The 56,426-nt window shown below is 63.3% G+C and carries 52 protein-coding genes (1 of these 52 running past the window's edge); 19 read left to right on the plus strand and 33 right to left on the minus strand.

All coding sequences use genetic code 11. The features are described 5' to 3' along the window. Nucleotides 1–123: 123 nt before the first annotated feature. From NKJ81_RS10105 to NKJ81_RS10125, 5 genes are all read right to left on the minus strand, one after another. A complete protein-coding gene (locus NKJ81_RS10105) occupies nucleotides 124–1,236 on the minus strand; it encodes an ABC transporter ATP-binding protein (RefSeq protein WP_023680224.1) in 1,113 nt (370 codons plus the stop codon). A 25-nt stretch (nucleotides 1,237–1,261) separates the two neighbouring features. Continuing rightward, nucleotides 1,262–2,926, minus strand: a complete 1,665-nt coding sequence (gene bglA, locus NKJ81_RS10110; protein ID WP_352540344.1) for a beta-galactosidase BglA — start codon at nucleotides 2,924–2,926, stop codon at nucleotides 1,262–1,264. Nucleotides 2,927–2,930: 4 nt separating this feature from the next. Beyond that, nucleotides 2,931–4,085 (minus strand): carbohydrate ABC transporter permease, encoded by a 1,155-nt coding sequence (locus tag NKJ81_RS10115; RefSeq protein ID WP_352540345.1) that lies wholly within the window; start codon nucleotides 4,083–4,085, stop codon nucleotides 2,931–2,933. A 1-nt stretch (nucleotide 4,086) separates the two neighbouring features. Continuing rightward, nucleotides 4,087–5,100 carry a carbohydrate ABC transporter permease gene (locus tag NKJ81_RS10120; RefSeq protein WP_352540346.1) on the minus strand — a complete coding sequence of 338 codons (1,014 nt, stop codon included), beginning with the start codon at nucleotides 5,098–5,100 and terminating at the stop codon, nucleotides 4,087–4,089. A 227-nt stretch (nucleotides 5,101–5,327) separates the two neighbouring features. Further along, a complete protein-coding gene (locus NKJ81_RS10125; protein ID WP_352522473.1) occupies nucleotides 5,328–6,683 on the minus strand; it encodes an ABC transporter substrate-binding protein in 1,356 nt (451 codons plus the stop codon). A 361-nt stretch (nucleotides 6,684–7,044) separates the two neighbouring features. Between NKJ81_RS10125 and NKJ81_RS10130 the strand changes: the two genes are divergently transcribed. Then, nucleotides 7,045–8,067: a substrate-binding domain-containing protein gene (locus NKJ81_RS10130; protein WP_031213013.1), complete on the plus strand. Its 1,023-nt coding sequence runs from the start codon at nucleotides 7,045–7,047 to the stop codon at nucleotides 8,065–8,067. A 72-nt stretch (nucleotides 8,068–8,139) separates the two neighbouring features. Here the strand turns inward: NKJ81_RS10130 and NKJ81_RS10135 are convergent, their stop codons facing one another. Next, the gene (locus tag NKJ81_RS10135; RefSeq protein ID WP_352540347.1) at nucleotides 8,140–9,048 is read right to left on the minus strand and encodes a LysR family transcriptional regulator; all 909 of its coding nucleotides are present in this window, start codon (nucleotides 9,046–9,048) and stop codon (nucleotides 8,140–8,142) included. Nucleotides 9,049–9,129: 81 nt separating this feature from the next. On the opposite strand from NKJ81_RS10135, the gene NKJ81_RS10140 reads away from it, so the two are divergent. Further along, on the plus strand, nucleotides 9,130–9,624 hold the full coding sequence (locus NKJ81_RS10140; RefSeq protein WP_352540348.1) for a DUF8737 domain-containing protein: 495 nt from the start codon (nucleotides 9,130–9,132) through the stop codon (nucleotides 9,622–9,624). A gap of 5 nt (nucleotides 9,625–9,629) precedes the next feature. Here NKJ81_RS10140 and NKJ81_RS10145 read toward each other — a convergent pair whose 3' ends face one another. From NKJ81_RS10145 to puuE, 13 genes are all read right to left on the minus strand, one after another. Beyond that, entirely contained in the window at nucleotides 9,630–11,069 is a 1,440-nt protein-coding gene (locus NKJ81_RS10145) for a S8 family serine peptidase (protein ID WP_352540349.1), read from the minus strand. Beyond that, complete coding sequence (locus NKJ81_RS10150) at nucleotides 11,059–11,727, minus strand: anti-sigma factor (RefSeq protein WP_352469844.1); 669 nt, start codon at nucleotides 11,725–11,727, stop codon at nucleotides 11,059–11,061. Before NKJ81_RS10150 ends, NKJ81_RS10145 begins: the two co-directional genes overlap by 11 nt. Next, entirely contained in the window at nucleotides 11,724–12,287 is a 564-nt protein-coding gene (locus tag NKJ81_RS10155; protein ID WP_352540350.1) for a sigma-70 family RNA polymerase sigma factor, read from the minus strand. The genes NKJ81_RS10150 and NKJ81_RS10155 overlap by 4 nt, the downstream gene beginning before the upstream one ends. A gap of 133 nt (nucleotides 12,288–12,420) precedes the next feature. Beyond that, a complete protein-coding gene (locus tag NKJ81_RS10160) occupies nucleotides 12,421–13,260 on the minus strand; it encodes an alkaline phosphatase family protein (protein ID WP_352540351.1) in 840 nt (279 codons plus the stop codon). A gap of 93 nt (nucleotides 13,261–13,353) precedes the next feature. Beyond that, nucleotides 13,354–15,039, minus strand: a complete 1,686-nt coding sequence (locus NKJ81_RS10165) for an ABC transporter ATP-binding protein (protein WP_352540352.1) — start codon at nucleotides 15,037–15,039, stop codon at nucleotides 13,354–13,356. Continuing rightward, nucleotides 15,039–15,866 carry an ABC transporter permease gene (locus NKJ81_RS10170; protein WP_352452240.1) on the minus strand — a complete coding sequence of 276 codons (828 nt, stop codon included), beginning with the start codon at nucleotides 15,864–15,866 and terminating at the stop codon, nucleotides 15,039–15,041. Before NKJ81_RS10170 ends, NKJ81_RS10165 begins: the two co-directional genes overlap by 1 nt. An 11-nt stretch (nucleotides 15,867–15,877) precedes the next feature. Continuing rightward, on the minus strand, nucleotides 15,878–16,837 hold the full coding sequence (locus tag NKJ81_RS10175) for an ABC transporter permease (protein WP_352540353.1): 960 nt from the start codon (nucleotides 16,835–16,837) through the stop codon (nucleotides 15,878–15,880). Nucleotides 16,838–16,853: 16 nt separating this feature from the next. Beyond that, the gene (locus tag NKJ81_RS10180) at nucleotides 16,854–18,440 is read right to left on the minus strand and encodes an ABC transporter substrate-binding protein (RefSeq protein WP_352540354.1); all 1,587 of its coding nucleotides are present in this window, start codon (nucleotides 18,438–18,440) and stop codon (nucleotides 16,854–16,856) included. Nucleotides 18,441–18,594: 154 nt separating this feature from the next. Continuing rightward, nucleotides 18,595–20,577 carry a CocE/NonD family hydrolase gene (locus NKJ81_RS10185; RefSeq protein ID WP_352540355.1) on the minus strand — a complete coding sequence of 661 codons (1,983 nt, stop codon included), beginning with the start codon at nucleotides 20,575–20,577 and terminating at the stop codon, nucleotides 18,595–18,597. An 85-nt stretch (nucleotides 20,578–20,662) separates the two neighbouring features. Further along, nucleotides 20,663–21,256, minus strand: coding sequence for a nucleoside deaminase (locus NKJ81_RS10190; protein ID WP_352540356.1), 594 nt, complete (start codon nucleotides 21,254–21,256; stop codon nucleotides 20,663–20,665). After that, on the minus strand, nucleotides 21,256–21,759 hold the full coding sequence (locus tag NKJ81_RS10195; protein ID WP_352540357.1) for an ureidoglycolate lyase: 504 nt from the start codon (nucleotides 21,757–21,759) through the stop codon (nucleotides 21,256–21,258). Before NKJ81_RS10195 ends, NKJ81_RS10190 begins: the two co-directional genes overlap by 1 nt. Beyond that, nucleotides 21,756–22,604: a bifunctional allantoicase/(S)-ureidoglycine aminohydrolase gene (locus tag NKJ81_RS10200; protein WP_502904281.1), complete on the minus strand. Its 849-nt coding sequence runs from the start codon at nucleotides 22,602–22,604 to the stop codon at nucleotides 21,756–21,758. Before NKJ81_RS10200 ends, NKJ81_RS10195 begins: the two co-directional genes overlap by 4 nt. Before the next feature lie 64 nt (nucleotides 22,605–22,668). Continuing rightward, a complete protein-coding gene (gene puuE, locus NKJ81_RS10205) occupies nucleotides 22,669–24,102 on the minus strand; it encodes an allantoinase PuuE (RefSeq protein WP_352540359.1) in 1,434 nt (477 codons plus the stop codon). Nucleotides 24,103–24,275: 173 nt separating this feature from the next. On the opposite strand from puuE, the gene uraH reads away from it, so the two are divergent. From uraH to xdhC, 4 genes are all read left to right on the plus strand, one after another. Next, complete coding sequence (gene uraH / locus NKJ81_RS10210) at nucleotides 24,276–24,650, plus strand: hydroxyisourate hydrolase (protein ID WP_352540360.1); 375 nt, start codon at nucleotides 24,276–24,278, stop codon at nucleotides 24,648–24,650. A gap of 1 nt (nucleotide 24,651) precedes the next feature. Beyond that, complete coding sequence (gene xdhA / locus NKJ81_RS10215) at nucleotides 24,652–26,133, plus strand: xanthine dehydrogenase small subunit (protein WP_352469858.1); 1,482 nt, start codon at nucleotides 24,652–24,654, stop codon at nucleotides 26,131–26,133. Further along, nucleotides 26,133–28,484, plus strand: coding sequence for a xanthine dehydrogenase molybdopterin binding subunit (xdhB, locus tag NKJ81_RS10220; protein WP_352540493.1), 2,352 nt, complete (start codon nucleotides 26,133–26,135; stop codon nucleotides 28,482–28,484). Before xdhA ends, xdhB begins: the two co-directional genes overlap by 1 nt. 62 nt (nucleotides 28,485–28,546) lie before the next feature. Then, nucleotides 28,547–29,536: a xanthine dehydrogenase accessory protein XdhC gene (xdhC, locus tag NKJ81_RS10225; protein ID WP_352540494.1), complete on the plus strand. Its 990-nt coding sequence runs from the start codon at nucleotides 28,547–28,549 to the stop codon at nucleotides 29,534–29,536. Between the two features lie 8 nt (nucleotides 29,537–29,544). Here xdhC and dps read toward each other — a convergent pair whose 3' ends face one another. The 4 genes from dps to NKJ81_RS10245 form a co-directional block, all read right to left on the minus strand. After that, nucleotides 29,545–30,033, minus strand: a complete 489-nt coding sequence (gene dps, locus NKJ81_RS10230; RefSeq protein WP_352540361.1) for a DNA starvation/stationary phase protection protein Dps — start codon at nucleotides 30,031–30,033, stop codon at nucleotides 29,545–29,547. Between the two features lie 146 nt (nucleotides 30,034–30,179). After that, on the minus strand, nucleotides 30,180–31,433 hold the full coding sequence (locus NKJ81_RS10235; protein WP_352540362.1) for an LLM class flavin-dependent oxidoreductase: 1,254 nt from the start codon (nucleotides 31,431–31,433) through the stop codon (nucleotides 30,180–30,182). Then, nucleotides 31,430–32,443, minus strand: a complete 1,014-nt coding sequence (locus tag NKJ81_RS10240) for an LLM class flavin-dependent oxidoreductase (protein WP_352540363.1) — start codon at nucleotides 32,441–32,443, stop codon at nucleotides 31,430–31,432. The genes NKJ81_RS10235 and NKJ81_RS10240 overlap by 4 nt, the downstream gene beginning before the upstream one ends. A 75-nt stretch (nucleotides 32,444–32,518) precedes the next feature. Further along, a complete protein-coding gene (locus tag NKJ81_RS10245; RefSeq protein ID WP_352452229.1) occupies nucleotides 32,519–33,439 on the minus strand; it encodes a LysR family transcriptional regulator in 921 nt (306 codons plus the stop codon). Nucleotides 33,440–33,579: 140 nt separating this feature from the next. On the opposite strand from NKJ81_RS10245, the gene NKJ81_RS10250 reads away from it, so the two are divergent. From NKJ81_RS10250 to NKJ81_RS10265, 4 genes are all read left to right on the plus strand, one after another. Further along, complete coding sequence (locus NKJ81_RS10250; RefSeq protein WP_352540364.1) at nucleotides 33,580–34,797, plus strand: urate hydroxylase PuuD; 1,218 nt, start codon at nucleotides 33,580–33,582, stop codon at nucleotides 34,795–34,797. 1 nt (nucleotide 34,798) lies between these two features. Further along, on the plus strand, nucleotides 34,799–36,112 hold the full coding sequence (guaD, locus tag NKJ81_RS10255) for a guanine deaminase (protein ID WP_352469863.1): 1,314 nt from the start codon (nucleotides 34,799–34,801) through the stop codon (nucleotides 36,110–36,112). A gap of 74 nt (nucleotides 36,113–36,186) precedes the next feature. Continuing rightward, nucleotides 36,187–36,693 (plus strand): heme-degrading domain-containing protein, encoded by a 507-nt coding sequence (locus NKJ81_RS10260; RefSeq protein ID WP_352469864.1) that lies wholly within the window; start codon nucleotides 36,187–36,189, stop codon nucleotides 36,691–36,693. A 175-nt stretch (nucleotides 36,694–36,868) separates the two neighbouring features. Continuing rightward, complete coding sequence (locus tag NKJ81_RS10265; RefSeq protein ID WP_352469865.1) at nucleotides 36,869–38,134, plus strand: glycerate kinase type-2 family protein; 1,266 nt, start codon at nucleotides 36,869–36,871, stop codon at nucleotides 38,132–38,134. 1 nt (nucleotide 38,135) lies between these two features. On the opposite strand, the gene NKJ81_RS10270 is transcribed toward NKJ81_RS10265, so the two are convergent. The 3 genes from NKJ81_RS10270 to NKJ81_RS10280 form a co-directional block, all read right to left on the minus strand. After that, complete coding sequence (locus NKJ81_RS10270) at nucleotides 38,136–38,858, minus strand: UdgX family uracil-DNA binding protein (protein WP_352470171.1); 723 nt, start codon at nucleotides 38,856–38,858, stop codon at nucleotides 38,136–38,138. 86 nt (nucleotides 38,859–38,944) lie between these two features. Continuing rightward, entirely contained in the window at nucleotides 38,945–40,366 is a 1,422-nt protein-coding gene (locus tag NKJ81_RS10275) for a glutamine synthetase family protein (protein ID WP_352540365.1), read from the minus strand. 14 nt (nucleotides 40,367–40,380) lie between these two features. Next, complete coding sequence (locus tag NKJ81_RS10280; RefSeq protein WP_352540366.1) at nucleotides 40,381–41,763, minus strand: aspartate aminotransferase family protein; 1,383 nt, start codon at nucleotides 41,761–41,763, stop codon at nucleotides 40,381–40,383. Between the two features lie 157 nt (nucleotides 41,764–41,920). Between NKJ81_RS10280 and NKJ81_RS10285 the strand changes: the two genes are divergently transcribed. Continuing rightward, a complete protein-coding gene (locus NKJ81_RS10285; protein ID WP_352540367.1) occupies nucleotides 41,921–42,376 on the plus strand; it encodes a hypothetical protein in 456 nt (151 codons plus the stop codon). An 8-nt stretch (nucleotides 42,377–42,384) separates the two neighbouring features. On the opposite strand, the gene NKJ81_RS10290 is transcribed toward NKJ81_RS10285, so the two are convergent. After that, entirely contained in the window at nucleotides 42,385–43,359 is a 975-nt protein-coding gene (locus tag NKJ81_RS10290; RefSeq protein ID WP_352540368.1) for a WD40 repeat domain-containing protein, read from the minus strand. A 144-nt stretch (nucleotides 43,360–43,503) separates the two neighbouring features. Next, the gene (locus tag NKJ81_RS10295) at nucleotides 43,504–44,565 is read right to left on the minus strand and encodes a CobW family GTP-binding protein (protein ID WP_352540369.1); all 1,062 of its coding nucleotides are present in this window, start codon (nucleotides 44,563–44,565) and stop codon (nucleotides 43,504–43,506) included. A 197-nt stretch (nucleotides 44,566–44,762) separates the two neighbouring features. Here NKJ81_RS10295 and NKJ81_RS10300 point away from each other — a divergent pair, with 197 nt between their 5' ends. Together NKJ81_RS10300 and NKJ81_RS10305 are read left to right on the plus strand one after the other, a co-directional pair. Continuing rightward, nucleotides 44,763–45,485, plus strand: coding sequence for an intradiol ring-cleavage dioxygenase (locus NKJ81_RS10300; RefSeq protein WP_352540370.1), 723 nt, complete (start codon nucleotides 44,763–44,765; stop codon nucleotides 45,483–45,485). A gap of 203 nt (nucleotides 45,486–45,688) precedes the next feature. After that, nucleotides 45,689–46,171 carry a MarR family winged helix-turn-helix transcriptional regulator gene (locus NKJ81_RS10305; protein ID WP_254816029.1) on the plus strand — a complete coding sequence of 161 codons (483 nt, stop codon included), beginning with the start codon at nucleotides 45,689–45,691 and terminating at the stop codon, nucleotides 46,169–46,171. A gap of 1 nt (nucleotide 46,172) precedes the next feature. Here NKJ81_RS10305 and NKJ81_RS10310 read toward each other — a convergent pair whose 3' ends face one another. Continuing rightward, nucleotides 46,173–47,045 carry an AraC family transcriptional regulator gene (locus NKJ81_RS10310; protein WP_352540371.1) on the minus strand — a complete coding sequence of 291 codons (873 nt, stop codon included), beginning with the start codon at nucleotides 47,043–47,045 and terminating at the stop codon, nucleotides 46,173–46,175. 52 nt (nucleotides 47,046–47,097) lie between these two features. Between NKJ81_RS10310 and NKJ81_RS10315 the strand changes: the two genes are divergently transcribed. The 5 genes from NKJ81_RS10315 (at nucleotide 47,098) to NKJ81_RS10335 (ending at nucleotide 51,205) form a co-directional block, all read left to right on the plus strand. After that, nucleotides 47,098–47,505, plus strand: coding sequence for a DUF2000 family protein (locus NKJ81_RS10315; protein WP_352540372.1), 408 nt, complete (start codon nucleotides 47,098–47,100; stop codon nucleotides 47,503–47,505). 197 nt (nucleotides 47,506–47,702) lie between these two features. Next, nucleotides 47,703–48,587 (plus strand): DMT family transporter, encoded by an 885-nt coding sequence (locus NKJ81_RS10320; protein WP_352540373.1) that lies wholly within the window; start codon nucleotides 47,703–47,705, stop codon nucleotides 48,585–48,587. Between the two features lie 68 nt (nucleotides 48,588–48,655). Further along, nucleotides 48,656–49,678, plus strand: a complete 1,023-nt coding sequence (locus NKJ81_RS10325; protein ID WP_352540495.1) for a LacI family DNA-binding transcriptional regulator — start codon at nucleotides 48,656–48,658, stop codon at nucleotides 49,676–49,678. Further along, entirely contained in the window at nucleotides 49,675–50,655 is a 981-nt protein-coding gene (locus NKJ81_RS10330) for a 2-hydroxyacid dehydrogenase (protein WP_352540374.1), read from the plus strand. The genes NKJ81_RS10325 and NKJ81_RS10330 overlap by 4 nt, the downstream gene beginning before the upstream one ends. A 154-nt stretch (nucleotides 50,656–50,809) precedes the next feature. Continuing rightward, nucleotides 50,810–51,205, plus strand: coding sequence for a hypothetical protein (locus tag NKJ81_RS10335; RefSeq protein WP_352469876.1), 396 nt, complete (start codon nucleotides 50,810–50,812; stop codon nucleotides 51,203–51,205). A gap of 14 nt (nucleotides 51,206–51,219) precedes the next feature. On the opposite strand, the gene NKJ81_RS10340 is transcribed toward NKJ81_RS10335, so the two are convergent. Then, nucleotides 51,220–51,993 carry a gamma-glutamyl-gamma-aminobutyrate hydrolase family protein gene (locus NKJ81_RS10340; RefSeq protein ID WP_352540375.1) on the minus strand — a complete coding sequence of 258 codons (774 nt, stop codon included), beginning with the start codon at nucleotides 51,991–51,993 and terminating at the stop codon, nucleotides 51,220–51,222. A 284-nt stretch (nucleotides 51,994–52,277) separates the two neighbouring features. Here NKJ81_RS10340 and NKJ81_RS10345 point away from each other — a divergent pair, with 284 nt between their 5' ends. Further along, a complete protein-coding gene (locus NKJ81_RS10345) occupies nucleotides 52,278–53,387 on the plus strand; it encodes a TRAP transporter substrate-binding protein (protein ID WP_352540376.1) in 1,110 nt (369 codons plus the stop codon). A gap of 65 nt (nucleotides 53,388–53,452) precedes the next feature. On the opposite strand, the gene NKJ81_RS10350 is transcribed toward NKJ81_RS10345, so the two are convergent. The 3 genes in view from NKJ81_RS10350 to NKJ81_RS10360 are tightly spaced (at most 16 nt apart) and all read right to left on the minus strand, a layout consistent with a single transcriptional unit that may run on beyond the window. Next, nucleotides 53,453–54,475 carry a zinc-dependent alcohol dehydrogenase family protein gene (locus tag NKJ81_RS10350; RefSeq protein ID WP_352540377.1) on the minus strand — a complete coding sequence of 341 codons (1,023 nt, stop codon included), beginning with the start codon at nucleotides 54,473–54,475 and terminating at the stop codon, nucleotides 53,453–53,455. Nucleotides 54,476–54,491: 16 nt separating this feature from the next. Further along, a complete protein-coding gene (locus NKJ81_RS10355; protein WP_352540496.1) occupies nucleotides 54,492–56,270 on the minus strand; it encodes a TRAP transporter large permease in 1,779 nt (592 codons plus the stop codon). Beyond that, a protein-coding gene (locus NKJ81_RS10360) for a TRAP transporter small permease subunit (RefSeq protein WP_023676252.1) crosses the window boundary here: on the minus strand, nucleotides 56,270–56,426 show its final stretch. Its footprint extends 428 nt past the window's final position; the window shows 157 of its 585 coding nt (coding positions 429–585); its start codon lies off the right edge, out of view — the gene reads right to left on this strand; the stop codon is at nucleotides 56,270–56,272. Before NKJ81_RS10360 ends, NKJ81_RS10355 begins: the two co-directional genes overlap by 1 nt.

A 56,426-nucleotide genomic window follows, 5' to 3' on the forward strand; every position in this document is an offset into this window, starting at 1 on the left:
CGTGCGTGGTCGGCGCTCGAGTAACAGGCAATTCACTAATTACCGCCCGATTTATATCCCCACCCCGCGGGGGGGGCCCGGCCCGCCCGCTCTTGTCTCTCGCATGGCGGAAGAACGCCTGCTTCAAGCCGCCTTTGCTTCTGCTTCATGGAGCGCGAAAGAGCGCCCGTCCGCGTCGAAAATATGCAGGTCTCCGGCGTCCGCCGTCAGCCGCAGTGTCGCTCCGCGCTTGACCTCGACATTGCCCGGCAGCTTGGTCACCAGCGGCAGGTCGGCGCGGCCGATGTCGACATAGACGAGCTGGACCTCGCCGAGCTGCTCGACGTAATCGACCGTCCCTTCGAACAAATAGTCGGCGCCGGTGGCAATCATCAGATCCTCCGGCCGCACCCCGAAGCTCACCGCTGCGCCTTTCGCCGACGCAGGCGTTGCGATCGGCACCGTTGCCTTGCGGCCGCCGACATGGCTGACGACCGTCGGGTTGCCGGTCTTGTCGATCGTCGCCGGCAGGATGTTCATCGCCGGCGAGCCGATGAACTGGGCGACGAACAGATTGCCGGGCCGCTTGTAGAGCTCCATCGGCGTGCCGACCTGTTCGATATGGCCTTCCTTCAGCACGACGATGCGGTCGGCCAGCGTCATCGCCTCGACCTGGTCGTGGGTGACGTAGATCATCGTCGTGGCCGGCATTGACTCCTTGAGCTTGGCGATCTCGATGCGGGTGGCGACGCGCAGCGCCGCGTCGAGGTTGGATAGCGGCTCGTCGAACAGGAAGACCTTGGGATTGCGCACGATGGCGCGGCCGATGGCGACGCGCTGGCGCTGGCCGCCCGACATCGCCTTGGGCAGACGGTCGAGATATTTGGTCAGCTGCAGGATCTCGGCCGCCTGGCGCACCCGCTTGTCGATCTCGGCCTTGCTTTCCTTGCCGATCTTCATCGAGAACGCCATGTTGTCGTAGACGGTCATGTGCGGATAAAGCGCATAGGACTGGAACACCATGGCGATGCCGCGCTTTGACGGCGGCACGTCGTTGACGATCTCGCCGTCGATCTTGAGCTCGCCCGAGGTGATCTCCTCCAGCCCGGCGATGCAGCGCAGCAAGGTCGACTTGCCGCAACCCGAGGGACCGACGAAGACGATGAATTCGCCCGACTTTATGTCGAGGTCGACGCCGTGCAGAATGTTGAGATTGCCATATGATTTCCTCACTTGCCTTAGCGTGACATCGGCCATGGTACCCTCCAGTTCTTCCTTGAATTCAGTCGATACGCCCGAACCAGGCGCCGTAGCCGCCGAGGCGGATCGTGCCGGCGCCAGTCTGTCCCGAAAACCCGTGTCCCGGCAAGGGCTGCAATGAGCGGCCGCCAAGATCGACCTCGGCCGGCTTTGCTCCGAGATTGAAGGCGCAGACGATCTGCTCGTTGCCTTCGCGGCGCGTGAAGGCGACGGTGTCGCCCTCGCTTTCGATGAACTCGATATCACCCTTGGCCAGTGCCGGATGGGCGCGGCGGAAAGCCAGGAAGCGCCGGTAGTGCTCGAGCAGCGAGCCGTCGTCGCCTTGCTGCACATTGACGGCTTGCGCAAGGTGCTTGCTGGGCACCGGCAGCCAGGGCTTTGCCGTCGAGAAGCCGCCATTGCGGGCAGCGCCGTCCCAAACCATCGGCGTACGGCAGCCGTCGCGTCCCTTGAATTCAGGCCAGAAGCGGATGCCGTATGGGTCCTGCAGATCCTCGAAGCTGAGCTCGGCCTCGCTGAGCCCGAGCTCCTCGCCCTGATAGATGCAGACCGAGCCGCGCAACGACATCAGCAGCGCCGAGATGACCTTGAGGTAGGCGGTCGGGTCGGGCTCGCCGGCTGCCCAGCGCGAGGCAGGGCGCATCACGTCATGGTTGGAGAAGGCCCAGCACGACCAGCCGTCGCTGGCCACCTTGCCGAAGGTTTCCAGCACCGAGCGTACCTTTGCCGCGCTGATCTTCTCCGGCGCCAGGAAGTCGAAGGAGTAACACATATGCACGCGCTTGCCGCCGGCCGTATAGGCCGCCACCACTTCCAGCCCACGCTGCGAATCGCCGACCTCGCCAACCGCGGCCGTCGCCGGGTATTCGTCGAGCAAGGCGCGGAAGCGTTCGAGGAAGCCGAGGTTTTCAGGCCGGCTCTTGTCGTACAGATGGTCCTGGTAGTTGTAGGGGTTGACGGCCGGCGCCGTCTGGTCGTTGCGCTGCTCGGGCGGCAGCGGCGGATTGTTTTCCAGGCCCTGGCTGTGGAAATAGAAATTGATGGTATCGAGGCGAAAACCGTCGACGCCGCGCTCCAGCCAGAAGCGGGTGACGTCGAGCAGCGCGTCCTGGACCGCGCGGCTGTGGAAGTTGAGGTCAGGCTGCTCGGCCAGGAAATTATGAAGATAATATTGCTGGCGGCTGGTGTCCCACTGCCAGGCCGAGCCGCCGAAGATAGACAGCCAGTTGTTGGGCGGCGTGCCGTCCGGCTTGGCATCCGCCCAGACATACCAGTCGGCTTTTGGATTGCTGCGGCTCGACCGGCTTTCCCTGAACCACGGATGGATGTCGGCGGTGTGCGAGAGCACCTCGTCGATCATCACCTTGAGGCCAAGCCGGTGCGCCTCTGCGGTCAGCGCGTCGAAGTCGGCCAGCGTGCCGAACATCGGATCGACGTCGCAATAATCCGACACGTCGTAGCCAAAATCCTTCATCGGCGATTTGAAGAATGGCGAGATCCAGATGGCGTCGACACCGAGCGAGGCGATGTAGGGCAGCCGGCCGATCATGCCCCTGAGGTCGCCGATGCCGTCGCCGTTCGAATCCTGGTAGCTGCGCGGGTAGATCTGGTAGATCACGGCACCTCGCCACCAGTCGCGATCGATAGCGAGATCGGGCTTCGGGGTCGCCTTCAAAGCGGATTGCATGATCTCAACCTCCTTTCACCGAGCCGGCAAGCAGCCCGCGGACGAAATAGCGCTGCAGCGAGAAGAACACGATCAGCGGCACGATGATGGTGACGAAGGCCGATGTCGTCAGGATCTCCCAGTCGCCGCCGCGCGAGCCGAGCAACGCATTAAGCTTGGCGGTAAGCACGATCTGGTCGCCCTCGGTACCAAGGAAAACCATCGCCACCAGCAGATCGTTCCACACCCAGAGAAACTGGAAGATGGCGAACGAGGCCAGCACCGGGAACGACAATGGCAGCACGATCTTGACGAAGATTTCGAAATCGCTGGCCCCGTCGATGCGTGCCGACTCCATGATCTCGCGTGGCAGGCCGGCGATATAGCTCCTCAACAGATAGATGGCGAAAGGCAGACCGAAGCCGGTATGCGCCAGCCAGATGCCGAGATAGGTCTTCGACGGCACGCCGAAGAAGCTGCCGACGCCGTTATAGAGCTTCAATAGCGGGATCAGCGACATCTGCAGCGGCACCACCAGGAGGCCGATGATGACGGCGATGAGCAGGGCCCGGCCAGGAAAGCGCATCCAGGCCAGCGCGTAAGCGGCGAACGCGGCGATCAGGATCGGGATGACGGTCGCCGGAATGGTGACGGTCAGCGAGTTCATGAAGGAGCGGCCGATGCCTTCCGAAAACAGCACCGTGTCGTAATTGTCGGTGGTGAATTTCGGCGGCGCCGACGAGGCGTAATAGACGCGCTGGCCGCGTTCGCCTTCGAAAGCCTTCGGCGAGGTCATGACGAAACTGCCGTCGGCATTGAGCTGCAGGGTCACGCCGTCGCCGAGATCGGCTGTCGTGCCGGCGGGATATTGCGTCGGCGCTGCCGACTTGACGCCGAAGGCGCTGATGTTGCGGGCCGGACCGTCGCCGAAAATATTGCCTTGCAGAACGAACTTGCCGTCCTTCTCGAGTTGCGCCGAGGCGGGCGGCAGCCGTCCGGCTTCCGTCTGGCTGGAACTGGTGAACGAGTTCCACCAGCCCGAAGCGATGATCTGGTCCTTGTCGCGCAGCGACGAGACCAGAATGCCGAGCGTCGGGATCGTCCAGATCGCAACGAAGATGAAGACGGCGATATGGACGCCGAAACGGCTGACAAAGGACTTTCCCGTCGACACGGCCATCTCAATGCCCTTCCGTCTCTTTGTTCGCCTGGCGGATGTTCCAGACCATGATCGGAATGACCGCGATCATGATGATGATGGCGATGGTGGCGCCGCGGCCGAAATCGCCGCCGCCGCGGAACATCCAGTCGAACATCAGATTGGCCAGCACCTGGCTGTTCCACTGGCCGTTGGTCATGGTCAGCACGATGTCGAAAACCTTCAGCACCAGGATGGTGATGGTGGTCCAGACCACGGCGATGGTGCCCCAGATCTGCGGCACCATGATCTTCCAGAAGATCTGGAAAGGGTTGGCGCCGTCGATGACGGCGGCTTCCAGCGTCTCTTCCGGAATGCCGCGCAAGGCCGACGACAGGATGACCATGGCAAAGCCGGTCTGGATCCAGATCAGGATGACCATCAGGAAGAAGTTGTTCCAGAACGGCAGCGAGATCCAGACCTGCGGCTGGCCGCCGAAATACTGGATGATGGCATTGAGCAGGCCGATCTGCGTCTGGCCCTCGCCGCGATATTCGTAGATGAATTTCCAGATGACGCTGGCGCCGACGAACGAGATGGCGAGCGGCAGGAAGATCAGGCTTTTTGCGATGGTGCCCCACCAGATCTTGTCGGTGAGCACGGCGATGATCAGCCCGAGGAAGGTGCAGGCGGCCGGCACCACCGCCAGCCAGATGATGTTGTTGAGGATCGAGTTGCGGAACTCGCGGTCGCCGAACGCCCATTGATAGTTGGCCAAGCCGACGAAATGGGCGCCGCCGCGATCGAGGAACGACAGCCTCAGCGTCTCCACTACCGGGTAGATCAGGTAGATCGTGAGGATGATCATCGCCGGGCCGACGAACAGCCAGGGTCGGATCACCCCCTGCCGGCGCAGATTGTTGATCGCTGCCTTGCCGGAAACGCCGCGTGCCGGAAAGATCGTGTCGAGTGCCTTGTTGGCGCCCCAGAAATAGGCGACGCAGCCGCCCACGCCGATGATGATGACGAATATCGCCGAGAAAATCTGAGCCGCCATGGGTCCCTCCCCCTGCGCACGGATCCGCCAGTCGAGAATGGCTTTGGCGACGGGATCATGCGCCGATTCAGTTGTCTGGAGCGCGACCAGCCGGAAAGCAGGTCACTGGGCGCGCGTCATGCCGGAATGCGTTGTGCTCACGACAATCGACGCGACGCCAAGCACCGGATAAGGTCCGGGCCGTTTGAGGCCCGGACCACGTCACATTGGGAACTCAAGCCGGCCGCTTACTTGATCGCGTCCCAGCTTTTCTGGATGTCGGTGGCGACGTCCTGGGCGGACTTGCCGCCGACCAGGTCGATCATGCCGGTCCAGAACGCACCGGCGCCGATCTTGCCCGGCATCAGGTCGGACCCGTCGAAGCGGAAGGTCGAGGCGTTGGCCAGGATCTCGCCCTGCTTCTTCAGCGCGTCGCTGGCATAGGCGTCCTTGTTGACCGACTTGAACGGCGTCACGAAGCCGCCCTGTGCCATCCAGATCTCATGAGCGAGCGGCAGCTTCAGGAATTCGATGAACGCGCGGGCACTCTTGCTGTCTTTGGTGATCATGGCGAGCGTGCCGGCGCCGAGCACCGGAGTGCCGAGCTCGGGCTTGGAAGCGTAAGGCGGGAAGTAGAAGAAGTCGGCATCCTCGCCGATCTTGGTGCCTTGCGGGAAGAAGGTCGGGATGAACGATGCCTGATGGTGCAGATAACATTTTGGCGGCACCGAGAAGAGGCCCTTCGGGCTGTCACGGAAATCGGTCGCCGCAACCGCCTTGGCGCCGCCCTCGACCATCTTGTCGTCGGTGGCGATCTTGCCGAAAATGTCGATGGCGTTGACCACTGCCGGATCGTTGAACGGAATTTCGTTCTTCACCCATTTGTCGTAGGTCTCGGGCGTCTGGGTGCGCAGCATGATGTCTTCGACCCAGTCGGTCGCCGGCCAGCCGGTGGCGCCGCCCGAACCAAGCCCGATGCACCATGGCGTGCCGCCGTCGGCGATGATCTTCTTTTCGAGCTCGGCAAGCTCTTCCTGCGTCTTCGGCACCTTGTAGCCGGCTTCCTCGAAATTGTCCGGCGAGTACCAGACCAGCGACTTCACGTCGGCCTTGTACGGAAAGGCGAAGAAGCCGGGCTTGCCGTCCTTGTCCTTGAAGGTGCCGAGGTCGACCCAGGATTGGCCGGCGCCGTAATTGTCCTTGACCCAGTTGGCCGTATCGTCGCCGAGCGGCGTCAAAAGGCCCTTCGATGCCAGATCCTGGATCAGGCCCGGCTGCGGCAGCACGGCAATGTTGGGCGGGCTGCCGGCCTGCGTGTCGATGACGATCTGCTGCTCGTAATTCTCCGACGAGGAGTACTTGATCTCGGCGCCGGTGGCTTCGGAGAAGTAATCGAGGACGGTGCGGATAAGCCCTTCGTCCTCGCCGCGCCACGGCCCGAAGATCGTCAGCGTCTCGCCCTTGAGGTCGACTTTCTTGAGCTCTTCGTAGTTCGCCCAGTTGAAACGGGGATCTTCGCCCGGCTTGAACTTCAGTTCGGCTTGCGCCGGCATGGCGAGCGCAAGCGTGGCAAACGCAGCGCCCAGCAGAAGCATTTTCTTCATCGGTATTCCCTCCCAGTGGTGACAAACACCGAACGAAACCTCCATTCCGTCCGCCGGCGCTGCAGGACTGTGACTCAGTCGGAAAGGAACTGCAACCTTTCGTAGAGTCTTCCAAAGCGCTTTGGTGATTTTGATCACGCCACTGAATTGGTCCGGAGTCAAGAGAAAGCCAGATTAATCGATTTAATTTCTGCGGCCGGGTGCTGGCGAAAGTGCGCTGCAGCACAGTTTTCTGGCGGTGCAGCAGCAAATTCGGCTTCAAACCGGTCCGAACCGTGCGTATGGTCAGTGCGCTCGGCAACGCGGTTCGTAGCGGCTAGCTCGATTCAGATTAAAAGCGCTTTGAGGTTGGAGGCCTCCGGTGAACCTCAAGCAGCTCTCCCACATGCTGGCGCTTTCGCAGACTACGGTGAGCCGCGCATTGAACGGCTACCCGGAAGTCAACGAGGAAACGCGCCGGCGGGTGGTCGATGCCGCCAAGCGTCACGGCTATCGCCCCAATCCGAGCGCCCGCCGGCTGGCGACCGGCAAGACCGGCATGATCGGCTATGTGCTGCCGACGGGAACGACCGTCGACATCGACCCGCATTTCGTCGAGTTCCTGTCCGGCCTCGGCGACTATGCGCGTTCGCACGAGCTCGACCTGGTGCTGTCACCGGCCGATGCCGACGACCAGGAGACGACCTACCGCCGCATTGTCGCCAACCGGCAGGTCGACGCGGTCTATATCTCGTCGCCGAGGCCGGCCGACCGGCGGGTGGCACTCGTCAACACGCTCGGCATTCCCTTCATCGTCCATGGCCGCAGCGAAGGCTTCGATTTCGACTATCCGTTCACCGACATCGACAATGAGGGCGCCTTCCACGAGGCGGCACGGCTACTCGTTCAGCTCGGTCACAGGCGTCTGGCGCTGATCAACGGCGACGATCGCGAGACCTTCGCCATTCATCGCGAGCGCGGCGTGCGCCGCGCGCTTGCGGCGAGCGGCCTGGTGCTTCGTGATCAGCATGTCTGTTCGCTGACCATGACCGAGGAGAACGGCTATCGCGCCGCCCGGCGCTTGCTGGAACAAAGCGACGCGCCGACGGCGATCGCCTGCTCCAGCCTGATCATGGCGCTCGGCGTGGTGCGCGCGGTGCGCGATCTCGGCCTGACCATTCCGGGCGACCTGTCGCTGATCGCCCATGACGACGTCTTTCCCTGGCTGAAGCCGGAAAATTTTTCGGTGCCATTGTCGACGACGCGTTCGTCGATCCGCCTCGCCGGCGCGCGCATCGCCGAACGGCTGGCGGCGCGGATTTCCGGCCTGGAGGAGGGCGCTCGCGGCGAAGTCTGGCCGGTCGACCTGGTGGTCAGGGGATCGGTCGCCGGCGCGCCGGCCTAGAGGCAATCACTCTGAACGGCCGAGGTCGACTCTTGGCGGCTGTTGGCCAGCACCAGCGGGTGCGTCCTGGTCTCAGGCCGCGGATTTGAGGTGATCGATGAAGGCGCGCAGCTTCGGCAGGACTTGGCGCTTGCCGGGATGATAAAGGAAGACACCCGGCGTCGTCGTGGCGACGCCGTCGAGCACCGACTGGAGTTTTCCTTCGGCTATCGGACCTTCGGCGAGTGGTCGCGGCGTCTGCGCCAACCCGACGCCCCGCATCGCGGCCCCGACCAATGTCGAATAGTCGTGCGCAATCAGCGGGCCTGAGACGATCGCTTCGATTGCACCGTTACCGTCGATGAACGACCAGGGTGCGATGGCGCCATTCGAGCGGCGCAAGCGTAAGCAGGCGTGGTGGCGCAAGTCGTCGACACGCTCGGGACGGCCGTAGCGCTCAAAATAGTCAGGGCTGCCGACGACTACGAACGAGAACGGCGGGGTCAGCCGCACCGCGACCATGTCGGCGGCGATGAGTTGCCCGAGGCGGATGCCGGCGTCGAACCCGCCGGTCGCGAGATCGACCATCTGGTCGCTCACGGCGATCTCCAGTTCGATCTCAGGATAGGCTTGGCAGAACGACGCGAGCACCGGCTCCAACATCAGCGGCACGATAGCGCGAGGCACAGACAGGCGCAGCAGACCGGTCGGCCGCTGGCCGATATCGCGGGCAGCCTCGCCGGCCGCTACGAGCTCCTCGAATGCCGGGCCGGCACGGTCGAGGAACCGCTGGCCAGGTTCGGTTAAACCAACGCTCCGCGTCGTGCGGACGAACAACGCCGTGCCCAGGCGAGCTTCCAGCGCGCGCACCGCTTGGCTCACGGCCGATGGCGTCACGCCGAGATCGGTGGCGGCACGGCGGAAGTTACGCCGCATGGCGACGGCCAGGAACGCCTCGACGCCCTCCAGCGCACCATGTCGGACTGTGTAGTTCTGCTTCATAGGTTGTTGTGATTACACCGGATAGTCGAATTGCGGTAGCGGGCTTAAAGCCGCGTGAACCAACTGTTGAGAGTAGGCCAAATGTCCACGGAAATGGTGTTCCAAACCCATCTTGTTCTCGGCTATGTCGCGTGGCTGCTTTGCTTCGGCGCGTACGGTTTGCCGTTGCTCAGGTCGATGGACCGGGTCGCGGCGCAACGCGCTATCGCTATGCTGCACAGCTTCCGCTTCTTCGGGCTCGTCTTCCTAGTTCCGGGCGTCGTAAGCCCCAATCTGCCCGCTGATTTCGCCGTGTTCGCCGCCTACGGCGATTTCGCGACCGGCGTGCTGGCCATGCTGGCGCTGCTCACGGTGAGGATACGCCCGCTCTTCTGGCCGTTGGTCGTCGCCTTCAACGTCGCAGGGACGGTCGACCTCATCGTCGACTATTACCACGCCATTCAGATCGGCCTTCCTGCACGCGCAGGCGAACTGGGCGCCACCTACGCGATCCCGATCATCTACGTACCGCTGCTGATGATAACGCACGTCGCCGCATTCTATTTTCTCCTACGTCCTCAGCAAAACGCGTCCTGAGCGGGCTATTCATTCGCCGCCTCGGCCGCCTTGGTGTTCAGAAGCCCGTAGCCGAAGTCATTGTCCCGCCCCTTCGCGCCGAGATCCTTTGCCGTGGCGGCAAGTGCTTTCTCGACCCAGTCGGCGGAGCGGTCGGGCGCGGCATGCAACAGATTGGCGACGGCGCCGGTCACGATCGCCGCGGCGAAGGACGTCCCGGTCACCACGTCCGAGCCGGCGCCGCTCGGCGCCACCATCTCAACGCCGGGAGCGGAGATGAAGACATAGGCGCCGCGATTGGCCTGCGGCATCAGCCCGTCCTTGGCATCGGTGGCCGTCACCGCGATCACGCCGTCGAAGGCGGCCGGATAACCATAGGGCGCCTTCGGTCCGTTATTGCCGGCGGCCGCAACCAGCACGATGCCAAGCGCACGCGCATTGCGGCAGGCGATGCCGAGCAGGTCGTTCTTCGGGCCGACGAAGCTCATATTGATGATGCGGACATCCTGCTCCGCCGCCCAGTCAAGCGCCGAAAGGACGACGTCCATGGTCGACTTGCCGCCCTCGAAGGCGCGGGCATGATAGATCCTGGCGCCCGGCGCCATGCCTTTGAACGCGCCGGTGCCGGCGATCAGTCCATCGACCGAAGTGCCGTGGTCGCGCGCCTTGATCGGCACGTCGGGCATGGCATCGAACTGCCCGGCGATGACGCCGGAGAGCGCCGGATTGCCGTCGTCGATGCCGGTGTCGATGACGCCGACGCGCACATTCTCGCCGCTGGCTTTGTCGGCATCGAGCGCGATGCGCTCGAACGCATAATTGGCGATGCTGGCCGCCTGCTGCAGCGAGTAGACATGGTTGGCCTCACGCCGCAAAGTGCGGCCGTCGGCGGCGAGCTGCGCCAGCACGACGCCGACCGGGCGGCCATCGGGAATGCCGAAGCGCACCAGCGTGTTGCCGAGCAGCCGCGACTGCCGCTGCGAGCGTATCTCGAGGCCGAACGAGGCCGCGATCTGCTGGACCGCGCCGGCATCGCCATTGACGGTGACCAGCACCTCGTCGGGCACGAAATCGCCGGTCACGGCGCGCGGCGGCTCGGTTGCCACAAGATCGGTCGGCGCAACCACCGCACCGCCCGGCACCGCAGCCTGTATTGCCGGCGCGACGGCGGGTGGGGTTGCAGTATTGCCAGGAGGTATCGGCGCCTCGGTGACTACGGCAGGATTGGGGAACAGGTCGACAATCAAGCCCGGAAGAAACACCGCGCCCGTCGTTCCATGAGCCGGCGCTTTGCCGCCATCCTTCACGCCGCCGCCATCCTTGGCGCAGTCGGCGTTGGCAGCATTTCCCCGGTTCAGGCAGTCGATCTCAGCCTGGGTGAGGTTAGGATCGTTGGTTTGTGCAACGGCAGACGCGGCGAAGATTGTGATCGCCGCCGTCAATCGAATGACCGCCTCAGCCGCCATCAGCCGGTTTCCTTCCCTCCAGGGCAGCTTCGGTGAAAGGCTGGGCGGCGATAAGGCCAAGCAGCTTCTGATAGTCGGCGGCGGTCTCGGCCGGGACGCCGACGCGGAAGACGCCGTCGGCGGTCGGCCCGCCAGCGATCTTCAACTGGTTCTGGTCGAGAAAAGCGACGATATCGGACAGCTTCGCATCCGGTTTGAACTTCACCAGTGCAAACGGCATTTTGGCCAGATCGTCCTCCGATCCGGCAATCTCGAAATCGCCACCTCTGTTGCCGGTCTGCACAAAGGATTGCGCGACGACCAGGGCCAGCAGCACCGCGGCCGCGGCCCAGGCGACGCCGGCGGGCACCGCCATGAAGCGGCTCCAGGCTTGCGCCAGCCAGGACGATGCCGCCGGCGCGCGGGACGGGCCGGCCTCGGCGTCGAGCGCCTTGGCAAAGCGGCTGAGCGCATCGGCCGGCGGGCGGATTGCCTCGTTTGCGGCAGCGGTGCCGGAGAATTCGGCCTCGGCCTCGCCTAGTGCGGCCATCGCCGCCGGATCGCTCGTCAGCCATTCCTCGATGGCTTCGAGCTCGGTGCCCTCCAGCGAGCCGTTCAGATAAAACGGCAGCAGCATTTCCATTTCGTCGCGGCGTGACATCTTTTCAGCGGCGCTCATGGCCACCCCCTGTCGTAACCGGCGGCCTTGAGGGCTTCGCCGAGTTTCTTGCGGGCGCAGAACATCCTGGTCTTGACCGTTGCGACCGGGATGCCGAGTACCTCGCCGATCTCGCTCACCGATTGCCCGTGATAATAGGCAAGGTCGATCACCGTGCGGTGCTCTTCCGGCATGGCATCGATAAAGTGTCGCAAGGCGGCGGCCTTGTCTTCCTTCATCGTCACGACTTCAGGCGTGTCGGCGCCGTCGGCGACCTGGGCCGCATCATCGTCGTCGATCCAGTCTTCCTTCTTCTTGCGCAGCAGGGACAGCGCCTTGAAGCGGGCAATGCCGAGCAGCCATGTCGAAACCTCCGAGCGCCCCTCGAAGGCCGGTGCCTGCCGCCAGAGTTCGAGGAACACCTCGTTCGCGATATCGTCGGCCATCAGTTCCGATCCCGTCTGGCGTGCCACGAAGCGGTAGACCCGCGCGTGGTGGCGCATGAACAGGAGCCGCACGGCGGCACGGTCGCCTTTCGCGACCCGCTCGACAAGCGCGCGATCGGTCTCCGCGGCCGTCATCGCCGGTCGAGCCGCCTGGCTCCTGCCTGCTGTGTCGCTGATCGGCCCAAAAAGGTTCACCGCATCCGCCCGTATATCTGCGGAGGCTAACTGAAGAGCGGGAGCGTTGCCAGAGGGAGAAGAGGGCGCGCGCTCAACTCAGGAACGGCTTTGCCTTCATCGTCGCCGGCACCGGCACGCCGAGGCGCGCAAGCACCGTCGGCGCGAGCTGCAACTGATCGAGCAGCGTACTGGCTTCCGGACCCTCGCCGGATCCGAAGTAGTAAAGTGCGAAATCCTGCATCTCCTCGTCGTGGCCGCCATGATGGCCGCGATCGGTCTGGCCATGATCGGCGGTGACGATCACCTCGTAGCCGGCTTCCCGCCAGCGCGGCAGGAAGCCGGCGAGCATGGCGTCCATTGCATAGACGGCATGATCCATCTCGTGGCAGTCATGGCCGAAGCGGTGGCCCATCGAGTCCAGAGTACAGCTGTGCAGGATGCCGTAATCGATGCCGTAGCGCCTGGTCAGCATGGTCAACGTCGCGAACAGGTCGACGTCGCTCGGCGTCATCTGGTTCCTGGCATTGTAGCCGGTCATGGTGTGGAACCGGCCATGGCTGATCGGCCTGCCCGGCTGGTCGAACTCCATGTCCTCGACCAGGTCGAACGGATAGGCCCGGAAGAATTCGGACCAGTAGGAGTGGGTGACCGCACCGGTCTTGCCGCCGGCCCTGCTGACTTCGGAAAAGATGTCCGGCTGTTCGACGCGAAACCGGTTCTCGTTCGACAGGATACCGTGCACTTGCGGCGGCACGCCGGTGTGGATCGAGGCATAGCAGGATGCCGAGGTCGACGGCAGCACGGAACGCATTTTCCATACGCGGGCTTCGCCTGATTGCACCCAGCCTTCGAGATTGCCCATCAGCCGTCGCCAGTTCCGGTAAGGCACGCCGTCGAGGATGATGAGCAACAGTTTTGTGTCGAACGCCAAGGGCGCCTCCATGCGGCTTAATCGGAAAAGTCAGGGCGGGCCTGCCGTTCAATCCACGCCCGGACAGGATCGTCGGGCGCAAAGGGCGGCCCGCTAGTTCCCCGCGCTGGCCATGCGCCGTCCCTTGATCGCTTTCTCTAGCCAGCCGATCTCCATTTCTGGCACCGACGATAGCAAAAGATCGGTGTAGGCATCGAATGGTGGCGTCAGCACGGTGCTCTTGGCGCCGTAGCGCACCACTTCGCCGCGATACATCACGGCGATCGAATCGGCGATCGACTTGACCGTGGCCAGGTCGTGGGTGATGAACAGATAGGCGACGTTTTCCTCTTTCTGCAGCCCGAGGAGCAGCTCCAGTATGCCGTGGGCGACCAGCGGATCGAGCGCCGAGGTCACCTCGTCGCAGATGATCAGCTTCGGCTTGGCGGCGAGCGAACGAGCGATGCAGACGCGCTGCTTCTGGCCGCCCGAAAGCTCGGCCGGATAGCGGTCGACATAGCCTTTACCCATTTCGATCTTGTCGAGCAGTTCGGCGACGCGTTTGTCGCGCTCAAGCCCGCGCATCCCAAAATAGAATTCCAGCGGCCGACCGATGATGGTGCCGACCGTCTGGCGCGGGTTCATCGCCACGTCGGCCATCTGGTAGATCATCTGCAGCTGGCGCAGGTCCTCCTTCGGCCGGTCGGCAAGTCGGTTGGCGAGCGGCCGTCCGTCGAAGGTGACGGTGCCTTGTTCGGGCGGCAAGAGGCCGGTGATGGCGCGCGCCAGTGTCGATTTGCCGGAGCCGGACTCGCCGACCACCGCCAGCGTCTGGCCGGGGAAAATATCGACGGAGACGTTCTTCAGCACCTTGATGTGACTGCGGCCATAGGCGGCGGTGATGTTCTTGACCGACAGGAACGGGCTCGTGCCGGGCTTCTGCTCCTGGTGTTCGATCTCATGCACCGAAACCAGCGCGTTGGTGTATTCTTGGCGCGGCTCCTTGATGATCTGGCGGGTGCCGCCCCATTCGACCAGCCGGCCGTGGCGCAACACCATGATCTCGTCCGAGACCTGGGCGACGACGGCAAGGTCGTGAGTGATGTAGAGTGCCGCGACATGCGTGTCGCGGATGGCATCCTTGATCGCCGCCAAGACGTCGATCTGCGTCGTCACGTCCAGCGCCGTGGTCGGCTCGTCGAAGACGATCAGGTCGGGCTCCGAGCACAGCGCCATTGCCGTCATCACGCGCTGCAGCTGACCGCCCGACACCTGGTGGGGAAAGCGCTCGCCGATGCTTTCGGGGTTCGGCAGGCTGAGCTTCTTGAACAGCGCCACGGCGCGCTTTTCGGCTTCGGCCCGCGTCGCCGTGCCGTGCAGGAGTGCTGCCTCGACCACCTGGTCCATCAGCCTGTGCGCCGGATTGAAGGCGGCTGCCGCCGATTGCGCGACATAGCAGACCTCGCGGCCGCGCAATTTGCGAAACCCTTCGTTGCCGCCCTTCAGGATGTCGCGGCCATTGAGGATGACCTCGCCGCCGGTGATGCGCACGCCGCCGCGGCCGTAGCCCATCGACGACAGGCCGATGGTCGATTTGCCGGCGCCGGACTCGCCGATCAATCCGAGCACCTTGCCCTTTTCGAGCGTCAGCGAGACATCGTGCACCAGCACGATGTTCTTCGGCGCCTCACCCGGCGGATATACCGTGGCCTCGATGCGCAGATTGCGGATGTCGAGCAGCACGCCGGACTTTGGTTGCCCGGGCTTCGGTTGCCCGGGCTTCGGTTGCTTGTCAGCCATTACCCGCGTCCTCCCTTCAGGCTTGTCGTACGGTTGAGCACCCAGTCGGCGACGAGATTGACGGAAATCGCCAGCGCTGCGATCGCCGCCGCCGGAATGAGGGCGGCGCCTATGCCGAAGACGATGCCATCCTTGTTTTCCTTGACCATGCCGCCCCAATCGGCGTCCGGCGGCTGCACGCCAAGCCCGAGGAAGGACAGCGTCGACAGGAACAGTACGGCATAGATGAAGCGCAGGCCGAGTTCCGAAACCAGCGGCGACAGCGCATTGGGCAGGATTTCCCGGAAGATGATCCAGCCGCTGCCTTCGCCGCGCAGCTTGGCCGCCTCGACATAATCCATGACGTTGATGTCGACGGCGACCGCCCTCGACAGGCGGTAGACGCGGGTCGAGTCGAGAATGCCCATGACCAGGATCAGTGTCACCAGATTGGATGGCAGCACCGACAGCACGACAAGGGCCATGATCAGTGTCGGGATCGACATCAGGAGATCGACGAGACGCGACAGAAGCGTGTCGAACCAGCCGCCGAAAACCGCTGCCGAAAAGCCGAGGATGGCGCCGAGCGAGAAGGACAGCGCGGTCGCCAGCACCGCGATGAACAGGGTGATGCGGGCGCCGTAGATCATGCGCGACAACAGATCGCGGCCGAGATTGTCGGTGCCCAGCCAATGCGCCGCGGACATCGGTTCCCAAGGGACGTCGCTGACGATCTCGGCATTGCCATGCGGCGCGATCCACGGCGCAAAAATTGCTGCCAGCACGAACAGCGCCGTCAGCACGATGCCGACCAATGCCGGGATAGGGATGCGTTTGATGACGAGCATACCCGCCCCCCTCATTTCGGATGTCTGAGGCGCGGATTGGCGATGATCGCCGCTATGTCCGCGATGATGTTCAGGCTGATGTAGACGGCGGCGAAGATCAGCCCGACCGCCTGCACCACCGGCACGTCACGCTTGGTGACGTGGTCGACCAGGTATTGGCCCATGCCTGGATAGACAAAGATAACTTCGACGACGACGACGCCGACGATCAGGTAAGCGAGATTGAGCATCACGACGTTGATGATCGGCGCGATGGCATTGGGGAAGGCATGCCTGCGGATGACCGCGAAGGCCGAAAGCCCCTTGAGTTCGGCGGTCTCGACATAGGCGGACTGCATCACATTGAGGATCGCAGCGCGCGTCATGCGCATCATATGCGCGAGCACCACCAGGGTCAGCGCTGCCGCCGGCAGTGCTATGGCCTGAATGCGTTCGCCGAAAGGCATCCCGTCATAGACCGTGGAAATGGCGGGAAACCATTGATGTTGCACCGCGAAGAAAAAGACGAGCACATAGCCGATGAAGAATTCCGGAAACGAGGTCGAGGCGAGCGCTAACCCGGAGATCAGCTTGTCGACCCAGCCATTGCGGTAGCGCACCGCGATCAGGCCGAGGATGATCGCCAGCGGCACCGCGACGATCGCCGCCCAGAAGGCAAGGAACAGCGTGTTCCACAGCCTTCCCTTGATAGAGGTTGCGATATCCTGACCGCTCGACATAGCCGTGCCGAGATCACCGGTCAGGATGCCGCCGAGCCAGCGAAAATAACGGATGTAAGCGGGATCATTGAGGCCGAGCTGCTCGCGCAGATTGGCGAGCGACTCCGGTGTCGCCGACTGCCCGAGAATGGCTTGCGCGACGTCGCCGGGCAGGATTTGGGTGCCGGCGAAGATCAGGACCGAAACGGCCAACAGCAGCAGAATGCCCAGCGCAATGCGCTGGGCCACCAGTTTCACGATGGGTGAGGACATATCCGCAAGGCCGGGCTCAGGCTTCGAGCCAGCACTTCGCCAGAGCATATCCGTTCATCAACTCCTGATGCGGATCATCCACCCAGCCGGCGACCTTGGCGCCCGTCGCGTCGATGAACTGATTGAACATCGGCAGGATCAAGCCGCCCTCGTCGCGCACCATCGCAGCCATGTCGTGGTACATTGCCTTGCGCTTGGCCTCGTCGAGCTCGGCGCGAGCCGCCAGCACCATCTTGTCGAAATCCGGACGCTTGAAACGTGTGTCGTTCCAGTCGGCCGTCGACAGATAGGCGGTAGAGTACATCTGGTCCTGCGTCGACCGGCCGCCCCAGTAGGAGGCGCAGAAGGGCTGCTTGTTCCAGACTTCCGACCAGTAGCCGTCGCCCGGTTCGCGTTTGATCTCCAGCTTGATGCCGGCCTTGGCCGCGCTTTGCTGGAACAGCTGTGCGGCATCGACGGCACCGGGGAAGGCGACGTCCGACGTCCGGAGCAGGACGGCACCGTCATGGCCCGATTTCTTGTAGTGGAACTTGGCCTTATCGGGATCGTATTTGCGCTGCTCGATCTCGGTGAATAGCGGGTACGATGCATTGATCGGGAAGTCGTTGCCGAGCGAGCCATAGCCACGCAGCACCTTGTTCAGCATCTCCTCGCGGTCGATCGCCAGCTTCAACGCCATCCGCAAGTCGTTGTTGTCGAACGGCGCGGTGTCGCAGTGCATGATGAAGACGTAGTGGCCGGGTCCCGAATGGTTGCGGATGGTGACGCCGGGCACGCGCTTGATCAGATCGACGATCTTCGGCTCGACCCGGTTGATCATGTTGACCTGGCCGCCCTGCAGCGCCGCCGTGCGGGCCGTGGCGTCGTTGATGACGATGATCTCTATCTGGTCGGCATGGCCCATCTTGTCGCCCTGCCAGTAATTGGCGAAGCGCTCGCCGCCATGGCGCACGCCGGGCTCGTTGGTGGTGACCTTGTAAGGACCCGCCGAGATACCGGCATCGGCCTTGTCCTTGCCGCCGTTCGGCTGGATGATCAGGTGATAGTCGCTAAGCAGGTAGGGCAGGTCGGCATTCGGCTCCTTCAGCGTCAGCACCACTTCCTTGCCGCTGGCCTTTATGCTCTCGATGCCTTTCATGTAACCGAGCGCGCCGGACTTCGACTTCTCGTCCGAATGGCGTTCGAGGGTGGCGGCCACGTCCTCTGCGGTCACCTTCTTGCCGTTGTGAAACTCGACGCCATCGCGGATCTTCAGCGTCCAGGTCTTGGCGTCGTCCGACGAGCCGATCTCCTCGGCGATGCGGTTCTCGAGCTTGCCTTCGGGAGACAGTTCGACGATCAGTTCGCCCCACATCTTGCCGAAGGCGAACGGCACCTGCGTCATAAACAGCGCCGGATCGAGGCTGTTGGTGGACTCGCCACCGACCAGGCCGGCCTTGAGCGTGCCGCCCTTGACCGGACCCGCCGCGCGGGAAGCGCTGGATAGCAGCGAATTGGCGAAGGTTGCGGTGACGCCGAGCGCTGCTGCCCGGCCGAGAAAATCGCGACGGCTCAGCTTGCCGGACGCAACGCGCCGGCTCAGATATTCCAGTTCGTTCGACATGTTGAGTTCCTCACTCTGTTGGTCCGACCTTATGGTCGTTTTTCTCATTTCTATCGGGAGAATAATGACCGTAAGGGAAAGCGGTAAGCAAGACCGAATGCGACATGCCGTGGCGTAAATCGTGCGTCGCAATTGGACCAATCGCTATAAGCGCTCAAAGCAGTGCGCGCGGGATTTTCTCCTCGAAGTTGCGCTCGAAGACGAGTTTCTCGCCTTCATAGGCTTCGATTCTGGCGCTAACCACGAAGCTTTGCGCGTCGGACCGCATTTCGGCGAAGGTTTCTGTGCGCACCGACCATCCATTTCGCGACAGCGTCTGGGTCCAATGCGTCTTGCCCGAGGCTGACAGCGGATTGTCAGGATGGATCACCCATGTCTCCCTGGCGAGGCTCCCGTGGGCGAGGCCATGCTCCAGGTCGCGCACCTCACCGAAATCGTCGACGATGGAAACCGTAATCATTCCGGTCTTTTCGTCGCGATCGACATGACGCTCGGAATTGGCGGGCCGAAGCGTCTCCGTTGCCCAGGGCGCAGCACCTTCGGGAGCGGGGAAGGTGACCTCGTCGCCTGTCGCTGGCGGGCGTACCGGCAGCATCAATGTCGCGGCCGACAATTCGAGCCGGACCGGCTCCGGCGACGGCCAGATCATCGGCCAGTAGGCGTTCGAAACGGCAACGCGCAAGCGATGGCCGACCGGCACGCGATAGGCGCATTGGTCGAGCACCACCCGGGCGCTGACGGTTTCGCCGGGCACTAGCGCTTTGGGAAATTCGTGCGAGTTGCGATGCGTCAGGTTGAGCACGCCGTACGAGATCAGCTCCGATGCCCCGTCCGGATGGACGTCGCACAGCCGAACCGCGATGTTCGCCTGGCGCCGGTCCGACGAGACCCTGACCACAACTTCGGGAGCACCGACAATGTCGATCGTTTCGGTCAGCACCGGCTGGTCGAAGCACACCGACAGCGCATCGTCGGGGCGCTGGTCACCCGGCAGTTCCGGGCCGAAGGTGAAGGGGAAATATTCGCCGCCGGCGAGGCCGCAGCTTTGCGGCGAAGCGACGATAGCGTGGTTGCCTTCAGCGATAAGCTCAACCTCTTGGGTCTCGATGTTGGGTGATGGCCATTCCGATTCAGCGACCCAGCGGCCCGGCCGCTCGGGATGCCAGCGCGCCGGACGCACGCTGTCCATGACATAGGCGCGGTAGGCGGGGTCGGCCTCGACGCCGGTGTCGATGTCCTTCAGCCAGCGGTCCCACCAGCGCAAGGCCTCCTGCAGGAAGCCGATGCGCGGTTCGGGCGCGGCGTAATGCGGGTATTTGTGGATCCACGGGCCGACGATGCCCTTGACCGGCGCCTCGATATTGACGGCGAGATGGGAAATCGTATTGCGATAGCCATCATGCCAGCCGCCGATCGACAGCACCGCGGCATGGATGGCGGAATAGTCCTCGCAGATCGAGCCGCGCTTCCAATAGGCATCGCGATGCTGGTGCTTCAGCCACAGCGGTGCCAGGAAGGGCTGGTTCTCCAGCCTGGTCAGCCACAGGTCGCGCCATCTGTTGTCGCCGGCCAGCAACGGATCCGGCGGCCTTGACGAATAGGACAGCATGGTCGAGGCCCAGCCGAAATTCTCGATCAGCAGGCAGCCGCCCTTGTAGTGGATGTCGTCGGCATAGCGGTCGACCGTCGAACAGAGACTGATGACCGCCTTCAGCGCCGGCGGCTGCTTGGCTGCTACCTGCAGGCAGTTGAAGCCGCCCCACGAAATGCCCATCATGCCGACATTGCCGTTGCACCAGGGCTGGTCCGCCGCCCAGGCGATGACGTCGCAAGCGTCCTGCAATTCCTGCTCGGAATATTCGTCGTCCATCAGCCCTTCGGAATCGCCATTGCCGCGCATGTCGACGCGGATCGAGGCGTAGCCGTGGCCGGCAAAATAGGGATGCGTCAGCTGATCACGATAGATCGTGCCGTCGCGCTTGCGATAGGGCAGGTGTTCGAGGATTGCCGGCACTGGATCGTCGGCAGCATCGGCCGGCATCCACACCCGCGCCGACAGCCGGCAGCCGTCCGGCATGATGATCCCCATATCCGGAAATTCGACGATCTTTCGTGGGAATTCAGTGACGATTTTCATGCGGGCGAACTCCAGGAGCGCCAGATGATGGAGCCCGTGAGAGCGCGTCATGGGCCAGTCAACGAATTCGGCTGGTCAATCCGCGTCAATTCAGCGGTATGTCGTTTTCGGCCTTGCTTGCTTGATAGGCGGCGGACAATTCGTCATAGCGCGCTGATATTGCGCCGATACGCGCTTCCAGCCGCTCGCGCTCGGCATCGGGCAGCGAGCGCACCAATTTGCGGATCGAAAAGCTCTTCCAATAGGCATTCTCGGCATTGTAGCCGCCGGGATCGAGGGTGAAGACCTCTTTCAGGATCTTCAAATCGTGCGGGATGTCGAAGCTGTCGCGCGAGTCTTCGTGGCTGAACAGATAGAAGAAATTGTCGAAGCCGGTCCAGGTGATCGCCGACAGGCAGAGCGAGCAGGGTTCGTGCGTGGCAAGAAAGATCGCGTCCTTGGTGTCGACGCGTTCGGCTTTAGGCATTTCGTAGAAGCGCTTCAGGCAATGCACCTCGCCGTGCCAGAGCGGGTTTTCGGTCTCGTTGTTGGTTTCGGCAAGCACCAGCGAGCGGTCGTCCTTGCGCAGAATGGCCGCGCCGAACAGCTTATTGCCGTGCGCGACGCCTTCGACGGTCTTCGGCACGATGTCGTGCTCGATGACGTCGAGCAGTCGGTCGATCAGCGAAATGTCGGTCATCATCTAATCCCGTCGGGAAGATCGATCTCGTAGGCGTGCGAGAAATGGCACTCTTCGAGATTGGAGCCGTCGCCGCCGCGGTCGACGACCACAAAATCCTGGACATCGCCGATCGGCGTCAGCACTCCGTGCCACAGATTGCGCGGATAGTTGATGCCTTGCCCGGGCGCGGTGATGAAGGCATGCGGCTCGCCCGGGCCCTCCTCGCCGTCATGGCAGACGACGACCAGGAACGGCCGTGGTGACAGCGGGATGAAGGCCTGGCTGCCAAACGGATGGCGCTCCACCATGGTAAGCTTCAACGGCAGCTCATAGGGCGTGCCACGCACCATCGAGATCAGCACGCGCGCATTCGGCCCTCGTGCTTCCGCCGTGGCGAGGTCATGGTAGCGCTCAGCCTTGCCGCCATTGATCGGATAATGGTTGTCGCCGCCCATATCGATGACGTCGCCGAATTCGGCGAAATTCTCGCGGGTCAGCGGCCGCGCGACGATGCGGATCATGGTGTAGGTCTCACGACGCCGGCGCTGCCAAGCTTGGCGTGGCGGTTGACGTCCTTGTAGAGGAGATAGCGGAATTTGCCCGGCCCGCCGGCATAACAAGCCTGCGGGCAAAAGGCGCGCAGCCACATATAGTCGCCGGCTTCGACTTCGACCCAGTCCTGGTTGAGACGGTAGACCGCCTTGCCCTCCAGCACATAGAGCCCGTGCTCCATGACGTGCGTCTCGGCGAAGGGAATGACCGCGCCAGGCTCGAGCGTGACGATGGTGACATGCATGTCGTGGCGCATGTCGGCCGGATCGACGAAGCGCGTCGTCGCCCATCGGCCTTCGGTACCCGGCATTGGCGTCGGCGCGATTTCCTGTTCGTTGGCGAAGAACGCTTGCGGCTGGTCGATGCCGTCGACTGCGTCATAAGTCTTGCGGATCCAGTGAAAGCGGACGGCGGCACCGCTTTCATTGCGCACCGTCCACCCGCTCGCCGGGGGCAGGTAGGCAAAGCCGCCCGGCCTTAAGCTATGTTTCTTGTCGGCAAGCGAAACGCATAGCTCGCCTTCGACTACGAACAGGGCACCTTCGGCGGCGGCGTCAAGCTCGGGGCGGTCGCTGCCGCCGCCGGGCGCGAGCTCGACGATGTATTGCGAAAACGTCTCGGCAAAACCCGACAGCGGCCGCGACAGCACCCAGACGCGTGTCCCATCCCAGAACGGCAAGGCGCTGGTGACGATGTCCTGCATCACACCCTTGGGGATGACCGCATAGGCCTGTGTGAACACAGCGCGGCCGGTCAGCAATTCACTCTGGCCGGGATGTCCGCCCTGCGGCGCATAATAGGTTCGCTCGGCCATTTTCATCATATCCATAAATTCAAGCCTGTTGCGGAAGCCACGGCCCATGGCGGCAGCCGAAGCCCTATTGCGGAAGCATGTCCTTGAGACGAAGCAGCGCGATGCACTCGACCTGTCTGCAGGCGGTTTCGAATTCGACGTCGTGGCTGTTGCCGATACGCGCCTCGAACTCGGCCAGGATCTCCGCCTTGGTCTTTCCTTTCACCGCAATAATGAAGGGGAAACCGAAACTGGTGACGTAGGCGGCATTGAGTTTTGCGAACAGCTCGCGCTCCTTCTCGGTCAGCGCGTCGAGCCCTGCCGAAGCCTGTTCCCTCGACGATTCCGCCGTCAGCCGCTTGGCCTGTGCCAGTTTTCCGGCAAGATCGGGGTGGGCATTGAGCACAGCAAACCGCTCGGCCTCGCTGGCCGCGCGAAACACGCGGCAGAGCGCGTTGTGCAGGCCGCCGGCACTGTCATGGGCCGGGCCGAGCTCCAGCTCATAAGCGCGCTCGGCAACCCACGGCGAATGCTCGAAGACGCCGCCGAATGTGTGGACGAAGGCCTCGAATTCCATTTTCGACGGGCGCAGCGCCGGCAACCGGAACGGATGCGTCTCCTGCCAGTGTTTTGCAATGTCGATGCGTCGTGCCAGCCAGACCTTGTCATGCGATTTGACGTAGTCGATGAAGCGCTTCAGTGCCGCGACCCGGCCCGGCCGCCCAACCAGGCGGCAGTGCAGGCCGATATTCATCATGCGCGGCCGCCCTGCCTTGCCCTCGGCATAGAGCATATCGAAACTATCCCTGAGATAGGCAAAGAACTGGTCGCCCGAGTTGAAGCCCTGCGGCGTGGCAAAGCGCATATCGTTGGCGTCGAGCGTGTAGGGGATGACCAGCTGCGGCTTCGCCGACCCGTCCGGTGCCGCATGCTCGAACCAGTAGGGCAGTTCGTCGTCATAGGTGTCCGACACATAGTCGAAGCCGCCCTCTTCCGCCGCCAGCCGCACCGTGTTGATCGAGGTGCGGCCGGTGTACCAGCCGGTCGGCCGCGCTCCTGTCACCTCATAATGCAGCCGGATCGCCGCCTCCATGTCGTGGCGCTCGTCTTCCGGGGGATGGTCGCGGTAGTCGATCCATTTCAGCCCGTGCGAAGCGATCTCCCAGCCGGCCTCCTGCATCGCCGCAACCTGGTCGGGCGAACGCGCCAGGGCCGTGGCGACGCCATAGCAGGTGATCGGCACCTGTGCCTCGCTGAACAGGCGCAGCAATCGCCAGAAGCCGGCTCGGGCGCCGTATTCGTAGATCGATTCCATGTTCCAGTGGCGCTGGCCGGGCCAGGGCGCGGCGCCGACGATCTCCGACAGGAAAGCCTCCGAAGCCTTGTCGCCGTGCAGGACGCAATTCTCGCCGCCCTCTTCGTAATTGACGACGAACTGCACCGCGACATGCGCCCCGCCGGGCCATTTCGGATCCGGCGGATTGGCTCCGTAGCCGCGCATGTCTCGTTCGTAACGCATTCTCGCTCCTGCCGGAAATTGTAATCAGGATAGTCGAAAGGAGTGCCTGCGCATTCCCCCGAAATTTTTGAAAGTGTTTTTGTCGCGCTCCGCTCGACCGGGACTTATGCATCGCCTTTAATTGGCGCACAATTCATGAATAGTGTTCGACCGTTCAGGGAATGGAGCAGCCAGTGGCGGAAACGTCGAAAGCCGAAGGCGGACGCCTGACGACCCACGTCCTCGACACTGCGGCCGGCAAACCGGCGGCCGGTCTGTCGATCGAGCTCTATCATCTTGAAGGTCAGGCCCGGACGCATCTGAAAACGGTCGTCACCAATCACGACGGCCGTTGCGATGCTCCGCTGCTTGCCGGCGCTGAATTCCGCACCGGCGAATACGAGCTGGTCTTTGCGGCCGGCGATTATCTGCGCGGGCAAGGGACAAAACTGGCGGAACCGGCCTTCCTCGACCATGTGCCGATCCGCTTCGGTATGGCCGAGCCGATGCACTATCATGTGCCGCTGCTTCTGTCGCCGTACGGCTATTCGACCTACCGGGGAAGCTGAGATGGCAGGGATCAAGACACGCAACGAAATCCGCTTCATCCTCAATGGCGAGGACGTCGCGCTCGGCACGGTTGCACCGGACCAGACCCTGCTCGACTGGCTGCGGCTCGACCGCTCGCTGCGCGGCACCAAGGAAGGTTGCGCCGAGGGCGACTGTGGCGCCTGCACGGTGCTGGTCGGCAGGCTCTCCGGTGGAACACTGGTCTATGAAAGCGTCAATGCCTGCATCCGCTTCCTTGGCTCGCTAGACGGCACGCATATCGTGACCGTCGAGCATCTGCGCGGCGACGCAGGAAAACTGCATCCCGTGCAGCAGGCCATGGTCGATTTCCACGGCTCGCAATGCGGCTTCTGTACACCGGGTTTCGTCATGTCGCTTTATGCTCTGTGGATGCGGGCGCCGGAGCCGTCGGACGCCGCCATCGAAAAGGCGCTGCAAGGCAATCTCTGCCGCTGCACCGGCTACGAGGCGATCATGCGCGCCGCACGTGCCATCTCCAGCTACGGCACGGCGGCAAAGGATCCGTTGGCGGCGGAGCGCAAGGCAGTCACGGCCAAGCTCGAAGCGATGAAGGACGGTTCGCGCATCGAGATCGGCTCCGGCAACAAGCGGCTGATCGTGCCGGCCAATGCCGACGATCTGGCCAGCGTACTCGTCAAGGAGCCGGGCGCCACTATCGTCGCGGGTTCGACCGATGTCGGCCTTTGGGTGACCAAGCACATGCGCGATATTGCGCCGGCGGTTTTCATCGGCAATCTCGATGGTCTGTGCGGGATTTCCGAGGACAAGGGCGTCATCTCGATCGGCGCCGGTGTCACCTATAGCGAAGCCTTCTCGACGCTGGCGAAACGCATCCCGGCGCTCGGCCCGCTGTTCGACCGCATCGGCGGCGATCAGGTGCGCAACATGGGCACCATCGGCGGCAATATCGCCAACGGTTCGCCGATCGGCGACACGCCGCCGCCGCTGATCGCACTCGGTGCCCGCCTGACGCTGCGCCGCGGCGACAAGCGTCGAACGATCCCGCTCGAGGAGTTTTTCATCGCCTATGGCAAGCAGGACCGGCAGCCCGGCGAATTCGTCGAGGCCGTGCATGTTCCGGTGCCGGGCAGCGAGACGAAATTTGCCGTCTACAAGATCACCAAGCGCCGCGACGAAGATATCACAGCAGCGCTAGGCGCGTTTTTCCTGAAGCTCGCCGAGCATGGCACGGTGGCGGATGTGCGCATCGCCTATGGCGGCATGGCGGCAACGCCGAAGCGAGCCTTTGGCGTCGAAAAGGCATTGCTTGGCAAGCCCTGGACGGAAGCGACGGTCGAGGCGGCGATGGCCGCGTATGCCGGCGATTTCACGCCGCTAACCGACATGCGGGCAAGCGCCGAATACCGGGCGCTGGCGGCGCGCAACCTGCTGCTGCGCTTCTTTGCCGAAACCACCGGCACCCGGGCGCCGATCCAGGTATCACGGCACGAGGCGGCATGATGAACAAGCACGCCACGCCAAACCTGAAGGCGCAAAAAATCGCCGGCGGCGTCGCCACCGACCAGCGCCATGATTCCGCGCACAAGCATGTCAGTGGCACGGCCGTCTATATCGACGACATGCCGGAACCGGCCGGCACGCTGCACGGCTGCCTTGGGCTTTCGACGGCGACGCATGCCACCATCACCAGCATGGACCTATCGGCGGTGCGCGCGGCACCCGGCGTCATCGACGTGCTGACGGCGAGCGACGTGCCAGGCGAGAACGACATTTCGCCGACCGGCCGTCACGACGAGCCGGTGCTGGCCGACGGCAAGGTGCAATTCTTTGGCCAACCGATCTTCTGCGTCATTGCCGAAACCCGCGAGCAGGCGCGCCGTGCAACGAGGCTGGCCAAGGTCGAATACAAGGAATTGCCGTTCGTCGCCGATGTCGGTGAGCTCGATCCCCGGAAAGATAAGCTGGTCACGCCCCCGCTGACGCTGAAGCGCGGTGATGCAGCGGCTGCGATCAATGCGGCGCCGCGCCGGCTGAAGGGAAAAATGCGCATAGGCGGCCAGGAGCATTTCTATCTCGAAGGTCATATCGCCTTGGCCATCCCCGGCGAGGACCACGACGTCACCATCTATTCCTCGACCCAGCACCCGAGCGAAATCCAGCACATGGTCAGCCATGCGCTGGGTGTGCCGAGCCATGCGGTGACGGTGGAAATCCGCCGGATGGGCGGCGCTTTCGGCGGTAAGGAAACGCAAGGCAATCAGTTTGCGGCATTGGCCGCTATCGCCGCGAAGAAACATCATCGGGCCGTGAAAATCCGGCCCGACCGCGACGACGACATGATCGCCACCGGCAAACGCCACGATTTCCTCGTCGACTACGAGGTCGGCTTCGACGACGAAGGCAATATTCTGGGCGTAGATTTCATGTTCGCGGCGCGCTGCGGCTTCTCGGCCGACCTCTCCGGCCCGGTCACTGACCGCGCGCTGTTCCATTGCGACAACACCTATTTCTGGCCGGCGGTGCACGCGCAATCGGCGCCGCTCTACACCAACACGGTATCGAACACTGCCTTTCGCGGCTTCGGCGGCCCGCAAGGCATGGTCGGCGCCGAGCGCGTCATCGACGAAGTCGCGTTTGCCGTCGGCAAGGACCCGCTCGAAATCCGCAAGAAGAATTTCTACGGCACCAGCGACCGCAACATCACGCCCTATCACCAGACGGTCGAGGACAACATCATCCACCGCATAGTCGCCGAGCTGGAGGCGAGTTCCGACTATGCGAGGCGCCGCCGCACCATCGATGCTTTCAACGCCAACAGCCGCTTCATCAAGCGCGGACTGGCGCTGACGCCGGTCAAGTTCGGCATCTCGTTCACCGCCACCCACTACAACCAGGCCGGCGCGCTGGTGCATGTCTATACCGACGGTTCGGTGCATCTGAACCACGGCGGCACCGAGATGGGGCAGGGCCTCTATGTCAAGGTGGCGCAGGTTGTGGCGGAAGAGTTCCAGATCGACCTCGATCAGGTCAAGATCACCGCGACGACGACCGGCAAGGTGCCGAATACCTCGGCCACCGCCGCGTCTTCCGGCTCCGATCTCAACGGCATGGCGGCGCAGAATGCCGCCCGCCAGATCAAGGACCGGTTGACCAATTTTGCCGTCGAGAGATACCAGGTGCCGCGCGACCAGGTGCTGTTCCTGCCCAACCGCGTGCGCATCGGCAACCAGGAGATCGCCTTCGCCGATCTCGTCAGGCAGGCTTATATGGCGCGCATCCAGCTTTCGGCGGCGGGTTTCTACAAGACGCCGAAAATCCATTGGGACCGCGACAAGGGCGAGGGCCATCCCTTCTACTATTTCGCTTACGGCGCCGCGTGCTCGGAAGTGTCTGTCGACACGCTGACCGGCGAATATATCGTCGAGCGCACCGACATCCTGCACGAAACCGGCCGCTCGCTGAACCGCGCCATCGACCTCGGCCAGATCGAGGGCGGCTTCATCCAGGGCATGGGCTGGCTGACAACGGAGGAACTGTGGTGGGACGACAAGGGGCGGCTGCGCACCCATGCGCCATCGACCTACAAGATCCCGCTCGCGTCGGACCGGCCGAAGATTTTTAATGTGACGTTGGCCGACTGGGCGCAAGCAGGCGAGCCGACGGTGTACCGTTCCAAGGCGGTCGGCGAGCCGCCCTTTCCGCTCGCAATGTCGGTGCTGCATGCGCTGTCGGACGCAGTGGCGAGCGTTGCCAGCCACAAGATCTGCCCGCGCCTCGACCCGCCGGCCACGCCGGAGCGTGTGCTGATGGCGATCGAACGGCTGAAGCGGGAAGCCAAAACCGGCACTTGAATCCCGGAAAACGTGCAATTCAGGCCGAAAAACTCTATATTTCCCGATAGGGAACGCAAATGATGAACGCGAAAGTGCAGAGCCTGAAAGCCTTTCTTGCCGGCGCCGGCCGGGTCGCCTTCGTTGAGGTGGCCCGGACAAAAGGTTCGACGCCGCGCGAGACGGGTGCCTTCATGCTCGTCTCAGGATCGGCCACTTTCGGTACGATCGGCGGCGGCCAGCTCGAATACATGGCGATCGACAAAGCGCGACAGATGCTTTTCTCCCCCCTTGAGGGGGAGATGGCCGCGGAGCGGCCAGAGGGGGTCGTCTCAGAAGGTACCGCCAGCGCGTCGAGCACTGCCGCGGCGACCCCACCCGGCGGCTTCGCCGCCACCCTCCCCTCAAGGGGGAGGGATATCCGCGCCACCCTCGACATCGCGCTCGGCCCAGACATCGGGCAGTGCTGCGGCGGCAGGGTCGAGCTGCTGATCCAGCTAGTCGACCCCGCGCTTGAAGCCAAGCTGGTTGCGGCGGCGGAAACCGAGGAAGCGCAGCGACCGCATGTCTACATCCTCGGCGGCGGCCATGTCGGCCAGGCGCTGGCCTCCGCGATGGCCTTGCTGCCGGTGCATGTCGTCGTTGTCGAGACGCGAGCCGAGGCGCTCAAAGGCATGCCGGAAGCGGTCGAAACCAAGCTGACGCCGATGCCTGAGGCGATGGTGCGCGAAGCCCCGGCTGGATCCGCCTTCGTCGTCCTGACACATGACCATGCGCTGGACTTCCTGATCGTCGCCGAGGCGCTGAAACGCCGCGATGCCGCCTATGTCAGCATGATCGGCTCCAGGACCAAGAAGGCGACCTTCCGGAACTGGTTCCTTAAGTCGGCGGACGGAAGCGAGGCGGAATTTGCCCGCCTCGTCTCGCCGATCGGCGGCGATGCGGTGAAAGACAAGCGCCCGCAAGTCATTGCAGCGCTCGCCGCGGCCGAGATTATGACGGCGTTGGCCGGCCATGCGGCGGCACCGTCCGCTCAGTCCAAAGCCCCTCACCGCAAGGCGATGGCTGGCTGACGTTTTGGCTATTCCTTCTCCTGCGTGTGCGCCTCAAGGAACCACAGCAATTTGTCGAGCGAGCGTGAATAGGCGGTGAAGATGTCGGCGGTGTCGGCATCGCCCGCGCCGGCCGCCTCGTCGATCGCCGCGCGTGCCCGCTTGGCGGTTGCGGCATAGCGGTCGATCAGCGCCGCCAGATGATCCCGGGTCTTGTGGATGTCGGTCGGATAGGCCTTGAGCATAGTCGCCTTCGACACCTCTTGCGATGTGCCGAGCGCCGTCCCGCCGAGCTGTACGGCGCGCTCGGCAATGGTGTCGACATGGCCGTCGAGCTCCTCGCGGAACGTGTCGAGCATCTCGTGGATGGCGATGAATTGCGGTCCCTTGACGTTCCAGTGCGCCTGCTTGGTGATCAAGGCCAGATCGATGGCGTCGGCGAGGCGGGCATTGAGAAGATCGATACACTCTTTCTTGGCATTGGATTGCAGGTCGTTGCGGGTGGCGATGGCATCCATGATCGGCTCCTGTGGCGGTTGCGTCCGCTTGGTTTGAAGAGGGCGAAGTTTGTGGAAGGTCAATCGAACATGCGCGCAGACGCCCTCATCGCCGCGCGGCACAGCATCCCAAAACGGCGATCTCCGACTTTCGTTCCGCTCGTCGTTTACGCCGGCCTTTTCAAGCCCAGATGGTCGCGCAGCGTGCTGCCTTCATAATCCTTCCGGAACAGCCCGCGCCGCTGCAGCTCCGGCACGACTAGTGTGGCAAAGGCTTCGAGTTCGCCGGGAAAATAGGATGGCATGACGTTGAAACCGTCTGCGGCGCCGCCCTCGAAGCGTGCCTCGAGCTGGTCGGCGATCTGGGCGGGCGTTCCGACGACGCGCCAATGGCCGCGCGCGCCGGCGAAATGACGGGCAAGCTGGCGAATGGACAGCTTGTCGCGGCGTGATTGCTCGATGACGAGCGCCTGCCGGCTCTGCATGCCTTCGCTGGCCGGCAGCTCGGGCAGCGGTCCGTCGATGGGATAGCGCGCGAGATCGGATATGCTGAGATAGCTGGAAAGCAGCGCGACACCGACATCGTCCGGTATCAGCTCCTGCAGTTCATCATGTTTTGCCCGGGCTTCCGCTTCGCTTGCCGCGACGACCGGCGCGACGCCAGGCATGATCTTGAGGTCGTCCGGCTCGCGCCCATAGGCCGCCAGCCGTCCCCTGAGGTCGTCGTAGAAGGCCTTCCCCTCCTCGAATGTCTGCGCCGCAGTGAACACCACATCGGCGGTCCGGGCGGCGAGATCGCGGCCTTCGTCCGACGCTCCCGCCTGAACCATGACCGGCGCACCTTGTGGCGAGCGCGGCAGATCAAGCGGGTCGCGCACCGAAAAGCTTCTGCCTTCGTGTCCGCCCTGGCCTTGCCAAAGGCCAGCGACCACGGCAGCGAATTCGCGCGCCCGTTCATAGCGGTCGGCATGCGGGCGCAGACCGGTCGAGCCGAAATTGGCGGCCTCGATCTGGCTGGCGGAAGTGACAAGGTTCCAGCCGGCACGGCCGCCGCTCAGATGGTCGAGCGACAGGAAGGTTCGCGCCAGCCCGTAAGGCTCGTTATAGCTCGTCGACGCCGTGGAGACGAGGCCGATGCGCGCCGTCTGGACGGCGAGCGCGGCAAGCAGGCTGATCGGCTCGAAGCCGATCGAGCGCGACGTTTGGCTGGCGATGTTGACATTGGCCTCGCGCACGCCGGCGGCGTCCTCGCAGAAGATCATGTCGAACTTTGCCGCTTCCGCCGTCCGCGCCAGCTGGATGTAATGATCGATGTCGATGCCGGCCGTGACATGCGCCTGCGGATGGCGCCAGGCGGCGATGTGGTGGCCTGTCGCCCACAGGAAGGCGCCGAGCTTCATCTGGCCTCGACCGGCGCTCATTGCCGATCCTCCCCTGCAAGCCCGAGATGGGCGCGCAGTGTCGCCGCGCTGTAGCCGGACTGGACAAGGCCGCGGCGGCGAAGCTCCGGCAGCACGAGACCGACGAAATCGTCGAGCGCCGATGTGAACGGCATGGCGATGTTGAAGCCGTCGCAGGCTTTCGAGCGAAAGCACTCTTCGAGGCTGTCCGCAAACAGGTCCGGCGCGGCGGTTATTTCGGCGCTGCCGGTAACGTTCATCAGCACTTTCAGCGCCTCCGGCCTGCGCCCGAAGGCAAGCGCACGGCGCTTCAGATCGCCAGCCTTCGCCGGCTCGATCGATGGCTCATCCAGCAGGACGACATCGGCGGTGCGGGCGGCGATATACATGGCGGGCTCGGACAGGCCGGACATGACCAGCACCGGCGTGTCCTGCGGCGACCGCGCCACGTTGAGCGGCCCGCGCACGGAACAGTATTCGCCCTTGTGGTCGAGAAGGTGCATCTTCTCGGGATCGAAGAAGCGGCCGCCAACTTTGTCGAACAGCAGCGCGTCTGCGTCCCAGCCTTTCCACAAGCCTTGCACGATGCCGATGAATTCATCGGCGCGCAGGCGGAAATCGTCGCAGGAAAACCCTTCCGGCCGGCTGAAATTGGCGGCCTCGCGCGGGTCGGGCATCATGCTCGTGTTCCAGCCGGTGCGGCCATGGCTGATGATATCGAGCGAGGCGAAACGGCGCGCGAGATTATAGGGCTGGTGGGCGACCGTCGACGCGGCAGCGACGAGGCCGATCCTGCTTGTCACCGTCGCCAGGGCCGCCACCAAGGTCGTTGCTTCGAAGCGCATTTGCCGGTTCAGCCCGCCTGCAACCGGCGCGGAATCGCCGAGCAACACCATATCCAGACCGGCCGCTTCGGCTTCTTGCACGAACCGCGTCAGCAGACTGAAGTCCGGGCCGGCGTCGGGCGGATGGGAAGGAGCGGCTTCCGGAGACAGTGAAACGGCGAGACACATTGTGGCGCCGTTGGCCATCGCTTTTCCCTGTTGAGCGAGATTCCTTGAGAATTATCTCGCCGGCTGGACGGAAAGCAACCGGCCAGCCAGCGATCATTTGCCGGCCAGAATATCCCTGATCAGCCGCTGGCAGCGCTCGGCCATGAAATCGAGCAGCAGCCGCACCTTCGGATCCTGCAGCTTCTTGTGCGGGTAGACGGCGGCGAACTGCACCGGCGTCGGCGGCGTATTGCTCAGGATCACCTTCAGCCGCTGGTCGCGGATAAACGGCTCGACCTCGAAGCGCGGCTTGTTGATGATACCGCGGCCGGACAGCGCCCAGCCGGTCAGCACGTCGCCATCATCGGTATCGTAGGGGCCGTGCACCTCGAACTTTTGCGGCCCATTCGGCGTCTGCAGCGTCCAGACATATTCGCGCGCGCCGGAATAGCGCAGCATCAGGCAATCGTGTTTCTTGCCGATCAACTCCTGCGGCTCGGTCGGCTCGCCGCGCACGTCCAGATATTGTGGAGCCGCTACCAGCACGCGTTCGCAGTCCATGATGCCGCGCATCCTGAGGCTGGAATCCTCGATGATGCCCAGCCGGAACGCAACGTCGATGCCTTCCTTCATGATATCGACATTGTGATCGGAAAGCCGGAGCCGCACCTCGATATCTGGGTACCTGTCGTGGAAATCCGGGATTCCGGATGCTACCAGCCGCCGCCCGAGGCCGAGCGGCGCTGTCACCTTTATGGTGCCGCGCGGCTGGCCGGATAGCGCGCTGACCGCCGCTTCCGCCTCGGTGACCGCCTCCAGCACCTGCTTGGCGCCAGAGTAGAACACGGTGCCGTGCTCGGTCGGCATCAATTGTCGCGTCGTGCGGTTGAACAGCCTGACGCCCAGGTGCTTCTCGAGCTCCTTGATCCGGTTAGAGGCGACCGCGGGCGAAATGCGCATGTCGCGCCCAGCCGCCGACAAATTGCCGAGCTCGACGACGCGGACGAAAACGGCGATGTTGTCGAGATAGGCCATGCGGCTTCCGTGGCTCTCATGTGGCTGCGTATGATCAGCCTAGTATTTTCCAATTTTTTTTGAAAGTCATCGTGCAGCTCGGCCCTTTCCGTTTGCGCTCCAGTCCGTAAAGTCAGTGGATCGGCAGGGACGATTTTTTCATGATGGATTTCGCGATATTCTGGGATTGGCTGAGTTTCGCCGTGCGCTGGCTGCACGTCGTCACCGGTATCGCCTGGATTGGATCGTCCTTTTATTTCGTCGCGCTCGATCTCGGGCTGCGCCAGCGTCCGGGCATGCCTGCCGGAGCCTTCGGCGAGGAATGGCAGGTGCATGGCGGCGGCTTCTACCATGTGCAGAAATATCTGGTGGCGCCGGCTGAGATGCCCGAGCATCTGACCTGGTTCAAGTGGGAATCCTACGCCACCTGGCTGTCGGGCTTCGCCATGCTGTGCGTCGTCTACTATGCCGGGGCGGACCTGTTCCTGATCGATCCGAATGTCCTTGCCATGTCGGTGCCTACAGGCATCTTGCTGTCGCTGGCGACGATCGGCGTCGGCTGGGTGGTCTACGATCTCTTGTGCCGTTCGCCGCTCGGCAACAGCGACACCGGCCTGATGCTGGTGCTGTATGGGGTGCTGGTATTCATGGCCTGGGGACTGACCCACCTGTTCACCGGCCGCGCCGCCTTCCTGCATCTCGGCGCCATCACCGCGACGATCATGTCGGCCAACGTTTTCATGGTCATCATCCCCAACCAGAAGATCGTCGTCGCCGACCTGATCGCTGGCCGTAAGCCCAATCCGAAATACGGCAAGATCGCCAAACAGCGCTCGCTGCACAACAATTACCTGACGCTGCCGGTTTTGTTCCTGATGCTGTCGAACCATTATCCGCTGGCGTTCGGCACAGAGTTCAACTGGGTCATTGCCTCGCTGGTGTTCATCATCGGCGTGCTGATCCGGCACTATTTCAATACCAGGCACGCGCGCAAAGGCAATCCGACCTGGACCTGGCTGGCCGCCGCCGTCCTGTTCGTCGTCATCATCTGGCTGTCGACGGCACCGAAGCTGCTGACCGGCGAGGTCAAAACGTCCTCGGCGGCACAGGTCTACGTCGCCTCGGCGCACTTTCCCGCCGTGCGTGATACGGTGCTTGGCCGCTGTTCGATGTGCCATGCGGCGGAGCCGTCCTACGAGGGCATTTACCACGCGCCTAAGGGCGTGATGCTCGATACCGATGCCGGCATCGCCGAGCACGCCGGCGAGATCTACCTGCAGGCCGGACGCAGCCACGCCATGCCGCCCGCCAACGTCACCCAGATCACCGACAAGGAACGGGCACTGCTGGTAGCCTGGTTCGAAGGCGCGGGGAAATAGCATGACCAGCACGCTGCTGCGCGGCCGCACGCTGTCGTTTTTGCGCTGGCCAGAAACCATCGACGACCATTCCGCCTGGCGCTACGAGCAAGATGGCGGCCTGCTGATGCGCGACGGAAGGATCGTTGCCGCTGGCGCCTATGCCGAGGTCGAGAAAAAGGCGGGCGAGGGAACAAAAAAGGTCGACCACAGGCCACATCTGCTGCTGCCCGGGTTCATCGATGCGCATGCACATTTTCCGCAGATGCAGGTCATCGCTTCCTTCGGCGCCGAACTGCTCGACTGGCTGAACACCTATACTTTTCCGGAAGAGACCAAATTCCAGAACGCCCAGCATGGCCGCCGTATCGCCAGGCTGTTCCTGGATGAAGTGTTGCGCCACGGCACCACGACAGTCGCGGCCTATTGCTCGGTACACAAGGAATCTGCCGAAGCGTTCTTTGCAGAGTCGCACGACCGCAACATGCTCAACATCGCCGGCAAGGTGATGATGGACCGCAACGCGCCGGACGGCGTGCTCGACACGCCGCAATCGGGCTATGACGACAGCAAGGCGTTGATCGATGAGTGGCACGGCAAGGGGCGCCAGCACTATGCCATCACGCCGCGCTTCGCCATCACCTCGTCGCCCGAGCAATTGGAGATGGCGGGCGCGCTCTGCCGCGAATATCCTGATCTGCACATGCAGACGCATCTGTCGGAAAACCACGCCGAGATCGCCTTCACGCAGCAATTATACCCGCAGACGCGGGACTACACCGACATCTACGAACACTATGGGCTGCTCGGGCGCAGAAGCCTGTTCGGCCATTGCATCCACCTGTCGGAGCGCGAGGCGGATGCGCTTTCGGATAGCGGCTCGGTGGCGGTGTTCTGCCCGACCTCCAACCTGTTTCTCGGCTCGGGCCTGTTCGATTATCAGCGCTATAGCCGCCGCGAGAAGCCGCTTCGCATCGCCGCAGCCACCGATGTCGGCGGTGGCACCAACTATTCGATGCTGCGCACCATGGACGAGGGCTACAAGGTGATCGCGCTGAACGGCGAGAAGCTCAATCCGTTCCAGTCCTTCTGGCAGCTGACCCGCGGTAATGCCGAGGCGCTGTCGCTTGCGGAAAAGATCGGCACCCTGGAGGAAGGCAGCGACGCCGATATCATCGTGCTCGACGCCCGCGCCACGCCGGCGATGCGGCTGCGGGTGGAGACGGCGGACACGCTCGCCGAGGAATTGTTTCTGCTGCAGACGCTCGGCGATGACCGCGCCGTGCGCGAGGTCTATGTCGCCGGCCGGGCGGCCAAGGCGGATATAGCGGTTTAGCCGTCGTATGCGGCCGGCTTGACCGGGCGGCAGCCATCCGCCAAAGCAACAGGCGAGATCGACAGGGGAACGACATGGCCGTTGCGGACGACATCGCTCTGATCAAGAAACAGGAAGCCACGCTTGTCTTTTCGGCCTTCGACGAAGCCGTCGCTTTCGAGATCGGCTCGGCGATGCGCGACCGGGCTCTCAAGGAAAACCTGCCAATCATCGTCGATATCAGAACTTTCGACCGGCCGCTGTTCTATGCGGCAATGCCCGGCTCGAACGCCTCCAATCCGGACTGGGCGCGGCGCAAGATCAACGTCGTGCGGCGGTTCCTGAAAAGCACCTACCGCATTGTGCTGGAGCAGCAGCGCCCCGACCGCAGCTTCAAGCCCGGCGAAGGGCTGGACGTTGCCGACTATGTGCTGGCCGGTGGCGGCTTTCCCATCACTGTCAAGGGCGCTGGCGTCATCGGCGTGATCGCCGTCTCCGGTCTACCGGAGCGCGAGGACCACGGGGTGGTCGTCGATACGTTGTGTAGCTACTTGGGCGTCGATAGCCAGGAGTTGGTCCTGCCGCCGGAAGCAACATCGTGACGTTGGCGCTGCCCCTCATCCGCCTGCCGGCACCTTCTCCCCGCGTAGTGACGGGGACAAGGGAAACGCTCCAACGCTGGCGATCCCCTCTTGCCGTCTCTCTGCGGGGAGAGGGTAACGGTGAGGGGCAGCGCAAACGCCGCAGAAGCTCGCACAGCGTCCGTGGTACCTCAGTATGACCGCGCTCGATCCCAAGTCCTTTCTCATTTCGATCTTCAACGCCGCCGTTGCCGCCGCGGATCCCCAGAGGACGATCAAGGATCATTTGCCGGCAAGGCCGAAGGGCCGGACCATCGTCATCGGTGCAGGAAAAGGCTCGGCGCAGATGGCGGCGGCTTTCGAGAAAGTGTGGGACCGGCCGATCGAAGGGCTGGTCGTCACCCGCTACGGCTATGGCGCGGCCTGCCGGCGCATCGAGATCATCGAGGCGGCGCATCCGGTGCCGGATGGCGCGGGGCTCGAAGCTTCCCGGCGGCTGCTCGAAAAGATCCAGGGACTGACTGCGGACGACCTCGTCGTGGCGCTCATTTCGGGCGGCGGCTCGGCGCTGCTGCCGTCACCTGCCGAAGGTCTGACGCTGGCCGATGAGATCGCCGTCAACGAGGCGCTGCTCGCCTCCAGCGCGCCGATCGCCGCGATGAACACCATCCGCAAACACCTTTCCACGATCAAGGGCGGCAGGCTGGCAGCCGCTGCCTATCCAGCCAAGGTGGTGTCGCTGGTGGTCTCCGACATTCCGGGCGATAACCCGGCGCTGGTCGCTTCCGGCCCGACCGTTCCCGATTCCGGCAGCCGCGAAGATGCATTAGCGTCGATCGCCGCCTATGACATGAAACTACCGGCTTCAGTGATGGCGCACATCAATTCGCCGGCCGCCGATGCACCGCGCGTCGATGATCCGCGTTTTTCGCGCAACGAGGTACATCTGATCGCCTCGGCCGGCGTATCGCTGGAAGCGGCTGCGGCCGAAGCCAGGTACCAAGGTATCGAAGCGGTCATTCTCTCCGATTCCATCGAGGGCGAGGCGCGTGAGGTCGGCGGCGTCCACGCTGCAATCGCGCGCGAAGTGGCGACGCGCAACCGGCCATTCGCAAAACCGGTGCTGATCCTGTCGGGCGGCGAGACGACCGTGACCTTGCGCGCGAAAGGCAAAGGCGGCCGCAACTCGGAATTCCTGCTCGCCTTCGCCATTGGGATCAGCGGCCTGGCGGGCGTCCACGCACTGGCCGCCGACACCGACGGCATAGACGGTTCGGAAGACAATGCCGGCGCCTTCGCCGACGGCTCGACAGTGTCGCGGATGCATAAGGCGGGCATCGATGCCAAGGCCATGCTTGCCGGCAACAACGCCTGGACGGCATTCAATGCCGTAGATGACCTTTTCGTACCCGGTCCGACCGGCACAAACGTCAACGATCTCAGGGCGATATTGATCAAATAGCTCAGGCGGCCATCAGCTTTTTCACCGCTCTCATATCCTGCAGGAACCGGTCGCGTTCTGCCTGCCTGTCCGCCGGCTCGCGAATGCGCAGGATGAAGGACGGGTGGATGGTGACGAAGACACGCAAGCCATCGTCACGCTCCACGACGGCCCCGCGCATCTTCATGATCGGCACCACCTTGCCGAGCAGCGCCTGCGCCGCCGTTGCGCCGAGCGCCACCGCCAGATTGGGCTTGATCAGATCGATTTCCTTGTCGAGCCACCAGCGACAAGCCTGCACCTCGCCGGCGTTCGGCTTGGAGTGGATGCGCCGCTTGCCGCGCGGCTCGAACTTGAAATGCTTGACTGCGTTGGTGACGTAGACTTTCAGCCGATCGACGCCGGCATCGTCCAGGATCGCGTCGAACACCTTGCCCGCCGGACCGACGAAGGGCTTGCCCGCCAGGTCCTCCTGGTCGCCCGGCTGTTCGCCGACGAAGATCACCTTGGCTTTATCAGGGCCTTCACCGAACACGGTCTGCGTGGCGTCGTGCCATAGCGGACAGCGGCGGCAGATCTTGGCCGTTTCGCGCAGTTCAGGAATCGTCCTGGCGTCGATTTCTGTCGTTTCCGGAGACTTGCTTGCAGGCAAGCGTCTTGCCTGCACTTTGGCATGGTGCGGCGTCGGGGTTGTCTGCATCCTGGCGATCATGACTAAGGCGGCCTTGCTCGCTCCTGCAATCAGACACGCAATGAGCAAAGCCCGCCGAAGGTTCCGCTGAAATTATTCCGCATGGGCCTTCACCGGCGGATGGCCGACGATGTGATGCCCTACACCTCGTGCAGATAGAGGTGATAATCCAGTTCGCTGACCGTGCGCGCCACGCGCAGATATTCCGACTGCTTGATCGCCACGAACGTCCGGTGCAGGTCTTCGCCCAATGCGCCCTTGAGGAAGGTCGACGCCCTTGCCGCCTCGATCGCGGCACGCCAGTCGACCGGCATCGTCGTGCGCGTGACGGCTGATTCGTAGCCATTGCCGGTGGTTTCGGGACCGGGATCGAGGCCCTCGTCGAGGCCTTTGACGACACCGGCCAGCACCGTTGCCGCCACCAGGTAAGGATTCGCGTCGACGCCCGATGGCCGGTGCTCGATGCGGCGGTTCCTGGCATCGCCGGCCGGCACACGCAGTGCCACCGAACGGTTGTTGACGCCCCAGGTCGGCGCCACCGGCGCATAGGATTGCGAGACGAAGCGCCGCCATGAATTGGCGTGCGGCGCGAAGACCAGCATCGATTCCGCCATCGTCTGGATCAGTCCGCCGAGGCCGCGCAGCAGCGGCAGCGACCAGCTTTCGCCGCCGGTTTCGGCAAAGACATTCTTGCCGGCATCGTCTAGCAGCGAGACGTGAAAATGCATGCCCGAGCCGGCATATTTCTCGATCGGCTTGGCCATGAAGCAAGCGGTGACACCATGACGGCGCGCCTGCGCCCGCACCAGTCGCTTGAGCATGACGAGATCGTCGGCCGCCCGCATCACATCCTTGCGGTAGTTGAGCGTCAGCTCGTACTGGCCGGGCGCATATTCCGAGATGACCGTCTCGGCCGGGATGCCTTGCACCTTGGCTGCGGCGTAGATGTCGGAAAACAGCGGCTCCATGCCGTGCAGATGGTCGACGGAATAGACCTCAGTCTTGGCCGAGCGGCGTCCGTCAAGCACCGCGTGCGCCGGCTGCACCTTGCCTTCGGCGTCGCGCTCGTTGGCGAGCAGGAAGAATTCGAGCTCGAAGGCGCCGGCCGGATGCAGGCCCTGGGCCGCGAGGATGTCTACCTGGCGGGCGAGTGCCAGCCGCGGGTCGGACGACATCGGCTGGCCATCGAGATGGTACATCGCCATCAGCACCTGACCGCGCGGCGGCTGGGTGCCGAACAGCGGCACCAGTGTGCCGGGGATCGGCCACGCCCGCAGGTCGCCGTCGCCCGTCGTCCAGATCAGCCCGGTCTCGTGAACATCCTCGCCGGTGATGTCGAGGCCGAGGATCGAGATCGGCATGTGCCGGCCCCCCTCGAAGATGCTCATCAACTCATGCCGGCGCACGATCTTGCCGCGCCCGACGCCATTGGCGTCGGTCAGCACGATGTCGAACGCTTCGATCTCGGGATGAGCGTCGAGAAAGGCCAGCGCCTCGGCGGGCGTCGAGCCCGAAGGGGATGCCGTGACCAGGTTCAAACTTTGCTTGGGCGCTTGTTTCATGCCGCAAGCTTGTCTCACGCCGTAAGCTTTGCCGCAACCGCGCCGAAGGCAGTGATCAGCCGGTTCACCTGGGCGGCGCTGGTCGCAGGAGAGATCAGCATCATGTTGTGGAAGGGTGCGATCAGCACGCCGCGATTGACCAGCGCGACATGGATTGCCGCCTCGAGCTCCGGCACGTGCGCAGCCTCCGCTTCGCCGCCGTTCCTCAGCGGGCCCGGCGCGCAGATGAACTCGACACGGGCACCGACGCGAGCAACATGCCAGGGCAGACGATAGCGATCGATGACGGCGGTCAGCCCGGCGTCGAGCCGCCGCGCCAGATTGTCCATATGGCTGTAGTTCTCGTCGGTCATGACATATTCGAGCGTGGCGCGCATCGCTGCGAATTGCAGCGGATTGGCCGACAGCGTTGTCCCCATGCCGGAGTAGCCGGGCTCTTTCCGGCTGATATAAGCGGCATAGCGGGCCGCAACGTCTTCGCTCATGCCCCAGACGCTCGCCGGTACGCCGCCGGCAATCGGCTTGCCTAGCACGAACAGGTCCGGCTCCAGCCCGTATTTGCTTGTATAGCCGCCGGGACCGGTCGAGATTGTATGCGTCTCGTCGATTAGAAGCAGCGTGCCGGTCGCACGGGTGAGACGCCGCAAGCCATCATGAAAGCCGGCTTCGGGCAGCACCATGCAGGAATTGGTCAGCACCGGCTCGGCGATGACGCAGGCGACATCGTTGCCCCGGAGTGCCGCGTCGAGCGCCGGCAGATCGTTGAACTCGACGACATCAGTCGCCCGCGTCAGGTCGCGGAACTCGCCGGCCAGTCCCGGTCGATTCACCGCTTTCCCGGCGACCAGCCGCACCATCGTCTCGTCGACCGAGCCATGATAGCAGCCGTTGAAGACCAGTATCTTCTCCCGGCCGGTAACGGCGCGGGCAACCCGCAGCGCGAAGCGGTTGGCGTCGGTCGCCGTCGTCGCGATCTGCCAGAACGGCAAGCCGAAACGCTGCTGCAGCAGCGGCCCGATGGCGAGCGCGTTCTCGGCAGGCAGCATGTAGGTCAGGCCGCGTCCGGCCTGCCTGCGGATGGCGCGTGCGACCGGCGGCGGCGAATGACCGAACATCGAACCGGTGTCGCCAAGGCAGAAATCGTCGAGCCGGTTGCCGTCGATATCTCTGATGATGGCGCCCCTGGCACTATCGACAAGGATCGGGAACGGCGTCGGCCAGTCGTTCATCCAATGCATCGGCACGCCGCCGAAGAAGCCGGGCAGGCCATTGCCGATTTTCGCCATCGATTTCGGCCGCGCCCGGCAGAAGACTTCTGCCTCGGTCGCGCGCAACTCGGCGATCCGGGCCGGGCCGATGCCGCCGATGGAAGTCTTTGCATGGTTCATGACGTTCATGGCGGCCCTCTCAGTCGCACATTAGACAATCGGCGGCCGCTACCGCAATTGGCCGGGCGGCTGCCCTGTGTTGGGTCAGCGGTCATTTGAATGAAAACAGGCGCTTGACCGCGAGCCGCCTTCGGGCGCCAATGGTACTTCGGCTGGAGGGCATAAGATGGTGCGGGCGACCGTCTGCGCAACAACGCTGCTGTCGTCGGTTGGTGCGGCTCTGGCGTCCGGCGGCATCTGGTGTTCCGCCGAGGATGCAGCCGTCAAATTTCAGATCGGTGCCGGGGTCACCAGAGGCATGGGCGGGCCGACCTTCAATTTTAGCGGTGAGCTCGAGATTCTGGGCAGGCCGGCTGCCGACAGTCTGCGCAAGACGGTGTTCGAGGATCAGAACCTCACGCAATATTGGCTCGACAACAAGGAATTGCGGCTGCTCGTCTACCACGAACGGCAGGTCGAAAACGCCTACGGCTACGTCGAACTGGCGATCCTGACCAAGGCCAGCGACGAAGGCGTCTATGACGGCCGCTATTTGCTCTCAATCTATGATGGAACGGCCGAGGCCGAAAAGGACGGCAAGCAGGCTGAATTGACCGGCAAAGTATCTTGCGGAGCCGAGTAAGTAACAGGCTACGCCGAAATATCGATGACGCCGCAGTCGCCAGCAGCGCTGCCAAAGGCGACGCGGCGCTCTTCCTTGTCCCACATCATCGAAGTGACGGCGCCCTTGCCGGGCCGGCGCAACAGCACTTCCTTGGCGTCGGCGAAGCGCACCGCCATCACCATCCCGTCATCATAGCCGATAGCAACGACGTCCTGGCTCGGGTGACAGGCGACGGAGGTGACCATCGCATTGCCGCGCGTGCCGAGTTCCAGCGGCGCCTTGCCCATCGGCCCGTCCTTGCCCGAAAACGGCCAGACGATCGCCGCCGGTGCGCCGGAACTCGCCAGCCATTTGCCCTTGGCGCTCCACGACAGGCTTTTCACCTTGCCGGGGTAGCCGGACATGCGCATGTGCTTGCCGTCGGCGAGCTTCCAGCCATGCAGCGCGTTTTCCTGCATGGAGGTGACGACGAAGCCGCCGTCCGGCGAGAAGGTGATGCCGGTGTGGGCGCCGGCCCATTCGAGCTCGACCGGCTTGCCGTCGGCAGCCGGGAAGTGCAGCGTCGCGCCATTGTAGCGGGCAACGCCGAAGCGCATGCCTTTGGGCGAGAAGGCCAGCCCCTCGACCGAGCGCGGATGCGAGAATTCCCTGGTCTTGCCGTCGGCAAAACGCACATAGGCAATCTTGCCCGAAGCATAGGCAACAGCGCCTTGCGGCCCGGCGGCGACGCTGGTTATCCATTTTTTGCCTGCGGTCGCCAATTCCGTTGTATTGCCGCCTGGGGTCACGGCAAAGATCCTGCCGTCCTCACCACCGGTGATCAGTCGGTCGTTTGCCGCATCATGGAAGGCGGCGAGCATTCCGTCATTGGCCTGCACCGTCTTGTGGCCATGGTCGAGCCGATGGATTGTGCCGTCGGCCAGCGCAAAATGCGGCACGTCGCCGAGAAACACGGCGGCGAGGCAGTGGCCTTCGAGATCGAGCGGGGCGACTGTCGGCATGAGAGATCATTCCGTTCGAGATTTCTGCTGCCTCACCCTTAAGGGGTTGAGCTGCGGGTCTCAACCCGTGCTTCGGATCGTGGTGAGGAGAGACCGCCAGCGTTTAGGCTGCACTTCTCTCAGAAGGAAGAAAGGGCAGCTAAATCAAGCGGCCTGGCAGGCCTCGAAGCTTGTCTTCAGTCGCTCGGCGTCGAGTTCGCGGCCGATGAACACCAGCCGGCTCTCGTGCTTCTCGTTGTCCTTCCAGGCGCGCTGGTGGTCGCCCTCGATGATCATGTGCACACCCTGGATGACATAGCGCTCGTCATCGCCTTTCAGCGCAATGATCCCTTTCAGCCGCAGGATGTTCGGGCCTTCCATTTGGGTGACCTTCTCGATCCACGGGAAGAACTTTTTCGGGTCCATCTCGCCGCCGCGCAGCGACACCGACTGCACAGTCACGTCATGGATGTCGGAAGGGTGCGCATGATGATGCCCGTCATGATCGTGGTGATCATGGCCGTCGTGATCATGGTGATGGTGGTCATGATCATGATGGTCGTGATCGTCATGCGCCTCGAGGAAGTGCGGATCGTTCTCCAGCGCCCGGGACAGGTCGAACGCACCGCGATCGAGCACCTCGGACAGCGCCACGCTGGCGCGCGTGGTGCGATGGATTCGTGCCGCCGGGTTGATGGCGCGGATCGTCGCCTCCACCTTGCTCAGCTCTTCGGGGGTGACCAGATCGGTCTTGTTGAGCACGACGACATCGGCAAAGGCGATCTGGTCCTCGGCCTCGCGGGAATCCTTGAGGCGCAGCGGCAAGTGCTTGGCGTCGACCAGCGCCACCACCGCATCGAGCCTGGTCTTGGAACGCACGTCGTCGTCCATGAAGAAGGTCTGCGCCACCGGCACGGGATCGGCGAGGCCTGTGGTCTCAACCACTATGGCGTCGAAGCGGCCAGGCCTGCGCATCAGGCCTTCGACGACGCGGATCAGGTCGCCGCGCACGGTGCAGCAGACGCAGCCATTGTTCATCTCGTAGATTTCCTCGTCGGATTCCACGATCAGCTCGTTGTCGATGCCGATCTCGCCGAATTCATTGACGATGACGGCGTAGCGCTTGCCATGGTTTTCCGAAAGGATGCGGTTGAGCAGTGTCGTCTTGCCGGCGCCGAGATAGCCGGTGAGGACGGTTACGGGGATCTGCGTCTGTGCGTCGCTCATATTGTGCCTCGAATAGGGATTGTCGGCTCCATATAGGATGTGTGCTCGGCTTTTGCACGAGGCAAACCGGTGGGCCAAAGAGGGGCTGGTATTGCCGAACTTTCCTCACATTACCGAACTTTCATTGGCGCCGCCTGACAGCGGGCCCTAGACAGGCGGGGTCATTTACGGAGCTGTTCGCGTTGAAGAGGCGCCAGATGTCCGACAAGTCCTTGCCACTGAGCCGTCGGCAGGCGCTCGGTCTCGTTGCGGTTACCGCTGGCGGCATATTCCTGCCCGCCGGTGCAAGGGCCGGGCAGGTTTCGCCCTATGCCGGGCTTGCTTTGTTCGAGGCCGGTGCCGGCGTCTGCGCCATCACGCCCGAGGTCACCGAAGGGCCGTTCTATTTCGACCCGAAGCTCGAACGCGCCGACATCACCGAGGGCAAGAAGGGCATCGCCCTCAATGTGCGGCTGCAAATCGTCGACGCCGCCTGCCGCCCGCTTCCCGGCGCACGCGTCGATATCTGGCATTGCGATGCCCAGGGCGCCTATTCCGGATATCCCGGACAGGGCGACGGGCAGGATATCGACACGTCCGGCCAGAGCTTTCTCCGCGGCTGGCAGAGAACCGATGAAAGCGGCATCGCTTCTTTCGCCACCATCTATCCCGGCTGGTATCGTGGCCGCACCACCCACATCCATTTCAAGATCTTTCCCGACGACCGCTCGGTGATGACCGGCCAGATGTTCTTCCCCGACAGCCTCAGCGAGCAGATATTCGCCACCGTCGCGCCCTATAAAGATCGCCCCGGCAAACGCGATACATCGAACGCGCGGGACGGCATTGCGCGGCAGGCCGGGCTGCTGTCGCAGGCAGCGCTGCGGGAAATGGCGGACGCCTATCAGGCGTTGATGGTGGTCGCGGTGAAAGCCGGTTGAGAACGCCTCGTCACGTCCCCATCCAGCCATTGCGGAAAGTCGTTTGTCATCTAACTGAAATAAACATCTGGCATTAGCCACGGCGAACACCGCGAAGCTTGCCGGCAAAGCTATTTTCCGAGCCGGAATGTTTTCGATCGTCATTGCCAACCGGCGGCCTGCTTCTATGCTGTCCGCTCCGGTTCGGCCGAGGAGGGATGAGCATGGCCAAGGCGGACAAGACTGCAACAATGAGCCGGCTGCATTCGGCGGCGCGGCTGGCGCGCACGGCGCTCGCCGCCCGGCTTCTAGCGCATGGTTTCTATGCCGGCCAGGACCAGATCATGCTGGCGCTCGACCGCGAGGACGGGCAGACGCCCGGCAACCTTGCCGGCCGCCTCGGCGTGCGTCCGCCGACCATCACCAAGACCATCAACCGGCTGCAGGCGCAGGGCTTTCTGGAGAAGCGGGCCTCGTCCGCCGATGCCCGCCAGGCGCATATTTTCCTCACCGACACCGGTCGCGAAATCATCCACGCCATCGAGAAGTCGGTGAAGAAGACCGAAAAGCAGGCATTGAAGGGTCTCGACAAGAAGGACCAGAAAGCGCTGTTCAAGCTGCTTGCCCGCGTCGAGGCGAACCTGTCGAACGGCGAAATGGTGCTCCCGGATGACGAACTGGATATCGAAGACAAGATGCTTGAATAGCTCACGCGTTCGCCGCTGACGGCCGCCGCGTCAGTGCCGACCAGCGTCCCGGTGTGACGCCGAACGCCTTCTTGAAATGCCGATTGAAATGGCTTTGATCACTGAAGCCGGCTGCGATGGCGATTTGCGCCAGCGGCTCGTCGGCTTCGATCATCCGACGGGCCCGCTGAAGCCGGCGCATCACCAGGAACCGGTGCGGGCTGGTGGAGAAGGTGGCGCGGAAATGCCGCGAAAGGGCATAACGGTCCAATCCGGTTATCGCCTCCAATTCGTCTGAACGTACAATCCGCGCGACATTTTCCTCCAGATAGTCGCGCGCCAGGCTGGCGGCGCGCCACGCCGTTTTCGCTACCGGTTTCGCCGGCTGACCGGCGTGCCGGGCCAGGCTTTGCATAAGCTGCGTCATGAAATCGACGACAAACAGCTCGTCCAGTTCCTGATCCAGCGGCCCGAGCGCCGAAAGCAGCGTCGCGCGGAGATCGCGGTCTGTCACCACGGCATTCCCGACGAATGGCAGTGATCCGCCGCCGAGACAATCGAGCATCAGGGACGGCTCCAAATAGAGCATTCTGTATCGCAAGCCGTCTTCGGTGCCGGCACCGCCATCGTGCAGTTCGTCGGGATGAAGGATAATTATCTGGCCGGGCAAGCTCTTGTGCATTTGGCCGCGATAGCGGAAGCGCTGCACGCCATAAAGCGTCACCCCGATCGCATAGGTGTCGTGGCGATGGAGATCGAAGGCATTGCCGTGGAACCGGGCCTCGATGCGTTCCATCCCGGCAGCACCGGGTGCCGGTACGATGCAGTTCTCGGCTGCATCCACGCACAAACGTCCAAGACCCTGAAAGGCTTCCCGGTCTAGATCGTGCGCCATAACTTCACTCGCAGCCTCGGATTGGCCCCCTTTTCGGATTGGAAACTGTCGCATGTTCGATACGAAATTTGCAATCGTCCTCAAGGATGATCTTCCCGTCTGGCAAAAGCTCAATGTCACCGCCTTTCTGACCAGCGGCATCGTCGCGCAATTTCCCGACATTATCGGCGACCCCTACCGTGATCGCGCCGGCAATATCTACAACCCGCTGTCGATCCAGCCGGTCATCGTGCTTTCGGCGGACGGCCAGACGCTCGTCGCGATCCAGAGGCGGGCGCTGGAGCGTGGTGTGACGGTTTCGCTCTATGTCGAGGAAATGTTTTCGACCGGGTATGATCTGGCCAACCGCGCCGTCTTTGCCGAATTTGCGCCGGAGGATGCCAAGGTGGTCGGCATCGCGCTTCGCGCCGAAAAGAAGCTCGTCGACAAGATCACCAAGGGCGCCCGCATGCACGCCTGAGTCGTCGGCCACTAGGTCGGCCACTGGGAAACAAACTGAGCCTGTCGGCGGCTGTCGTTGTGCCAGCCTGTTTTGGCTTGCCCGCAGGCGACAATTACCGCATTGGTGAGGGACCGCCTTGCTTCCCGTCCGGCCTGAAATTGAATGCTCCCCCAAGACATGACGAAAGCGCGACATCGCCAGCGGCGATCGTGTGCATGCTTTCCGTCTATGTGTTTTTCACCTTCCTCGACACCAGCAGCAAGTACCTTGTGCTGGCCGGCGTCTCGGCGCTGATCGTCGCCTGGACCCGCTTCGCGGTCCATGTGCTGATCGTCGGCGTCTTTCTGCGCGGATGGCGCGAGCCGCTGCGCTTTCGTCCCGCCAACCTGCCGGCGCACATCACGCGCGGTCTGCTCCTGTTCGGATCGACGATGTTCAACATTCTGGCGCTGCGGACGCTGCAACTGGCGGAAACCACCTCGATCTACTTCTTCGGCCCGATGGTGATCACCGCGCTTGCCGGTCCGTTGCTCGGCGAATGGGCTGGCTGGCGGCGCTGGCTGGCCATCATGAGCGGCTTTGTCGGCGTCCTCATCATCACCCGGCCGGGCGTCGGCGTTTTTGGCGTCGGCCATCTCTTTGCGCTCGGCTCGATGCTATCGAACAGTTTCTACGTCATCATGACGCGCCGCATGTCGGCTACGGAAACCTCGGAAAGCCTGATCCTGTTTTCGGCGCTGGCGCCGGCCGTGCTGCTGCTGCCGACACTGCCGTTTTCGCCTTCGCTGCCGCAGGATGGCTGGCACTGGTTCATATTGCTGATGCTTGGCGTCTTCGGCGCCATCGGTCATTGGCTTCTTGTGCAGGCCTATCGCCTTGCCACCACCACGGCCCTGGCTCCCTATCCCTATTCGCAGATGATCTGGATGATCATCTCCGGCCTGATCGTCTTCAACCAGTTTCCCGATCGCTGGACGCTGGCCGGTGCCACAGTCATCGTCGCCAGCGGCCTCTACATCGTTCACCGCGAGCACCGGCTCCGCTTGCGCAACCGCGCAACGCTGGGCGCGGAGGCGGAAGCGCTGGCAAAAAAACTTTGATTTGCTCGGAATCGATGGCATAAGAGCCGGCCTTTAAACAGTTTAAATTGCTTCGGGAGCGCAGGGCGCTGGCACAGAAGATCAAGCTTTCGACCATCGCGGATGCGCTCGGCGTGTCCACGGCCACGGTCTCGCTGGCCTTGCGCGACAGCCCGCTGGTCGCCGGCGGCACCCGCGATCGCATCAAGGAACATGCACGCGCCATCGGCTATATCTACAACCGCCGCGCCGCCAGCCTGCGCACCTCGCGCTCGGGCATAGTCGGCGTCGTCGTCCACGACATCATGAACCCGTTCTTTGCCGAGATATTGCGTTCGATAGAGAGCGAGCTCGACCGCAGCCGGCAAACCTTCATCCTGTCGAACCACTACGACCAGCTCGAGAAACAACGCACTTTCATAGACACGCTTCTGCAGCTTGGCGCTGACGGGGTCATCATGTCGCCGGCCATCGGCACGCCGCCCGAAGACATAATCTTGGCCGAGGAGAACGGTCTCCCGGCAGTGCTGATTGCACGCACCGTCGAAGGTGCCGACGTGCCGGTGTTTCGCGGCGACGACGCCTATGGCACCGGGCTTGCCACCAACCATCTGATCTCGCTTGGCCACAAGCGCATCGCCATGATCGGCGGTACCGACCAGACGTCGACCGGCCGCGACCGCTATCAGGGATATGTCAACGCCATGGAGGCGGCAGGGCTTGAGGTCAGGCCGTCCTGGCGCATCCCCGGCCCGCGCACCAAGCAGGCCGGCTTCGAGGCGGCCGGGCAGTTCCTGGCGCTGAAGGACAGGCCGACCGCGGCCTGCTGCTGGAACGACCTCGTCGCCATCGGCCTGATGAATGGCATTGCCCGCGCCGGGCTGGTGCCGGGCATCGACATCTCGGTTACCGGCTACGACGACCTCGAGGAAGCGGCGATCGCCACGCCGGCGCTGACTACCGTGTGGAACGGCCAGCGCGAGGTTGGCCGCCGCGCCGCCAGCGCGCTGCTCGACAAACTCAACGGACAGACGGTGCGGCCGTCGCAGGAACTGATCAAGCCGGAACTGCATGTGCGCCAGTCGACCGGCAAACCGGTGGAACGTGCATGACAAAAACCGAACAGCAAGCTGTTACCATTCTGGTGCCGGGCCAGTTCAACGACCATGCGGTCGGCCGCATCGACGGGGCGTTCAGCCGCGTCCGGATCGAACGCGCCGATCCGTCGCTGGTCACCGACGAGATGCGTCATACGGTGCGCGGCATAGCCGCCTTTGGCGGCATAAGCGCCGCGTTGATGGACGCGCTGCCAAAGCTCGAGATTATCGCCAATTTCGGCGTCGGCTATGATTCGGTCGACATCCGCCACGCCGCACGGCGCGGCATCATGGTCACCAACACACCGGATGTGCTGACCGAAGAGGTCGCCGATACGGCGCTCGGCCTGTTGATCAATGCCGTCCGCGAACTGCCGCGCGCCGAGGCCTGGCTGCGCGACGGAAGCTGGCTGAGCAACGGCAACTATCCGCTGAGCCGGCTGACTTTGCGCGGTCGCCATGTCGGCATCTTCGGCATGGGCCGCATCGGCCTCGCCATTGCCCGGCGGCTCGATGCTTTCGGACTGCCCATCGCCTATCACAACCGGCGCCGCGTCGAAGGCCTGTCCTATGACTATCACCCGACGCTGAAAGGTCTCGCCGAGGCGGTCGACACGCTGATCTCGGTGGCGCCCGGCGGGGCCTCGACGGAAAAGGCCGTCAATGCCGAAATTCTCTCGGCTCTTGGGCCGAACGGCGTCTTCGTCAATATCGGCCGGGGCAGCACGGTCGACGAACCAGCCCTTGCCGCCGCACTTGCCAGCGGCAGCATCGCCGCTGCCGGGCTAGACGTCTTTGCCGACGAGCCGAATGTGCCAGCGGCGTTGCTTGCCGCGCCCAACACCTCGCTTTTGCCGCATGTCGGCTCGGCGTCCGAGCATACGCGCCGCGCCATGGCCGACCTTTGCGTCGACAATCTGGTCTCGTGGTTTTCGCAGCGCAAGGCGCTGACGCCGGTGCCGGAGACGGCAAATGTCAAGGCAAGGCCGTAAGCGGGCTGCCATATCTATTAACTTCAGCTTAACCCTTCGGAATCATTCTGGTCCCCTCGCAGTGTATGTCCGCCTGACAGGACATGACAGCAAGATGAAGCGCGCCTCCCTGATCTCTTCGAACCGGCGCGCTTGAAATGCGCGGAGAACCAGGATGAAGACGCTTCCTGCATTGATGGCAGTCGCTGTGCTGTTCGGCAGCGCCCAGCTGTTTTACGCCGGTAGCGGTGAAAGCCGTGCGGCCAGTGAGTCACCGCTTTCATCCGGCAACTACAGGCTGGTAGCCCATGGCAACGAGGGGTCTTGTGCGGTCAGCCGCGGCGCCGAGATTTCGCAAGGCCTGTCGCTGTTGACGGTCGCAGCAAATTGCCGCCGGGTGTTGCCCGGCGTCGAGCAGGCGAAGTTCTGGCGAGAGCAGGATGACGGCACGGTCACCTTCAGCGCCAACGGCACCGATCCGATCGTCATGTTCTCAGTCGCCGACGGCGATGGTTACGAATCCTACGCGCCGGCGCTGCCGCTGCTGACGCTGGCGTCAGCCGGCAACTAGCGAGCGCGGCAGGACTATTCCGCGGCTGCGCGCACACCCGATTTCGCCGCCTGATGCAGGCGCACCGCATCGCCGAATGCGCGAAATATCTTTACCGAGATACTGTCCGATTTGACCCAGTATTCGGGATGCCACTGGACGCCGACAGCGAAAGCCCGTGCATCGCGCACCGAAACCGCCTCGACAGTGCCGTCGGCGGCGACCGCTTCGACCTGCAGCTTTGGGCCAAGCCGGTCGATGGCCTGGCGATGCACCGAATTGACCATGATATCGCCGGCGCCGAAGACCCCGGCCAGGCAGCTGCCGGGTTTTATCGCCACGCTCTGGCGGATGGCGAAGCGTTCGTCCTGATTGTCGCTTGCCGGCGCACGATGATCGAGCGAACCGGCGCGTTCCTGGATTTCGGTGGCCAACGTGCCACCCAGCGCCACATTCATCTCCTGGATGCCGCGGCAGATGGCGAGCAATGGCACCCCGCGCTCCACCGCCCGGCGGATCAGCGGCAACGTCGTCGCGTCGCGGGCGGAGTCGTAAGGACCATTGGCTTCGCTGGCGTCACCGCCATAGAGCGAGGGATGAACGTTCGATTTGGAGCCGGTGACCATGACGCCGTCGACGGCGGAAAGCAGTTCGTCGAAGTCGAGCCGGTCGCCGAAGGACGGTACCAGCAGCGGGAACACGCCTGCACCCGAAAGCGCCGCTTCGAGATATTGCTGTGGCGCGGCATGCCAGGTGTAATTGTCGAACTGGCGGACATCGGTCGATACGGCGACGAGCGGCTGGTGCATTTGGTCCGGATCCCATCGGGTGCAACGAATTATCTGCCTGCAAAATAGGCGATCCGAAGGCGCATTTCCATGGCAAGTTTCGGCGTGTCGCGTAGGCCAGTTAATCGACCTTAGACTATAGTTGCAAGATCTGCCCCAACGCCGTGAATTTCCCCGAAATGCGCCACTCAAACCGGGCTGCCGTGCTGGACTCGACTCCTTGCCTGTGTATTGTCGGCTCGAAGCCGATCCGGGCGCCGAAGTGTCCCGAATGTCGGTCAGTGGATCCAAAAGGGAGGAACTTCATGGATCGTCGTTCGTTCATCCGCAAGGCCGGCACCACCGGTTTCGGCGCTGCGGCCGCTGCCGCGACACTTGCTGCGCCGGCCATCGCCCAGTCCAATCCGAAAGTGACCTGGCGACTGGCGTCGTCCTTCCCGAAGTCGCTCGATACGATCTATGGCGGCGCCGAAGTGTTTTCCAAGATGCTGTCGGAGGCGACCGACGGCAACTTCCAGGTCCAGGTCTTCGCCTCCGGCGAACTCGTTCCCGGCCTGCAGGCCGCCGATGCCACCACAGCCGGCACGGTCGAGGCCTGCCATACCGTGGCATATTATTACTGGGGCAAGGACCCGACGTGGGCGCTGGGAGCGGCGGTTCCGTTTTCGCTCAACGCGCGCGGCATCAACGCCTGGCACTATCATGGCGGCGGCATCGATCTGTTCAACGAGTTCCTGGCGACGCAAGGTCTGTTCGGGCTGCCGGGCGGCAATACCGGCGTGCAGATGGGTGGCTGGTTCCGCAAGGAGATCAAAACGGTCGCCGACCTTTCCGGCCTCAAGATGCGTATCGGTGGTTTTGCCGGCAAAGTGGTGCAAAGGCTCGGGGTGGTTCCGCAGCAGATCGCCGGTGGCGACATTTATCCGGCGTTGGAAAAAGGCACGATCGACGCCGCCGAATGGGTCGGCCCTTACGACGACGAGAAGCTCGGCTTCTACAAGGTTGCGCCCTATTACTACTATCCCGGCTGGTGGGAAGGTGGACCGACCGTCCATCTGATGTTCAACAAGGCGAAATACGACGAACTTTCGCCGGCTTACAAGTCGCTGGTGCATACTGCCGCTCAAGCGGCCGACGCCAACATGCTGCAGAAATACGACTATCTCAATCCGGCGGCGGTTAAGCGGCTGGTTGCCGGCGGTGCCAAGTTGAGCCCGTTCAGCCAGGAGATCATGGCCGCCTGTTTCGAAAAGGCCAACGAAGTCTATGCCGAGATGGAAGCCTCGAATGCGCCGTTCAAGAAGATCTGGGATTCGATCAAGGCGTTCCGCAAGGAGCATTATCTCTGGGCGCAGGTGGCCGAGTACAACTATGACACCTTCATGATGGTCCAGCAGCGCAATGCCAAGCTCTGATCCTGTTGCTTCGCGGCGCCAGTGTTCCTTTCGGAACACTGGCGCCGTAGCGCATTCATTTGCGATCAGTCGGGCACCACCACGACCTTGACCTCGCCTGGCGCCGGCGGGTTGGCAATGATCGCCACCGCCTCGTCGAGGCTGACCTGTCGTGATATCAGCCGATCTACTTCGATCGTCCCCGAGGCGATAAGATTGGCGGCCCGGCGATGGGTAAAGGGGTTGAGGAAGGAACCCAGGACCTTCAACTCACGGAACAGCAGATCGAACGGTTCGAACGCCACTTTCATGCCTTGCGGCATCACGCCGACGACGACGACGGTGCCGCCCGCTTTGGCCAGCCGCATCGCCTGCTCAACAGTGTCTTTCACGCCGGCGCATTCGAACACCACGTCGACGCCGCCCGGCATCAAACCCGACCGGCCGACGATCGCATCGATGACATCGAAGGCGCTGGGATCGAGCGTCGCCGTTGCGCCAAATTGCTCGGCAAGAGCCCGCCGCGAGGCCTGACGGGTCGACAAGATAATGGTCGTCGCACCGGCGAGCTTTGCCAGTTGAACGGTGAGCAGGCCGATCACGCCGCCGCCGAGCACCGCGACCGACGAGCCTGGTTTGATCGCGGCAAGGTCCACGCCATGCAGGCAGCAGCCGAGCGGCTCGCAGAAAGCACCATGCGTAGGCTTCAGATCGCCTGGCAAGACGAAGGCCTGTTTCTGGGGCAGGACAAGATATTCGGCAAAGCCGCCATCGCGATGGATGCCGATGGCGCGTAGATTGCCGCAGAGATTGACCCGGCCGGCCTGACAATGCTCGCATCGGCCACAGGCAATGTTGGGATCGCCGGTGACGCGGTCGCCGACGGAAAAGCCGGATACGGCAGGTCCGACCGCCTCGACGATGCCGGAGAATTCATGCCCGAGCGTCACCGGCGGCGTGCACGGGAATTCACCATGGAAAAGATGCCTGTCGGTGCCGCAGACGCCGCACGCCTCGATGCGCACCAGCAGATCGTTCGGCCCGGCGGTCGGTTTCTCGACCTCGCACACGGCGAGGCTGCCCACTCGCTCCAACCGAACCGCCTTCATGGCTGCCGGGCCTTCCTCAGTTGAAACTCGGTGGTTGCGACAGATCGATTGCCGGCGCCGCCGGTTTCGCGGGCGGCTTTTCGTCGAAGCTCGGCGGCTGCGACAAATCCGGTGGGGAAGGTGAGGCCGGGGCAGTGCCGCCGTTGGCCGGCGGCGTGCCAAGCGGCGACAAGCCGATGCCAGGCGTTTCCGGCACCTGGTAGTTGATGGTGCCAGGATCGACGACAGTGCCTTTGTAGTGCATCACCATCTGCGGGAAGGCGATGGTCAGGCCGATCATGATCACCTGGATGCAGACGAAGGGCACTGCGCCCCAATAGATCTGCCCTGTGGTGACGGGCGCGATCTGCTTGCCGGTGAGTCGGTCGAGATAGGGCACGCGCGCGGCGACCGAGCGCAGATAAAACAGCGCGAAGCCGAAGGGCGGATGCATGAAGGAGGTCTGCATGTTGACGCCCAAAAGCACGCCAAACCAGATCAGGTCGATGCCGAGTTTGTCAGCCGCTGGCGCCAAAAGCGGCACGATGATGAAGGCAAGCTCGAAAAAGTCGAGGAAGAAGGCGAGCACGAAGACGAGGATGTTGACGCCAATCAGGAAACCGACTTCACCGCCCGGCAGCGATGTCAACAGGTGCTCGACCCAGATGTGGCCATTGACGCCGTAGAAGGTCAGCGAGAACACCCGCGCGCCGATCAGGATAAACAGAACGAAGGACGACAGCCTGGTCGTCGAGGCCAGCGCCTGCTTGACCACGTCGAGCGACAGCCGCCCCTTCATCGCCGCCATTGCCAGCGCGCCGACGGCGCCCATGGCGCCGCCTTCCGTCGGCGTGGCGATGCCAAGGAAGATGGTGCCCAGCACCAGGAAGATCAGCGCCAGCGGCGGGATCAGCACGATGATCACCTGCTGTGCCAGTCTGGACATTAGGTTGATCTTCAGGCGCTGGTCGACGATCGCCACGACATAGATGAAGATGACGCCAGTAGTGGCGCCGAGGATATCGGCGTTGCCGCCATGGTTCGGTGCGAGGTAGCGATACGCCGCATAGGAAACAACCACCGCCGCCAGCAGCGCCGCCAGCAGCGACAGCACACCGTGGCCGAGCGTGCGGGCCTCCAGCGGCAGTGCCGGCATCGACTTCGGCCGAAAGATCGACATGAGCAGGATGTAGAGCATGTAGATGCCGGTCAAAATGAGCCCGGGGATCAGCGCCCCCTTGTACATATCGCCGACCGAGCGGCCGAGCTGGTCGGCCAGGACGATCAGCACCAGTGACGGCGGGATGATCTGGGCGAGCGTCCCGGACGCGGCAATGACGCCGGATGCCAGCCGCCGGTCGTAGCCGTAGCGCAGCATGATCGGCAGCGAAATCAGACCCATGGCAATGACGGAGGCCGCCACCACGCCGGTCGTCGCGGCGAGCAGCGCGCCGACGAAAATCACGGCATAGGCGAGGCCACCACGGACCGGTCCGAACAACTGGCCGATCGTGTCGAGCAGGTCTTCGGCCATGCCGGATCGTTCGAGCACGATGCCCATGAAGGTGAAGAACGGGATCGCCAGTAGCGTATCGTTCGACATCACCCGGCTGCCGTAGAAATTATCCGGCAACGCGTGCAGCAACGGCCAGGCGAGATTGATCGAGCCGCCCGAATAGGGCGACAGAAGCACGCCGATGAAGAAGAACATCAGGCCGTTGGCGGCGAGCGAGAAGGCGACGGGATAGCCGATCAGCAGGAAGACGACCAGCGAGGCGAACATGATCGGCGCCATGTTCTGGGCGATGAACTCGATCACGAGCGCACCTCTTCGACGAGCGCCTTGGCTTCGAGCTCGGCCTGCTCATGCACCGATATGAACGGAGTGGGATCGTCCATCTGACCGCGCATGATGGCGATTTTCTTGATGATTTCGGAAATGCCCTGCAGCGCGAGCAGAAAAAAGCCGACC

It is taken from the genome of Mesorhizobium sp. M0018, assembly GCF_040323955.1.
GTDB lineage: Bacteria > Pseudomonadota > Alphaproteobacteria > Rhizobiales > Rhizobiaceae > Mesorhizobium.

Excerpts from the sequence above, each read along its gene's own strand:
- NKJ81_RS10105 (WP_023680224.1), bottom strand. The coding sequence starts at position 1,236 with ATGGCCGATGTCACGCTAAGGCAAGTGAGGAAATCATATGGCAATCTC.
- bglA (WP_352540344.1), bottom strand. The coding sequence starts at position 2,926 with ATGCAATCCGCTTTGAAGGCGACCCCGAAGCCCGATCTCGCTATCGAT.
- NKJ81_RS10115 (WP_352540345.1), bottom strand. The coding sequence starts at position 4,085 with ATGGCCGTGTCGACGGGAAAGTCCTTTGTCAGCCGTTTCGGCGTCCAT.
- NKJ81_RS10120 (WP_352540346.1), bottom strand. The coding sequence starts at position 5,100 with ATGGCGGCTCAGATTTTCTCGGCGATATTCGTCATCATCATCGGCGTG.
- NKJ81_RS10125 (WP_352522473.1), bottom strand. The coding sequence starts at position 6,683 with ATGAAGAAAATGCTTCTGCTGGGCGCTGCGTTTGCCACGCTTGCGCTC.
- NKJ81_RS10135 (WP_352540347.1), bottom strand. The coding sequence starts at position 9,048 with ATGAAGCAGAACTACACAGTCCGACATGGTGCGCTGGAGGGCGTCGAG.
- NKJ81_RS10140 (WP_352540348.1), top strand. The coding sequence starts at position 9,130 with ATGTCCACGGAAATGGTGTTCCAAACCCATCTTGTTCTCGGCTATGTC.
- NKJ81_RS10145 (WP_352540349.1), bottom strand. The coding sequence starts at position 11,069 with ATGGCGGCTGAGGCGGTCATTCGATTGACGGCGGCGATCACAATCTTC.
- NKJ81_RS10150 (WP_352469844.1), bottom strand. The coding sequence starts at position 11,727 with ATGAGCGCCGCTGAAAAGATGTCACGCCGCGACGAAATGGAAATGCTG.
- NKJ81_RS10155 (WP_352540350.1), bottom strand. The coding sequence starts at position 12,287 with ATGACGGCCGCGGAGACCGATCGCGCGCTTGTCGAGCGGGTCGCGAAA.
- NKJ81_RS10165 (WP_352540352.1), bottom strand. The coding sequence starts at position 15,039 with ATGGCTGACAAGCAACCGAAGCCCGGGCAACCGAAGCCCGGGCAACCA.
- NKJ81_RS10170 (WP_352452240.1), bottom strand. The coding sequence starts at position 15,866 with ATGCTCGTCATCAAACGCATCCCTATCCCGGCATTGGTCGGCATCGTG.
- NKJ81_RS10175 (WP_352540353.1), bottom strand. The coding sequence starts at position 16,837 with ATGTCCTCACCCATCGTGAAACTGGTGGCCCAGCGCATTGCGCTGGGC.
- NKJ81_RS10180 (WP_352540354.1), bottom strand. The coding sequence starts at position 18,440 with ATGTCGAACGAACTGGAATATCTGAGCCGGCGCGTTGCGTCCGGCAAG.
- NKJ81_RS10185 (WP_352540355.1), bottom strand. The coding sequence starts at position 20,577 with ATGAAAATCGTCACTGAATTCCCACGAAAGATCGTCGAATTTCCGGAT.
- NKJ81_RS10190 (WP_352540356.1), bottom strand. The coding sequence starts at position 21,256 with ATGACCGACATTTCGCTGATCGACCGACTGCTCGACGTCATCGAGCAC.
- NKJ81_RS10195 (WP_352540357.1), bottom strand. The coding sequence starts at position 21,759 with ATGATCCGCATCGTCGCGCGGCCGCTGACCCGCGAGAATTTCGCCGAA.
- NKJ81_RS10200 (WP_502904281.1), bottom strand. The coding sequence starts at position 22,604 with ATGGCCGAGCGAACCTATTATGCGCCGCAGGGCGGACATCCCGGCCAG.
- puuE (WP_352540359.1), bottom strand. The coding sequence starts at position 24,102 with ATGCGTTACGAACGAGACATGCGCGGCTACGGAGCCAATCCGCCGGAT.
- xdhA (WP_352469858.1), top strand. The coding sequence starts at position 24,652 with ATGGCAGGGATCAAGACACGCAACGAAATCCGCTTCATCCTCAATGGC.
- xdhB (WP_352540493.1), top strand. The coding sequence starts at position 26,133 with ATGAACAAGCACGCCACGCCAAACCTGAAGGCGCAAAAAATCGCCGGC.
- xdhC (WP_352540494.1), top strand. The coding sequence starts at position 28,547 with ATGAACGCGAAAGTGCAGAGCCTGAAAGCCTTTCTTGCCGGCGCCGGC.
- dps (WP_352540361.1), bottom strand. The coding sequence starts at position 30,033 with ATGGATGCCATCGCCACCCGCAACGACCTGCAATCCAATGCCAAGAAA.
- NKJ81_RS10235 (WP_352540362.1), bottom strand. The coding sequence starts at position 31,433 with ATGAGCGCCGGTCGAGGCCAGATGAAGCTCGGCGCCTTCCTGTGGGCG.
- NKJ81_RS10240 (WP_352540363.1), bottom strand. The coding sequence starts at position 32,443 with ATGGCCAACGGCGCCACAATGTGTCTCGCCGTTTCACTGTCTCCGGAA.
- NKJ81_RS10245 (WP_352452229.1), bottom strand. The coding sequence starts at position 33,439 with ATGGCCTATCTCGACAACATCGCCGTTTTCGTCCGCGTCGTCGAGCTC.
- NKJ81_RS10250 (WP_352540364.1), top strand. The coding sequence starts at position 33,580 with ATGATGGATTTCGCGATATTCTGGGATTGGCTGAGTTTCGCCGTGCGC.
- guaD (WP_352469863.1), top strand. The coding sequence starts at position 34,799 with ATGACCAGCACGCTGCTGCGCGGCCGCACGCTGTCGTTTTTGCGCTGG.
- NKJ81_RS10260 (WP_352469864.1), top strand. The coding sequence starts at position 36,187 with ATGGCCGTTGCGGACGACATCGCTCTGATCAAGAAACAGGAAGCCACG.
- NKJ81_RS10265 (WP_352469865.1), top strand. The coding sequence starts at position 36,869 with ATGACCGCGCTCGATCCCAAGTCCTTTCTCATTTCGATCTTCAACGCC.
- NKJ81_RS10275 (WP_352540365.1), bottom strand. The coding sequence starts at position 40,366 with ATGAAACAAGCGCCCAAGCAAAGTTTGAACCTGGTCACGGCATCCCCT.
- NKJ81_RS10280 (WP_352540366.1), bottom strand. The coding sequence starts at position 41,763 with ATGAACGTCATGAACCATGCAAAGACTTCCATCGGCGGCATCGGCCCG.
- NKJ81_RS10285 (WP_352540367.1), top strand. The coding sequence starts at position 41,921 with ATGGTGCGGGCGACCGTCTGCGCAACAACGCTGCTGTCGTCGGTTGGT.
- NKJ81_RS10290 (WP_352540368.1), bottom strand. The coding sequence starts at position 43,359 with ATGCCGACAGTCGCCCCGCTCGATCTCGAAGGCCACTGCCTCGCCGCC.
- NKJ81_RS10295 (WP_352540369.1), bottom strand. The coding sequence starts at position 44,565 with ATGAGCGACGCACAGACGCAGATCCCCGTAACCGTCCTCACCGGCTAT.
- NKJ81_RS10300 (WP_352540370.1), top strand. The coding sequence starts at position 44,763 with ATGTCCGACAAGTCCTTGCCACTGAGCCGTCGGCAGGCGCTCGGTCTC.
- NKJ81_RS10305 (WP_254816029.1), top strand. The coding sequence starts at position 45,689 with ATGGCCAAGGCGGACAAGACTGCAACAATGAGCCGGCTGCATTCGGCG.
- NKJ81_RS10310 (WP_352540371.1), bottom strand. The coding sequence starts at position 47,045 with ATGGCGCACGATCTAGACCGGGAAGCCTTTCAGGGTCTTGGACGTTTG.
- NKJ81_RS10315 (WP_352540372.1), top strand. The coding sequence starts at position 47,098 with ATGTTCGATACGAAATTTGCAATCGTCCTCAAGGATGATCTTCCCGTC.
- NKJ81_RS10320 (WP_352540373.1), top strand. The coding sequence starts at position 47,703 with ATGCTTTCCGTCTATGTGTTTTTCACCTTCCTCGACACCAGCAGCAAG.
- NKJ81_RS10330 (WP_352540374.1), top strand. The coding sequence starts at position 49,675 with ATGACAAAAACCGAACAGCAAGCTGTTACCATTCTGGTGCCGGGCCAG.
- NKJ81_RS10335 (WP_352469876.1), top strand. The coding sequence starts at position 50,810 with ATGAAGACGCTTCCTGCATTGATGGCAGTCGCTGTGCTGTTCGGCAGC.
- NKJ81_RS10340 (WP_352540375.1), bottom strand. The coding sequence starts at position 51,993 with ATGCACCAGCCGCTCGTCGCCGTATCGACCGATGTCCGCCAGTTCGAC.
- NKJ81_RS10345 (WP_352540376.1), top strand. The coding sequence starts at position 52,278 with ATGGATCGTCGTTCGTTCATCCGCAAGGCCGGCACCACCGGTTTCGGC.
- NKJ81_RS10350 (WP_352540377.1), bottom strand. The coding sequence starts at position 54,475 with ATGAAGGCGGTTCGGTTGGAGCGAGTGGGCAGCCTCGCCGTGTGCGAG.